49 protein-coding genes (2 of these 49 only partly in view) are annotated in these 57,671 nt (G+C 71.5%); 36 read left to right on the plus strand and 13 right to left on the minus strand.

The features are described 5' to 3' along the window. Both ACFYWX_RS11140 and gmd read right to left on the minus strand, forming a co-directional pair. On the minus strand, window positions 1–8 hold the 5' end (the start) of the coding sequence (locus tag ACFYWX_RS11140) for a LamG-like jellyroll fold domain-containing protein (protein WP_389423688.1). Its footprint begins 2,749 nt before the window's first position; the window shows 8 of its 2,757 coding nt (coding positions 1–8); it begins with the start codon at window positions 6–8; the stop codon falls past the left edge of the window. Next, window positions 5–1,018, minus strand: a complete 1,014-nt coding sequence (gmd, locus tag ACFYWX_RS11145) for a GDP-mannose 4,6-dehydratase (protein ID WP_389423689.1) — start codon at window positions 1,016–1,018, stop codon at window positions 5–7. Before gmd ends, ACFYWX_RS11140 begins: the two co-directional genes overlap by 4 nt. Window positions 1,019–1,133: 115 nt before the next feature. Between gmd and ACFYWX_RS11150 the strand changes: the two genes are divergently transcribed. Further along, window positions 1,134–2,102: a GDP-L-fucose synthase family protein gene (locus ACFYWX_RS11150; protein WP_389423690.1), complete on the plus strand. Its 969-nt coding sequence runs from the start codon at window positions 1,134–1,136 to the stop codon at window positions 2,100–2,102. Window positions 2,103–2,146: 44 nt separating this feature from the next. Here the strand turns inward: ACFYWX_RS11150 and ACFYWX_RS11155 are convergent, their stop codons facing one another. Further along, the gene (locus tag ACFYWX_RS11155; protein WP_389423691.1) at window positions 2,147–3,523 is read right to left on the minus strand and encodes a sugar transferase; all 1,377 of its coding nucleotides are present in this window, start codon (window positions 3,521–3,523) and stop codon (window positions 2,147–2,149) included. Between the two features lie 533 nt (window positions 3,524–4,056). Between ACFYWX_RS11155 and ACFYWX_RS11160 the strand changes: the two genes are divergently transcribed. The 7 genes from ACFYWX_RS11160 (at window position 4,057) to ACFYWX_RS11190 (ending at window position 13,495) form a co-directional block, all read left to right on the plus strand. Next, window positions 4,057–5,991: an acyl-CoA dehydrogenase family protein gene (locus ACFYWX_RS11160; RefSeq protein ID WP_389423692.1), complete on the plus strand. Its 1,935-nt coding sequence runs from the start codon at window positions 4,057–4,059 to the stop codon at window positions 5,989–5,991. Between the two features lie 107 nt (window positions 5,992–6,098). Then, on the plus strand, window positions 6,099–7,358 hold the full coding sequence (gene dxr, locus ACFYWX_RS11165) for a 1-deoxy-D-xylulose-5-phosphate reductoisomerase (protein ID WP_389423693.1): 1,260 nt from the start codon (window positions 6,099–6,101) through the stop codon (window positions 7,356–7,358). Window positions 7,359–7,369: 11 nt separating this feature from the next. Next, complete coding sequence (locus tag ACFYWX_RS11170) at window positions 7,370–8,662, plus strand: M50 family metallopeptidase (RefSeq protein WP_389423753.1); 1,293 nt, start codon at window positions 7,370–7,372, stop codon at window positions 8,660–8,662. A 169-nt stretch (window positions 8,663–8,831) separates the two neighbouring features. Further along, complete coding sequence (gene ispG, locus ACFYWX_RS11175; protein WP_389423694.1) at window positions 8,832–9,989, plus strand: flavodoxin-dependent (E)-4-hydroxy-3-methylbut-2-enyl-diphosphate synthase; 1,158 nt, start codon at window positions 8,832–8,834, stop codon at window positions 9,987–9,989. Between the two features lie 235 nt (window positions 9,990–10,224). After that, entirely contained in the window at window positions 10,225–11,073 is an 849-nt protein-coding gene (locus ACFYWX_RS11180) for a GNAT family N-acetyltransferase (RefSeq protein ID WP_389423695.1), read from the plus strand. 114 nt (window positions 11,074–11,187) lie between these two features. Further along, window positions 11,188–11,718: a GNAT family N-acetyltransferase gene (locus ACFYWX_RS11185; RefSeq protein WP_389423696.1), complete on the plus strand. Its 531-nt coding sequence runs from the start codon at window positions 11,188–11,190 to the stop codon at window positions 11,716–11,718. A 73-nt stretch (window positions 11,719–11,791) separates the two neighbouring features. Further along, a complete protein-coding gene (locus ACFYWX_RS11190) occupies window positions 11,792–13,495 on the plus strand; it encodes a proline--tRNA ligase (protein ID WP_389423697.1) in 1,704 nt (567 codons plus the stop codon). 121 nt (window positions 13,496–13,616) lie between these two features. On the opposite strand, the gene ACFYWX_RS11195 is transcribed toward ACFYWX_RS11190, so the two are convergent. Further along, window positions 13,617–13,922 (minus strand): hypothetical protein, encoded by a 306-nt coding sequence (locus ACFYWX_RS11195; RefSeq protein WP_389423698.1) that lies wholly within the window; start codon window positions 13,920–13,922, stop codon window positions 13,617–13,619. A gap of 42 nt (window positions 13,923–13,964) precedes the next feature. Between ACFYWX_RS11195 and ACFYWX_RS11200 the strand changes: the two genes are divergently transcribed. Genes ACFYWX_RS11200 through ACFYWX_RS11215 form a run of 4 tightly spaced genes read left to right on the plus strand, consistent with a single transcriptional unit; the run spans window position 13,965 to window position 16,954 of the window. After that, the gene (locus ACFYWX_RS11200) at window positions 13,965–14,939 is read left to right on the plus strand and encodes an FAD:protein FMN transferase (protein WP_389423699.1); all 975 of its coding nucleotides are present in this window, start codon (window positions 13,965–13,967) and stop codon (window positions 14,937–14,939) included. Beyond that, the gene (locus ACFYWX_RS11205) at window positions 14,936–15,538 is read left to right on the plus strand and encodes a ferric reductase-like transmembrane domain-containing protein (RefSeq protein WP_389423700.1); all 603 of its coding nucleotides are present in this window, start codon (window positions 14,936–14,938) and stop codon (window positions 15,536–15,538) included. The genes ACFYWX_RS11200 and ACFYWX_RS11205 overlap by 4 nt, the downstream gene beginning before the upstream one ends. Continuing rightward, window positions 15,538–16,752, plus strand: a complete 1,215-nt coding sequence (locus ACFYWX_RS11210; protein WP_389423701.1) for an NADH-ubiquinone oxidoreductase-F iron-sulfur binding region domain-containing protein — start codon at window positions 15,538–15,540, stop codon at window positions 16,750–16,752. The genes ACFYWX_RS11205 and ACFYWX_RS11210 overlap by 1 nt, the downstream gene beginning before the upstream one ends. Window position 16,753: 1 nt before the next feature. Further along, window positions 16,754–16,954, plus strand: a complete 201-nt coding sequence (locus ACFYWX_RS11215) for a ferredoxin (RefSeq protein WP_389423702.1) — start codon at window positions 16,754–16,756, stop codon at window positions 16,952–16,954. Window positions 16,955–17,053: 99 nt separating this feature from the next. On the opposite strand, the gene ACFYWX_RS11220 is transcribed toward ACFYWX_RS11215, so the two are convergent. From ACFYWX_RS11220 to ACFYWX_RS11230, 3 genes are read right to left on the minus strand one after another with little or no spacing between them, the layout of a single operon-like run. Continuing rightward, window positions 17,054–17,956, minus strand: a complete 903-nt coding sequence (locus ACFYWX_RS11220; RefSeq protein WP_389423703.1) for an aminoglycoside phosphotransferase family protein — start codon at window positions 17,954–17,956, stop codon at window positions 17,054–17,056. Window positions 17,957–18,004: 48 nt separating this feature from the next. Further along, window positions 18,005–18,469: a ferritin-like domain-containing protein gene (locus ACFYWX_RS11225; protein ID WP_389423704.1), complete on the minus strand. Its 465-nt coding sequence runs from the start codon at window positions 18,467–18,469 to the stop codon at window positions 18,005–18,007. Beyond that, window positions 18,466–19,008 carry a hypothetical protein gene (locus ACFYWX_RS11230; RefSeq protein ID WP_389423705.1) on the minus strand — a complete coding sequence of 181 codons (543 nt, stop codon included), beginning with the start codon at window positions 19,006–19,008 and terminating at the stop codon, window positions 18,466–18,468. Before ACFYWX_RS11230 ends, ACFYWX_RS11225 begins: the two co-directional genes overlap by 4 nt. Window positions 19,009–19,212: 204 nt before the next feature. Between ACFYWX_RS11230 and rimP the strand changes: the two genes are divergently transcribed. From rimP to ACFYWX_RS11275, 9 genes are all read left to right on the plus strand, one after another. After that, window positions 19,213–19,716: a ribosome maturation factor RimP gene (gene rimP, locus ACFYWX_RS11235; protein ID WP_389423706.1), complete on the plus strand. Its 504-nt coding sequence runs from the start codon at window positions 19,213–19,215 to the stop codon at window positions 19,714–19,716. A 2-nt stretch (window positions 19,717–19,718) separates the two neighbouring features. Continuing rightward, the gene (gene nusA, locus ACFYWX_RS11240; RefSeq protein WP_389423707.1) at window positions 19,719–20,705 is read left to right on the plus strand and encodes a transcription termination factor NusA; all 987 of its coding nucleotides are present in this window, start codon (window positions 19,719–19,721) and stop codon (window positions 20,703–20,705) included. 129 nt (window positions 20,706–20,834) lie between these two features. Then, complete coding sequence (locus ACFYWX_RS11245; protein ID WP_389423708.1) at window positions 20,835–21,131, plus strand: YlxR family protein; 297 nt, start codon at window positions 20,835–20,837, stop codon at window positions 21,129–21,131. Window positions 21,132–21,278: 147 nt separating this feature from the next. Continuing rightward, window positions 21,279–24,398: a translation initiation factor IF-2 gene (gene infB / locus ACFYWX_RS11250; protein WP_389423709.1), complete on the plus strand. Its 3,120-nt coding sequence runs from the start codon at window positions 21,279–21,281 to the stop codon at window positions 24,396–24,398. Window positions 24,399–24,559: 161 nt separating this feature from the next. Continuing rightward, a complete protein-coding gene (locus ACFYWX_RS11255) occupies window positions 24,560–24,853 on the plus strand; it encodes a DUF503 domain-containing protein (RefSeq protein WP_389423710.1) in 294 nt (97 codons plus the stop codon). A 45-nt stretch (window positions 24,854–24,898) separates the two neighbouring features. Beyond that, the gene (gene rbfA, locus ACFYWX_RS11260; protein WP_389423711.1) at window positions 24,899–25,345 is read left to right on the plus strand and encodes a 30S ribosome-binding factor RbfA; all 447 of its coding nucleotides are present in this window, start codon (window positions 24,899–24,901) and stop codon (window positions 25,343–25,345) included. Continuing rightward, the gene (truB, locus tag ACFYWX_RS11265; RefSeq protein WP_389423712.1) at window positions 25,342–26,247 is read left to right on the plus strand and encodes a tRNA pseudouridine(55) synthase TruB; all 906 of its coding nucleotides are present in this window, start codon (window positions 25,342–25,344) and stop codon (window positions 26,245–26,247) included. The genes rbfA and truB overlap by 4 nt, the downstream gene beginning before the upstream one ends. Before the next feature lie 328 nt (window positions 26,248–26,575). Continuing rightward, window positions 26,576–30,253 (plus strand): serine protease, encoded by a 3,678-nt coding sequence (locus ACFYWX_RS11270; RefSeq protein ID WP_389423713.1) that lies wholly within the window; start codon window positions 26,576–26,578, stop codon window positions 30,251–30,253. A 142-nt stretch (window positions 30,254–30,395) separates the two neighbouring features. Then, window positions 30,396–31,343: a bifunctional riboflavin kinase/FAD synthetase gene (locus ACFYWX_RS11275; RefSeq protein WP_389423714.1), complete on the plus strand. Its 948-nt coding sequence runs from the start codon at window positions 30,396–30,398 to the stop codon at window positions 31,341–31,343. Window positions 31,344–31,435: 92 nt separating this feature from the next. Here ACFYWX_RS11275 and ACFYWX_RS11280 read toward each other — a convergent pair whose 3' ends face one another. The 3 genes from ACFYWX_RS11280 to eccE form a co-directional block, all read right to left on the minus strand. After that, complete coding sequence (locus ACFYWX_RS11280; protein WP_389423715.1) at window positions 31,436–35,011, minus strand: SCO5717 family growth-regulating ATPase; 3,576 nt, start codon at window positions 35,009–35,011, stop codon at window positions 31,436–31,438. Between the two features lie 345 nt (window positions 35,012–35,356). Beyond that, the gene (locus tag ACFYWX_RS11285; RefSeq protein WP_389423716.1) at window positions 35,357–36,151 is read right to left on the minus strand and encodes a hypothetical protein; all 795 of its coding nucleotides are present in this window, start codon (window positions 36,149–36,151) and stop codon (window positions 35,357–35,359) included. After that, window positions 36,148–37,464, minus strand: coding sequence for a type VII secretion protein EccE (eccE, locus tag ACFYWX_RS11290; RefSeq protein WP_389423717.1), 1,317 nt, complete (start codon window positions 37,462–37,464; stop codon window positions 36,148–36,150). Before eccE ends, ACFYWX_RS11285 begins: the two co-directional genes overlap by 4 nt. Window positions 37,465–37,661: 197 nt before the next feature. On the opposite strand from eccE, the gene eccB reads away from it, so the two are divergent. The 11 genes from eccB (at window position 37,662) to ACFYWX_RS11345 (ending at window position 47,792) form a co-directional block, all read left to right on the plus strand. Further along, entirely contained in the window at window positions 37,662–39,182 is a 1,521-nt protein-coding gene (gene eccB, locus ACFYWX_RS11295) for a type VII secretion protein EccB (RefSeq protein WP_389423718.1), read from the plus strand. Between the two features lie 11 nt (window positions 39,183–39,193). Continuing rightward, complete coding sequence (mycP, locus tag ACFYWX_RS11300) at window positions 39,194–40,492, plus strand: type VII secretion-associated serine protease mycosin (RefSeq protein WP_389423719.1); 1,299 nt, start codon at window positions 39,194–39,196, stop codon at window positions 40,490–40,492. Between the two features lie 224 nt (window positions 40,493–40,716). Further along, window positions 40,717–41,214 (plus strand): SAV_915 family protein, encoded by a 498-nt coding sequence (locus ACFYWX_RS11305; protein ID WP_389423720.1) that lies wholly within the window; start codon window positions 40,717–40,719, stop codon window positions 41,212–41,214. After that, complete coding sequence (locus ACFYWX_RS11310) at window positions 41,214–41,516, plus strand: DUF6317 family protein (RefSeq protein ID WP_389423721.1); 303 nt, start codon at window positions 41,214–41,216, stop codon at window positions 41,514–41,516. Before ACFYWX_RS11305 ends, ACFYWX_RS11310 begins: the two co-directional genes overlap by 1 nt. Then, entirely contained in the window at window positions 41,516–42,793 is a 1,278-nt protein-coding gene (locus ACFYWX_RS11315) for a WXG100 family type VII secretion target (protein WP_389423722.1), read from the plus strand. Before ACFYWX_RS11310 ends, ACFYWX_RS11315 begins: the two co-directional genes overlap by 1 nt. Continuing rightward, entirely contained in the window at window positions 42,771–43,328 is a 558-nt protein-coding gene (locus ACFYWX_RS11320) for a hypothetical protein (RefSeq protein WP_389423723.1), read from the plus strand. Before ACFYWX_RS11315 ends, ACFYWX_RS11320 begins: the two co-directional genes overlap by 23 nt. 285 nt (window positions 43,329–43,613) lie before the next feature. Then, a complete protein-coding gene (locus ACFYWX_RS11325) occupies window positions 43,614–44,072 on the plus strand; it encodes a hypothetical protein (protein ID WP_389423724.1) in 459 nt (152 codons plus the stop codon). Then, window positions 44,069–45,763, plus strand: coding sequence for a hypothetical protein (locus tag ACFYWX_RS11330; protein ID WP_389423725.1), 1,695 nt, complete (start codon window positions 44,069–44,071; stop codon window positions 45,761–45,763). Before ACFYWX_RS11325 ends, ACFYWX_RS11330 begins: the two co-directional genes overlap by 4 nt. Before the next feature lie 96 nt (window positions 45,764–45,859). Then, entirely contained in the window at window positions 45,860–47,059 is a 1,200-nt protein-coding gene (locus ACFYWX_RS11335; protein ID WP_389423726.1) for a S8 family serine peptidase, read from the plus strand. 43 nt (window positions 47,060–47,102) lie between these two features. Next, window positions 47,103–47,441 carry a WXG100 family type VII secretion target gene (locus ACFYWX_RS11340; RefSeq protein ID WP_389423727.1) on the plus strand — a complete coding sequence of 113 codons (339 nt, stop codon included), beginning with the start codon at window positions 47,103–47,105 and terminating at the stop codon, window positions 47,439–47,441. Between the two features lie 48 nt (window positions 47,442–47,489). Beyond that, window positions 47,490–47,792, plus strand: coding sequence for a WXG100 family type VII secretion target (locus tag ACFYWX_RS11345; RefSeq protein ID WP_037679516.1), 303 nt, complete (start codon window positions 47,490–47,492; stop codon window positions 47,790–47,792). Between the two features lie 460 nt (window positions 47,793–48,252). On the opposite strand, the gene ACFYWX_RS11350 is transcribed toward ACFYWX_RS11345, so the two are convergent. Together ACFYWX_RS11350 and eccCa are read right to left on the minus strand one after the other, a co-directional pair. After that, entirely contained in the window at window positions 48,253–48,384 is a 132-nt protein-coding gene (locus tag ACFYWX_RS11350) for a hypothetical protein (protein WP_389423728.1), read from the minus strand. A 218-nt stretch (window positions 48,385–48,602) separates the two neighbouring features. Further along, complete coding sequence (gene eccCa, locus ACFYWX_RS11355) at window positions 48,603–52,568, minus strand: type VII secretion protein EccCa (RefSeq protein ID WP_389423729.1); 3,966 nt, start codon at window positions 52,566–52,568, stop codon at window positions 48,603–48,605. Between the two features lie 556 nt (window positions 52,569–53,124). Here eccCa and eccD point away from each other — a divergent pair. Together eccD and ACFYWX_RS11365 are read left to right on the plus strand one after the other, a co-directional pair. Then, complete coding sequence (eccD, locus tag ACFYWX_RS11360; RefSeq protein WP_389423730.1) at window positions 53,125–54,636, plus strand: type VII secretion integral membrane protein EccD; 1,512 nt, start codon at window positions 53,125–53,127, stop codon at window positions 54,634–54,636. A gap of 166 nt (window positions 54,637–54,802) precedes the next feature. Continuing rightward, window positions 54,803–56,353 (plus strand): PQQ-binding-like beta-propeller repeat protein, encoded by a 1,551-nt coding sequence (locus ACFYWX_RS11365; RefSeq protein ID WP_389423731.1) that lies wholly within the window; start codon window positions 54,803–54,805, stop codon window positions 56,351–56,353. Between the two features lie 61 nt (window positions 56,354–56,414). Here ACFYWX_RS11365 and ACFYWX_RS11370 read toward each other — a convergent pair whose 3' ends face one another. Further along, a complete protein-coding gene (locus tag ACFYWX_RS11370) occupies window positions 56,415–56,708 on the minus strand; it encodes a DUF397 domain-containing protein (protein ID WP_389423732.1) in 294 nt (97 codons plus the stop codon). A gap of 266 nt (window positions 56,709–56,974) precedes the next feature. Here ACFYWX_RS11370 and rpsO point away from each other — a divergent pair, with 266 nt between their 5' ends. After that, the gene (rpsO, locus tag ACFYWX_RS11375) at window positions 56,975–57,262 is read left to right on the plus strand and encodes a 30S ribosomal protein S15 (protein ID WP_005479656.1); all 288 of its coding nucleotides are present in this window, start codon (window positions 56,975–56,977) and stop codon (window positions 57,260–57,262) included. Window positions 57,263–57,578: 316 nt separating this feature from the next. Then, window positions 57,579–57,671, plus strand: the 5' end (the start) of a protein-coding gene (locus tag ACFYWX_RS11380) for a polyribonucleotide nucleotidyltransferase (protein ID WP_389423733.1). Its footprint extends 2,130 nt past the window's final position; 93 of the gene's 2,223 nt are visible here — the first part of the coding sequence; the start codon lies at window positions 57,579–57,581; its stop codon lies beyond the right edge, outside the window.

The raw sequence follows: 57,671 nt of genomic DNA on the forward strand, positions 1-57,671 counted from the left end.
CGTTTCATCTGTCCACCCGCACGGCGGTGCCGGCCAGCTCGTTCTCCAGCTTGGCCACATCGGCGTCCACCATGATCCGGGCCAGCTCCCGCACCTTCACCGACGCCTTCCAGCCGAGCAGCTCCTCCGCCTTGGAGGCGTCCCCGATGAGCGCGTCGACCTCGCTGGGACGCTCGTACTTCGGGTCGTAGCGGACGAACTCGGCCCACTCCAGGCCGACGTGCTCGAAGGCGACCTCCAGGAACTGCCGTACGGTCGCGGCCTCGCCGGTGGCCACCACGTAGTCGTCGGGCTGCTCGCACTGGAGCATCCGCCACATCGCCTCGACGTACTCCGGCGCGTACCCCCAGTCGCGCACCGCGTCGAGGTTGCCGAGGTAGAGCCGGTCCTGGAGGCCGGCCTTGATACGGGCGACGGCACGGGTGATCTTGCGGGTCACGAAGGTCTCGCCGCGGCGCGGGGACTCGTGGTTGAAGAGGATGCCGTTGACCGCGAACATGTCGTACGCCTCGCGGTAGTTGACGGTCGCCCAGTAGCCGAAGACCTTCGCGCAGCCGTAGGGGCTGCGGGGGTGGAACGGCGTCCTCTCGTTCTGCGGCGGCGGGGTCGCGCCGAACATCTCCGAGGACGACGCCTGGTACAGCCGCGTCCGGACGCCGCTCGCGCGCACCGCCTCCAGAAGACGGATCGAGCCCAGCGCCGTGACGTCACCCGTGTACAGCGGCGCGTCGAAGGAGACCCGTACGTGCGACTGCGCGCCCAGGTTGTACACCTCGTCGGGCCTGAGGTCGCGCAGCAGGTTCACCAGCGCCACACCGTCCGAGAGGTCCGCGTGGTGCAGCACGAACGAACGCTCAGGCTGGTCCGGGCCCTGGTAGATGTGGTCGATCCGCTCCGTGTTGAAGCTCGACGATCTGCGTATCAGACCGTGCACCGTGTAGCCCTTGCCCAGCAACAGCTCCGCCAGGTACGAGCCGTCCTGGCCGGTCACCCCGGTGATCAGCGCCGACTTGCCCATCCCAACCCCCTCCGATGCGACCCACGGGCCGCCGCTTTCATGTGAATTGCCCTAGATTTTGTTGGATTTCACTGGAACGTCACCGGCGGGCCCCCGCCGCTGGCACAATCCGCGCATGACAGCTGACGCTTCGCCCCAGCCCGCAGCCCCCCTGCTCCCGCGACCGGCCCGGGTGTTCGTCGCCGGCCATCGCGGCCTGGTGGGCTCCGCCGTGGCCCGTCGACTCCAGGCCGACGGCCATGAGGTGATCACCCGCGGCCGGGAGCGGCTCGACCTGCGCGACGCCGCGCGGACCGAGTCCTTCCTGCGTGACGTCCGCCCGGACGCCGTCGTGCTGGCCGCCGCCAAGGTGGGCGGGATCATGGCCAACAGCACCTACCCGGTGCAGTTCCTGGAGGACAACCTGCGGATACAGCTGAGCGTCGTCGCCGGCGCGCACACCGCCGGCGTCCCGCGCCTGCTGTTCCTCGGCTCGTCCTGCATCTACCCGAAGCTCGCCGAGCAGCCGATCCGCGAGGACTCCCTGCTCACCGGGCCCCTGGAGCCCACGAACGAGGCGTACGCCATCGCCAAGATCGCCGGCATCTCCCAGGTCCAGTCCTACCGCCGCCAGTACGGCGCCGCGTACATCAGCGCCATGCCGACCAACCTCTACGGCCCCGGCGACAACTTCGACCTCGCCACCTCGCACGTGCTGCCCGCCCTGATCCGCCGCTTCCACGAGGCCCGCGAGAGCGGCGCGTCCGAAGTCGTGCTGTGGGGCACCGGCACCCCGCGCCGGGAGTTCCTGCACGTCGACGACGTGGCGGCGGCCTGCGCCCTGCTCCTGGAGCGCTACGACGACGAGGGGCCGGTCAACATCGGCTGCGGCGAGGACCTCCCGATCAGCGAACTCGCCGAGATCGTGCGGGACGTCACCGAGTACCGGGGCGAGATCGTGTGGGACACGAACAAGCCCGACGGCACCCCGCGCAAGCTCCTCGACGTCTCCCGGCTCACCGCGCTCGGCTTCAAGCCGGCCGTCCGGCTGCGGGACGGCATCGCCTCGACCTACGCGTGGTGGCTCGGCCAGAACGGCGGCTGAGCACGGTCTGTCACCCGAGGGGTGTCCGTTCATGGCGGGCCCCCTCAGTACGCCCCGCGGCCGTCGACGACGGCGCGCAGGGTGCGGGTCATGATCTCCACGTCGGTGGCGACCGACCAGTTGTCCACGTACCAGAGGTCCAGCGCCACCGTCTCGTCCCAGGACAGGTCGGAGCGCCCGCTGACCTGCCACAACCCCGTCATGCCGGGCTTGACGGCCAGGCGGCGCAGCTCGACGCGGCTGTAGCGGGCCACCTCGTCGGGCAGCGGCGGACGCGGCCCAATCAGGGACATGTCACCGCGGAGGACGTTGAACAGCTGCGGCAGCTCGTCCAGGGACATCCGGCGCAGCACCGAGCCGAGCGGAGTGATCCGCGGGTCGCGCCGCATCTTGAACATGTGCCCGTCGTGCTGGTTGGCCCCGGTGTGCGTGAGCTCGGCCCGGCGGGCCTCGGCGTCGGCGACCATGGTGCGGAACTTCCACATGGTGAACGGCCGTCCGCCCACCCCGCAGCGCGTCTGCCGGTGGAAGACCGGCCCCGGCGACGAGCAGCGCACCGCCAGCGCGAGCGCCCCGAACAGCGGCGCCAGGAACAGCAGCCCGAACGCGGCCCCGGCCCGGTCGGCCAGTGACTTCAGCCAGGGCTGCCCGAACTCCTGTGCGGGCGGCGCCACCTGGAGCACCGTCAATCCGGCCGCAGAGGTGGGCTGCACCCGCGCCTGGGCGACCTCGGTCAGCCCCGGCACCACCGCGAGCTGGAGGTCGGCGCGGTGCAGTTCCCACGAGACGTGCCGCAGCCGGTCCCCGGTCATCCGCAGCCCGGGTGCCACCAGCGCCACGTCCGCCTCGTACTCCTCCGCGGCCCGCAGCACCACCTTGGCGTCCTGCGAGTGGTCCGAGGACAGCGCGGGCAACAGGTCCGCGACCGGCATGCCGCAGCCCAGCGTCTGGAAGCCCACCGGCACCACGCCCACCACCACGTACGGGTGGTCCGTGCGCGAGGCGAGCCGCCCCACCACGTGGTCCACGGCCGCCGGCTCGCCGATCACGAGCGCCCGCCGCACCGCCCGCGCCTCCCGGCGCTGCCGGTTGAGGTGCAGCCGGGTCAGCGGCGCGACCGCCGCCGTCAGTGCGAGGCCCGGCATCAGCGCCGTCAGGGCGACCGTGGGCCGCGGCCCGCGCTCCAGATGGAGCAGGATCAGCACGAGGGCCAGCACCCCGGCCAGCAGCACCCAGTCGCGCACGGCCGCGAGGACCCCCCACGACTCGCCGATCCGCTGGGCGGCGTACCGGCGCCTGACCGCCCGGATGGCCGCCCACGCGCCCGCGCCGATCAGCCCGCCGAGGAAGGGCAGGTCCTGACCCTCCGCCTCCAGGGCAGCCGCGAGCGGAACCCCGATCCCGCAGGTGTCGGTGACCACCGCGAGCGGCCGGTACCAACGGGCCTTGCCGTCACCCGAACGGGCCCTGGGTCTCGTCCCGACCGGCCGAGGCCGGTCGGGCCCACCCCCCTGAACCACCGGAAGATTCGTTTCTTCACTTGTCTGACCGGCCCTGTCGCCAGTCACTTCAGTCGCCGGATCCCCTGTGGATTCCGACATGCCGACTTCGCGCATGCGCCCCCCAGCCATACGTCGCCGCCATGAGCCGCGTCCGCCCCGAATGTCCCCCTCGGGCCGACACGTCCAAGTGATCGAGGACCCTATGGCACAGCTGTGCCTTTTGGTTGCCGTTTTCGAGGAATTCACAGAAATCCGGTGAAGAAGTTGAAGTCGGGCCTTCACACCACAGGCACGCGATGCCGGGCGAAACGAGCCGGAAACGGGCGCAGACCGGCAGGTGTCGCGCACGCCAGGGGTGGTGGGCCCGCCCGGTATCGGGTACATACGATCCGGTAGCACCGATCAGTAACGCACGGTCCCCCTTGATCCCTATTCGCGGCGAGGTGAGCCTCATGTCCGCCCCAACCGCCAACAAACCCACCGTCACGGAGCGAGAGGCACGCCAGGTCGCCGAGGCGGCCCGGGAGCAGGACTGGCGCAAGCCGAGCTTCGCCAAGGAGCTGTTCCTGGGCCGCCTCCGGCTCGACCTAGTCCACCCTCACCCGCTCCCGGCGGACGAGGACGCCCAGCGTGGCGAGGAGTTTCTCGCCAAACTGCGCGACTTCTGCGAGACGAAGATCGACTCGGCGGTCATCGAACGGGACGCCCGCATCCCGGACGCGGTGATCAACGGGCTCAAGGAGCTCGGCGCCCTCGGCATGAAGATCGACACCAAGTACGGCGGTCTCGGCCTGACGCAGGTCTACTACAACCGCGCCCTCGCCCTGGTCGGCTCCGCGAACCCGGCGGTCGGCGCCCTGCTCTCCGCCCATCAGTCGATCGGCGTACCGCAGCCGCTGAAAATCTTCGGCACCCAGGAGCAGAAGGACGCCTTCCTGCCGCGCTGCGCCCGCACCGACATCTCGGCGTTCCTGCTCACCGAGCCCGACGTCGGCTCCGACCCGGCCCGCCTGGCCACCACCGCCGTCCCCGACGGCGACGACTACGTCCTCGACGGGGTCAAGCTGTGGACCACCAACGGCGTGGTCGCCGACCTCCTCGTCGTCATGGCCCGCGTGCCGAAGTCCGAGGGCCACAAGGGCGGCATCACCGCGTTCGTCGTCGAGGCCTCCTCCGAGGGCGTCACGGTCGAGAACCGCAACGCCTTCATGGGCCTGCGCGGCCTCGAGAACGGCGTCACCCGCTTCCACCGGGTGCGCGTCCCGGCGGCCAACCGTATCGGCCCCGAGGGCGCGGGCCTGAAGATCGCGCTCACGACCCTCAACACCGGCCGCCTCTCCCTCCCGGCGATGTGCGTGGGCGCCGGCAAGTGGTGCCTGAAGATCGCCCGCGAGTGGTCGGCGGTGCGTGAGCAGTGGGGCAAGCCGGTCGCGCTGCACGAGGCGGTCGGCTCGAAGATCAGCTTCATCGCGGCGACGACCTTCGCGCTGGAAGCGGTCGTCGACCTGTCCTCCCAGATGGCCGACGAGGACCGCAACGACATCCGCATCGAGGCCGCCCTCGCCAAGCTGTACGGCTCCGAGATGGGCTGCCGGATGGCCGACGAACTGGTCCAGATCCGCGGCGGCCGCGGCTTCGAGACGGCGGCGTCCCTGGCCGCCCGCGGCGAGCGTGCGGTACCGGCCGAGCAGCTCCTGCGCGACCTGCGCATCAACCGCATCTTCGAGGGCTCCACCGAGATCATGCACCTGCTGATCGCCCGCGAGGCGGTCGACGCCCACCTCTCCGTCGCCGGTGACCTCATCGACCCCGAGAAGTCCCTGTCGGACAAGGCGAAGGCAGGCGTGGGCGCGGGCGTCTTCTACGCGAAGTGGCTGCCGAAACTGGTCGCAGGACCCGGACAACTCCCGACCGCCTTCGGCGCGTTCAGGCACGAGGTCGACCTGTCCCCGCACCTGCGCTACGTCGAGCGGAGCTCCCGCAAGCTCGCCCGGTCCACCTTCTACGCCATGTCCCGCTGGCAGGGCCGCATGGAGACCAAGCAGGGCTTCCTCGGCCGGATCGTCGACATCGGCGCGGAGCTGTTCGCGATGAGCGCGGCCTGCGTGCGCGCCGAACTCCTGCGCAGCCGGGGCGAGAACGGCCGCGAGGCCTACCAACTCGCCGACGCCTTCTGCCACCAGGCCCGCATCCGGGTCGAGGAACTCTTCGCCCGCCTGTGGACCAACACCGACGACCTCGACCGCAAGGTCGTCAAGGGCGTCCTCTCCGGCACCTACGAGTGGCTGGAGCACGGCATCGTCGACCCCTCGGGCGACGGCCCGTGGATCGCAGAAGCCGCCCCGGGCGCCTCCCGACGGGAGAACGTCCACCGCCCGATCCGCTGACCCGCGGCCGTGGGGGCCACCGCAGCCCGGTGACCCCCACGGTCCAACGACCCCCCTGAGAGGGACGCCCTGTCCTCTCATGGCGTCCTTGCCGACACAATGGGGGGATGAGCGACAGTCCAGCCCCACTCGCCGATCCACACCTCGTCTACGACCCCGTCGCGGGAGACGGGCCCAAGGGCGTGGTGATCCTCGGCTCCACCGGGTCGATCGGCACCCAGGCCATCGACCTCGTGCTGCGCAACCCCGACCGGTTCCGGGTCACCGCGCTCTCCGCCAACGGCGGACGCGTCGGGCTCCTCGCGGAGCAGGCGTACCGGCTGCGGGTGCGGACCGTCGCGGTGGCCCGCGAGGACGTCGTACCGGCGCTGCGCGAGGCGCTCGAGGCGCAGTACGGCGCCGGGGAACCGCTGCCCGAGATCCTCGCGGGACCGGACGCGGCCACCGGGGTCGCCGCCTCCGACTGCCACACCGTCCTCAACGGCATCACGGGCTCCATCGGTCTCGCTCCCACCCTCGCCGCCCTCCAGGCGGGCCGCACCCTCGCGCTCGCCAACAAGGAGTCGCTCATCGTCGGCGGCCCGCTGGTCAAGGCGCTCGCCAAGCCCGGACAGATCATCCCGGTCGACTCCGAGCACGCCGCCCTGTTCCAGGCCCTCGCCGCCGGCACCCGCGCCGACGTCCGCAAACTCGTCGTCACCGCCTCCGGCGGGCCCTTCCGCGGCCGTACGAAGCAGGAGCTGGCCCACGTCACCGTCGAGGACGCCCTCGCCCACCCCACCTGGGCCATGGGTCCGGTGATCACGATCAACTCCGCGACCCTCGTGAACAAGGGCCTGGAGGTGATCGAGGCCCACCTGCTGTACGACATTCCCTTCGATCGCATTGAGGTGGTCGTGCACCCGCAGTCGTATGTCCACTCGATGGTTGAGTTCACGGACGGATCGACACTGGCGCAGGCGACGCCTCCCGACATGCGCGGGCCCATCGCCATCGGCCTCGGCTGGCCCGAACGCGTCCCCGACGCGGCACCCGCCTTCGACTGGAGCACCGCCTCGACGTGGGAGTTCTTCCCGCTCGACAACGAGGCGTTCCCCTCGGTCGGCCTCGCCCGGCACGTGGGCGAGCTCGCGGGCACTGCGCCCGCGGTGTTCAATGCCGCCAACGAGGAGTGCGTGGAGGCCTTCCGCCGGGGTGCCCTGCCCTTCAACGGGATCATGGATACCGTCACCCGGGTGGTTCAGGAGCACGGCACCCCGGTCACGGGAACTTCACTGACCGTGTCGGACGTCCTCGAAGCAGAGAGCTGGGCCCGCGCCCGGACACAGGAACTGACCGCACAGACGGCGACCGTGGAGGCCCGTTGATGACGTCCCTGATGATGATCCTCGGCATAGTCGTCTTCGTGGTCGGCCTGCTGTTCTCGATCGCGTGGCACGAGCTGGGGCATCTGTCCACGGCGAAGATCTTCGGGATCCGAGTGCCGCAGTACATGGTCGGCTTCGGCCCGACCATCTGGTCGCGCAACAAGGGTGAGACCGAGTACGGCATCAAGGCCGTCCCGCTCGGCGGCTACATCCGCATGATCGGCATGTTCCCGCCCGGCGACGACGGCAGAATCACGGCCCGCTCCACCTCCCCCTGGCGCGGCATGATCGAGGACGCCCGCTCGGCCGCCTTCGAGGAGCTCAGGCCCGGCGACGAGAAGCGCATGTTCTACACGCGCAAGCCGTGGAAGCGCGTCATCGTGATGTTCGCGGGCCCCTTCATGAACCTGGTCCTCGCGGTGGCCCTGTTCCTCGTCGTCCTCATGGGCTTCGGCATCTCGCAGCAGACCACCACCGTCAGCTCCGTCTCCAAGTGTGTGATCGCGCAGAACGAGAACCGCGACGACTGCCGCAAGTCCGACCCCGCCGCCCCGGCCGCGGCCGCCGGCCTCAAGGCGGGCGACAAGATCGTCTCCTTCGACGGCGTGAAGACGGACGACTGGAACAAGCTCTCCGACCTCATCCGCGCAGCCCCCGGCAAGGAGGTGCCGATCGTCGTCGACCGCAAGGGGGAGCAGGTCACCCTCACCGCGAAGATCGCCAGCAACCAGGTCGCCAAGAAGGACGCCGGCGGTCAGATCGTCCAGGGCGAGTACGTCAACGCCGGCTTCCTCGGCTTCAGCGCCGCCACCGGCATCGTCCGCCAGGACTTCGACGAGTCCCTGACCTGGATGGGCGACCGCATCGGCGAGGCCGTCGACTCCATCGCGAGCCTGCCCGCCAAGATCCCGGCCCTGTGGAACGCCGCCTTCGACGGCGCCCCCCGCGAGGCGGACTCCCCGATGGGCGTGGTCGGCGCGGCCCGCGTCGGCGGCGAGATCTTCACCCTGGACATCCCACCCACCCAGCAGCTGGCCATGGCCCTCATGCTGGTCGCCGGCTTCAACCTCTCCCTGTTCCTGTTCAACATGCTCCCGCTGCTCCCGCTCGACGGCGGGCACATCGCGGGCGCCCTGTGGGAGTCGTTGCGCCGCAATCTCGCGAGGGTGCTGCGCCGCCCGGACCCCGGTCCGTTCGACGTGGCGAAGCTGATGCCGGTGGCCTACGTGGTGGCCGGGATCTTCATCTGCTTCACCATCCTGGTGCTGATCGCCGACGTCGTTAACCCGGTGAGAATCTCGTAGTCGCACGGCGTTCGCGGCGGCCGGGGACCTTCGGGTTCCCGGCCGCCCCCATCGAGTGGCTTCGCGGGTGGGATGTGCCCGGCGCACCGCCCGTGCCGTAATCTCGAAGCCTGGAGCCCGCCGCTGACGGGACCTGGACCTTGATCCACGACTTGGGGTTGCACAGCAGATGACTGCGATTTCTCTCGGCATGCCGTCCGTTCCGACCAAGCTCGCCGAGCGCCGCAAGAGCCGGCGGATCCAGGTCGGATCCGTGGCGGTCGGCGGAGACGCCCCGGTGTCCGTGCAGTCGATGACCACGACCCGTACGTCCGATGTCGGCGCCACCCTTCAGCAGATCGCGGAACTGACCGCGTCCGGCTGCCAGATCGTCCGCGTGGCCTGCCCCACCCAGGACGACGCCGACGCCCTCGCGACCATCGCCCGCAAGTCCCAGATCCCGGTCATCGCCGACATCCACTTCCAGCCGAAGTACGTGTTCGCCGCGATCGAGGCCGGCTGCGCCGCGGTCCGTGTGAACCCGGGCAACATCAAGCAGTTCGACGACAAGGTCAAGGAGATCGCCAAGGCGGCCAACGAGCACGGCACCCCGATCCGCATCGGCGTCAACGCCGGTTCGCTCGACCGCCGCCTGCTCCAGAAGTACGGCAAGGCGACCCCCGAGGCCCTCGTCGAGTCCGCCCTCTGGGAGGCCTCCCTCTTCGAGGAGCACGGCTTCCGCGACATCAAGATCTCCGTCAAGCACAACGACCCGGTCGTGATGATCGAGGCGTACCGGCAGCTGGCGGCCCAGTCCGACTACCCGCTGCACCTCGGTGTGACGGAGGCGGGCCCGGCGTTCCAGGGCACGATCAAGTCGGCGGTGGCCTTCGGAGCCCTCCTGAGCCAGGGCATCGGCGACACGATCCGCGTGTCCCTCTCGGCGCCCCCGGTCGAGGAGGTCAAGGTCGGCAACCAGATCCTGGAGTCGCTCAACCTCAAGCAGCGCGGCCTGGAGATCGTCTCCTGCCCGTCCTGCGGCCGCGCCCAGGTCGACGTCTACAAGCTGGCCGAGGAGGTCACCGCCGGCCTCACCGGCATGGAGGTCCCCCTGCGCGTCGCCGTCATGGGCTGCGTCGTCAACGGCCCCGGCGAGGCCCGCGAGGCCGACCTCGGCGTCGCCTCCGGCAACGGCAAGGGCCAGATCTTCGTCAAGGGCGAGGTCATCAAGACCGTCCCCGAGTCCAAGATCGTCGAGACCCTCATCGAGGAGGCCATGAAGCTGGCCGAACAGATGGAGGCGGACGGCACCATCTCGGGCGAGCCGTCGGTGTCGGTCGCGGGCTGACGGGCTTTCCAGGGATTGCCTTTTCCGGCGCCGGTCCAGGCCGTCTCAGCCCGTCCGGCGCTTGAGGACGAGACCGTTCAGGCCGAAGCGGGGGTCTGGGGGCGGCAGCCCCCGAGGACGGGACGGCAGCCCACGGCCACCGACAAGCGCGGGGCAACCGACACAGGGCGGCGCTGCCCAGCTTCCGCAGGTACAGTGCGGAGATCAGCAGACCCCAAGGTGTGAGGCCCCGCACGTGTTGACCCAGACGACTTCCCGGGTCCTCGAACCGAGCGACCTGGACGCCGCGCTCGCCGTCCTCGACCGCGAGCCGGTCGTGAACGCCTTCGTGACGTCCCGCGTCCAGGTGGCGGGCCTCGACCCCTGGCGGCTCGGCGGCGAGATGTGGGGTTGGTACGAGGACGGCATGCTGACGTCCCTCTGCTACGCCGGCGCCAACCTCGTCCCGATCTGCGCCACCCCGCGCGCCATCCGCGCCTTCGCCGACCGCGCCCGCCGGGCCGGCCGTCGCTGCTCCTCCATCGTCGGCCCCGCCGAAGCCACCGCCCAGCTGTGGCGCCTCCTCGAACCGCACTGGGGCCCGGCCCGCGAGACCCGCGGCCACCAGCCCCTCATGGTCACCGACCGCATGCCCACCCACATCGCCCCGGATCCGTACGTCCGCCGCATCCGCAAGGACGAGATGGAGACGATCATGCCGGCGTGCGTGGCCATGTTCACCGAGGAGGTCGGCATCTCCCCGCTGGCCGGCGACGGCGGCCTCCTCTACCAGGCCCGCGTGGCCGAACTCGTCGGATCCGGCCGCTCGTTCGCCCGCCTCGACGAACACGGCAAGGTCGTCTTCAAGGCGGAGATCGGCGCCGCCACGGCCCAGGCCTGCCAGATCCAGGGCGTCTGGATCGCCCCCGAACACCGCGGCAAGGGCCTCGCGGCCCCCGGAATGGCAGCGGTCCTGCGGTACGCCCTGGGGGACGTGGCCCCGGTGGTGAGCCTGTACGTGAACGACTTCAACACGTCGGCACGAAGGACGTACAGGCGAGTGGGCTTCCAGGAGGTCGGCGCCTTCATGAGTGTCCTGTTCTGAAGCACCCAGCGGCGCGGGGCTGTTGTCGATGTGCGGCTCCGCCGCGTGGGCGCGATCAACCACATACAGCCCGCACTCCGACGACAACCCGAACCCCCCTGTAGGCTCCCGGACATGGACCTCGCCATCGGCCCCTTGGACCTGACCGCCCACGTCGACGAGGCCCTGGCTGTCCAAGCGGTAGCGTTCGGCCTCGGTCCGGAAGAAGTCGCCGTACGCCGCCAGATCGTCCTCCGCCACATGACCTACCCCGGCGCCCGCGCCCTCGGCGCCACCGCCGGAGGCCGCCTCGTCGGTTTCGTCTACGGCATGCCCAACGACCGCACCCACTGGTGGTCCACTGTCGTGGAGCCCTACCTCCGCGCCCAGGGCCACGACGACTGGCTCGACAACTCCTTCGTCATCACCGAGCTGCACGTCCACCCGGCCTACCAGAACAAGGGCACCGGCCGCTCCCTGATCACCAGGATCACCGACGACGCCACCGAACCCCGCTCGATCCTCTCCGCGATCGACATGGAGAGCCCGGCCCGCGGCCTCTACCGCTCCCTGGGCTACGTGGACCTCGCCCGCCAGGTCCTCTTCCCCAGCGCCCCGAAGCCGTACGCGGTGATGGGCGCCCCGCTGCCCCTGCGCCGCCGATAACGGATTTCCACCGGAACCGGCCCCCCGGCTAACCTCCAAGCCATCACCCTTACGCAGCAGGAGTACGTGAACCATGGCGAACGCACCGGTCCAGCGCATGTCCCAGTTGATGGCGAAGACGCTGCGCGACGACCCGGCCGACGCCGAGGTCCTCAGCCACAAGCTGCTCGTCCGCGCCGGGTACGTGCGCCGCACCGCGGCCGGCGTGTGGACGTGGCTGCCGCTCGGCAAGAAGGTCCTCGCCAACGTCGAGCGGATCGTCCGCGAGGAGATGGACGCGATCGGCGCCCAGGAGGTGCTGCTCCCCGCGCTGCTGCCGCGTGAGCCGTACGAGGCGACCGGCCGCTGGGACGAGTACGGCCCGGAGCTGTTCCGCCTCCAGGACCGCAGGGGCGGCGACTACCTCCTCGGCCCGACCCACGAGGAGATCTTCACGCTGATCGTGAAGGACCAGGCGTCCTCCTACAAGGACCTGCCGGTCATCCTGTACCAGATCCAGACGAAGTTCCGCGACGAGGCCCGCCCCCGCGCCGGCATCCTGCGCGGCCGCGAGTTCCTGATGAAGGACTCGTACTCCTTCGACCTGGAGGACGAGGGCCTCGCCCAGTCGTACGCCCTGCACCGCCAGGCCTACCAGAAGGTCTTCGAGCGCCTGGGCCTCGACTACCGCATCTGTGCGGCGACCGCGGGCGCGATGGGCGGCTCCAAGTCGGAGGAGTTCCTCGCCCCGGCCGGAGCCGGCGAGGACACCTTCGCGGACTGCCCGAACTGCGACTTCGCGGCGAACACCGAGGCGATCACGTACGAGCTGAAGCCGGTGGACGCGGCCGACGTGCCCGCCGCCGAGGAGATCCCGACCCCGGACACCCCGACGATCGAGACCCTCGCCGCCTCCCTCGGTGTCCCGGCCTCCGCCACCCTGAAGAACCTTCTCGTCAAGGTGGACGGCGAGATCATCGCCGTCGGCGTGCCCGGCGACCGCGAGGTCGACATGGGCAAGGTCGAGGCCCACTTCGCGCCCGCCGCCGTCGAGCTGGTCACCGCCGAGGACTTCGTGGGCCGCCCGGACCTGGTCCGCGGCTACGTCGGCCCGCAGGGCCTGGGCGAGAAGGTCACGTACATCGCCGACCCGCGCGTGGCCCCCGGCACCGCCTGGATCACCGGCGCCAACAAGGAGCACACGCACGCGAAGAACGTCGTCGCGGGCCGTGACTTCGAGGTGGACGCGTACGTCGACGTCGTGGTGGTCCAGGAGGGCGACCCCTGCCCGAAGTGCGGCACCGGGCTCAAGCTCGACCGCGCCATCGAGATCGGCCACATCTTCCAGCTGGGCCGCAAGTACACCGACGCCCTCAAGCTCGACGTCCTCGGCCAGAACGGCAAGCCGGTCCGCGTGACCATGGGCTCCTACGGCATCGGTGTCTCCCGCGCGGTCGCGGCCCTCGCCGAGCAGAGCGCCGACGACAAGGGCCTGTGCTGGCCCGCGGAGGTCGCCCCGGCCGACGTGCACGTCGTCGCCGCGGGCAAGGCCCTCCAGATCGAGCTGGCGCTCGAGGTCTCCGAGAAGCTGCGGTCGGCCGGTCTGCGCGTCCTGGTCGACGACCGGGCCGGTGTCTCCCCGGGCGTGAAGTTCACGGACTCCGAGCTGATCGGCGTACCGCAGATCCTGGTGGCGGGCCGCCGCTCGGCCGAGGGCGTCCTGGAGCTGAAGGACCGCAGGACGGGCGAGCGCGAGGAGCTCACCGTGGACGAGGCGATCGCACGCCTCACCGCCTGAGGCACCGCATGCCGCACCGCCTGTTTTAAAGGCACCTCTCAGAGACTTCTGTGGAGGCGTATGGGCGCCTCACAGACTTCTCTCAGGCCGTTCCCCGACCGTAGGGCGTGACAGAGCGTCACTACGGAGGGGGAACGGTCATGAGCCCGAGGGAACAGGGTGCCGCGGCAGCGGTCCGCAGAGGAGCACAGCGCACGGCGGCCGTCGCGGCGGCGATCACGCTCGCGGCGGCGGCCGGGGTGTTCGCCCTGGTCGGCACGATGCAGGCGGACGCCGGGACGACGGCGAGCAGCGGGACGAGTTCCAGCACGAGCAGCAGCGGCAACAGCGGTGGCACGCAGTCCTCGTCGGACACCTCGTCGTCCGACAGCTCCGGCAGCTCCTCCTCGGACGACTCGACCGGCTCGGACACCTCCAGCGGCCTCACCTCCTCCTCAGGCGGCTCCGCCGACTCCACCTCGGGGGCGTCGTGACGAGGACGACGACCGCCGCCACCGACTGGCGGGCCCTGGGTACCGGCGTCCGCCTCGTCGTCACCGACCCGGCCCTGCTGGACACCTGCAACCTGCTCCTCGCCCGGCACCTCGCCGAGGTCGACGCGGCGTGCAGCCGCTTCCGCACCGACTCCGAACTGGCCGCCCTCGACGGCTCGGCCGGTCGCCCGGTCCGGGTCAGCCCGCTGCTCGCCGAGGCCCTCGCCGTCGCGCTGCGCGCGGCCGACGAGACCGACGGGGCCGTGGACCCGACGGTCGGCTCGGCGATGGACGCGATCGGCTACGACCGCGACTTCATCCTGGTCCGCGAGGACGACCGCCCCGTGCGACTGGCGGTGCGGCGCGCCCCCGGCCGGCGCCAGGTGCGGCTGGACGGCGCGACAGGCACGGTCACCGTCCCCGACGGCATCCGCCTCGACCTGGGCGCCACGGCCAAGGCGTGGGCCGCCGACCGTGCCGCGCGCATGCTGGCCGAGGCGGCCGGCTGCGGGGTTCTCGTGAGCCTGGGCGGGGACACCTCCGTCGCCGGGGAGTCCCCGGCGGGCGGCTGGCAGATCCGGGTCCAGGACGTCACCGGCCCCGTGGACGAGACGCCCGCGCGGGGCCCGTACGCCACGGTCGGCCTGCGCGGCGGCGGTCTGGCCACGTCCGGCACGACGGCCCGCCGCTGGCGGCGCGGCGGCCACGACCTGCACCACATCGTCGATCCAGGCACCGGGCTGCCCGTCCGCTCCCCATGGCGCACGGTGTCCGTCGCCGCAGCCACCTGCGCCGACGCCAACGCGGCGAGCACGGCCGCCCTGGTCAAGGGCGCGGGAGCGGAGCGCTGGCTGACCCGGCGCGGCCTGCCGGCCCGGCTGGTGGCCCAGGACGGGACGGTGGTCACCACCCCGGGCTGGCCCACCTCGGTCGCCCTCCCGGTGGCTCACCCCCAGGAGGCCGCCGCATGACCTCCGAGACCCTCTGGTACGCCAACCGGGCCACGGGCGCCGTCTGCCTCGTCCTCTTCACGGTCGTCGTCCTCCTCGGCGTCGCGGTGCGCCTCGGAGGCCGGATCCCCGGCCTGCCCCGCTTCGGCACCATGAGCCTGCACCGCACGCTGTCCCTCGCCGCGACCGCCTTCCTGGCCCTGCACATCACCACCGCGATCGTCGACGGCTACGTCGACATCACGGTCGTCGACGTCCTCGTGCCCTTCGTCTCCGCCTACCAGCCCCTCTGGCTCGGCCTCGGCACGGTCGCCCTCGACCTGATGCTCGCCGTCCTGGTCACCAGCCTCCTGCGGGAACGCCTCGGCCACCGCACCTGGCGGGCCGTTCACCGGCTGGCGTACGCCTCCTGGCCGGTCGCCCTGATCCACGGGCTCGGCATCGGCACGGACACCGGCACCGACTGGACGACCTGGCTGACCGTCGCGTGCGTGACGTCCGTGGTCGCGGCGTTCGCGCTGCGCGCCGCCCACGCCGTCCGCGCCTCCCGCCGCACCCCGGCCGCCCTCCTGCGCACTCACGAAGAGGCCCGCATCCGTACCGCCCAAGGAGCCCGCTGATGACCGCGACCTTCCCGGACCTCTTCATGTCCCCCCGACTCCTCGCCCCCGGGACCGCCCCGGCCGACCTCACCGCACACCGCGAGCGCTACGGCTCCCTGACCTGCGGCGACCCCGCCGGTCTCCTCCACGCGGTCGCCGAGTCGGGTCTCACCGGACGCGGCGGGGCCGCCTTCCCGACGTACCGCAAGCTGGTGTCCGTCGCGGACGCCGGGCAACGGGCCGGCCGCGCCCCCGTCGTCGTCGCGAACGGTGCGGAGGGCGAACCCGCGAGCCGCAAGGACCGGACCCTGCTGCACCGGTCGCCCCACCTCGTCCTGGACGGGCTCCAGGTGGCCGCGGCGGCGGTCGGCGCGGGGGCGGCGTACCTGGCCGTGGAGGACGGGGCGACCTGCCTGGAGTCGGCGCTCGCCCACCGCACGGACCCGCTGCCCGTGCGGGTCGTCCGGCTGCCGAAGTCGTTCCTGTCGGGGCAGGCCTCGGCCCTGGCCCAGTTCCTCTCAGGCGCCGCCGCCCGGCCCGCGCACCAGCGCCCGCCGGTCCGCGAACGCGGGGTGCGCAGGGCCCCGACCCTCGTGCAGAACGTGGAGACCCTGGCCCACCTGGCGCTGATCGCCCGCTACGGCGCCGACTGGTACCGCACGGCCGGGACCCCGGCCCAGCCGGGCAGCGCCCTGTGCACGCTCCACGTGCCGGGACACGAACCCCGGGTCGTCGAGGCCCCGTACGGTCTGCCGCTCGGCCGGCTGCTGCCGCTGGAGGGCATGGCGGCGGTCCTCGTCGGCGGCTACCACGGCACCTGGATCCCGGCCCGCGAGGCGTCCCAACTCACCGTGGACGCAGGATACTTGGGTGCAGGCGTCCTCGCCGCACTGCCCGTCGGCCGGTGCGGCCTCGCCGAGACCGCGCGCGTCCTGCGCTACCTCGCCCTGCAGTCGGCCGGCCAGTGCGGCCCCTGCCTCAACGGCCTCCCGCGTATCGCCGGCGCGTTCCGGACACTGGCCACCCCCGGCCCTCAGGGCACGGTCCGCCCCGACCTCGCGCGCTGGTCCGGCCTCGTCGAGGGCCGCGGCGCCTGCCACCACCCCGACGGCACGGTCCGCCTGGTCCGGAGCGCCCTGACGGCCTTCGCCGCCGAAGCCGACGCACACGCCCGCGGGCTGTGCACCGCGACCGACCACACACCCGTACTGCCCGTCCCCCAGGAGAACTGACATGGACCAGCGAATCGACATCGACTGGACGTCCTGCCAGGGCCACGGCCTGTGCGCGGAACTCCTACCGGAACACATCACGCCGGACGAGTGGGGCTACCCGCTGACCGACGGCACACCGGTGCCGACCCGCACGGTGAAACGGGCCCGCAGAGCGGCAGCCCATTGCCCGGTCCTGGCTCTCAAACTGACGGTGCTGTGAGCGCCCCTTCAGGGGCGCGGGGAACTGCGCGACAAGCCACAACGCACCCGCAGTGACGAGACGGCCCGCACCACCCCCGAACCGCCCTGAAACCACCCCCTAAAGCCACCCGGCGAACTCCAGCAACAGCTCCGCATCCGTCGACCGCCCCACGCGCAGTGCCCGCACACCCGACTCCACAGCCCGAAACAGCGTCCACCCCCGCAACCGCTCCTGATCCACGTCCAGCGACTCCGCCAGCCGCTTGACCCGCCGCCGAGTCGTCGCCGCCCCTGAGGGCGAGGCGATCAAATCCTCCACCCGGTCACGCACCAGCCGCGCCAGGTCGAACGCGCACTCGCCGACCACCGGATCGGGTCCCACGGCCAGCCACGGCATCCGCTCACCCGAGAGCACCTTGCTCTGCCGGAACGTGCCGTGCAGCAGCCGGTGCTCCGGCGGCCCGGCCAGCAGTTCCTCGCGGGCCGCGAGCGCCGCGTCGACCAGCGGTGCCACCTCGGCGTCCGCCGCCGCGCTCGCCCGCATCGCCCCGGCCTGCCGGCCGGTCCGCTCCGCGACCGTCTCGAAGGTGTGCCCGTCCGGCGGCTCCACCCACAGCCGGCGCAACGTCCCCGCCGCCTCCAGCAGCGCCTTCGCCTCCGGCAGGGACCGCACGGACACGTCCGGATGCAGCCGCTCCAGGAGCAGCACACCCGGCGTGGACGGAGGAGGATCCAGCAGTTGTACGGCGCCCAGGCCGTCCCAGTGCGCCAGCGCGGCCCGCTCGCTCTCCGGGCGGGCCCGGGGCGGGGCCAGCTTCAGCACGGCCGGGGCCGCGTCGGCCTGCCGCACCAGCACGACCAGGCTGCTGCGCCCGCCCGGAACCTGCACCCGCTCCACGGTCAACTCGCGTAGAGCGACGGCCTGTTGGAACGCCGCGGGCAGCTTCTCCAACCAGTCGTCACCGTCCGGTGCCGTCTCACCGAGCGCTCGCACCAGACGCCGCGGCGGTTCGAAAGCCATACGCGAGTCGTCCCTTCCTCTCCGGGTCCTCTGCGGGGCCTCTCCGGGTCACACCGGCGGTGCCGCCGACGCCGAGGCCGTACCGGCCCGCTCGGCGAGCCCAGGGAAGGCTACGCTCTCCCCGCGCCAGCGCACCGCCCGCACCGCTGCCTCCCGCAGGGCCGTGGCCGCCTCGCGCCGTCGCGCATCCCCGGTCGCCCGGACCAGGTCCGAGTAGACCCCGGCCACGCGTTCCTCCAGCTCGGCGGCGAGCCGAACCGCCGCCGCCGAGTCCGGCACGGCGAAGGGGAGCGCGTACCCGGCGCTCGCGGCGACCGGCGTGGCGCCCAGGTCGCGCAACGCGCGCACCAGCGCGTCCCGGCGCGCCCGGTGAGCGTCGTACGCCGCCCGTGCCTCCGTGCGCCGCCCCTCCTGGATCCGCCCACCGACGACTCCGTACCCGTACACGGCCGCGTGCTCTGCCGCGAGCGCCGCCTGCAACGCCCGCAGCTCCCCGTCCTTCACCTTGCTCACCTGGCACTCTCCGTCAGCAGATACGCGTGCGCGGCGCCGGCCGCCGCGACCGAGGCCAGCAGGCGGGCCAGCTCGCCCGGTACCGCCAGGAGCGCCGTGGTCCGCCGGTCCGACAGGGCCCGCTCGGCGGCGGCGAGGTCGGCGAGGGCGTCCTTCTCGTTCCCCGGGACGGACGCAGGGGGCGACAGGGAAGGTGACGGCCGGGAGGTTCCGGGCGACGGTGAAGCCGTGGGCGACCCCGCGCCTCGCGCACCCCGGAACGCCTCCCCGTGCCGCACGGCCGCCGCCCGCAGTGGTCGCAGCCGTTCCGCCAGCGCCGGATGGACGGTGATCACGGCGTCGTACCGCTCCACCAGCCCCGCGCTGTCCCGCGCCGCACGCGCGCGTGCCCGCTCGGTCGCCGAAGGACTCCTGCTCGTGCCGCTGCCGGAGTCGCCGGGAGAGGAGCAGCCCACGAGCAGGGCGGCCCCGGCGGCCGAGGCGAACAGGGCTCTTCTGCGCGGCCCCGAGGGGGCGCGCGACGGCGAGGGGAACGGCACGGCAGACGTCCTCGGGGAACTCGTACGAAAGAAAGACCACGACGGGCGGCACGCCCGTGATCACCGTACCCGCGGCACCGCCCGTCGCCACTCACCGGCACCGCCCGCGCACAGGTGGACGGCAACACTCCTCGCGACCGGATACCCTTTGACCTGACACGCGACCCATCCCACAACAGCACACGCGGCCGAGGAGTCACCCGGATGAGCACCACCCAGAGCGAGAGGCTGCGAGAGCTCCTGGAACCGCTCGTCACCTCCCAGGGCCTGGATCTCGAAGAGATCGCCGTGGACTCCGTCGGACGTAAGCGTGTGCTGCGTGTCGTCGTCGACTCCGACACCGGGGCGGACCTGGACCAGATCGCCGATGTGAGCCGCGCGCTCTCGGCGAAGCTCGACGAGACGAACGTGATGGGCGAGGGCGAGTACACCCTCGAGGTCGGCACCCCGGGCGCGGAGCGCGCCCTCACCGAGCACCGGCACTATGTGCGCGCCACGGGCCGGCTGGTCAGGTTCCAGCTGACCGAGGGCGGCGAACTGGTCGCCAGGATCCTCAAGGCCGACGACGACGGCCTCGACCTCGAAGTGCCCGGCGTGAAGGGCCGCAAGGCCACGACCCGCAGAGTCGCCTTCCCGGAGATCGAGAAGGCCCGCGTGCAGGTCGAGTTCAACCGCAAGGACAGCAACGAGAAGGAAGAGGAGGCGTAGCCGTGGACATCGACATGAGTGCCCTGCGGGGCTTGGTACGGGAGAAGGAGATCTCCTTTCCCCTGCTGGTCGAGGCGATCGAGTCGGCCCTCCTCATCGCCTACCACCGCACCGAGGGAAGCCGCCGTCACGCGCGCGTGGAGCTCAACCGGGAGACCGGACATGTGACCGTGTGGGCGAAGGAGGACCCCGAGGACCTCGAAGAGGGCCAGGAGCCCCGCGAGTTCGACGACACCCCGTCCGGCTTCGGCCGTATCGCCGCCACCACGGCCAAGCAGGTGATCCTGCAGCGCCTGCGCGACGCCGAGGACGACGCGACGCTCGGCGAGTACGCCGGCCGCGAGGGCGACATCGTCACCGGTGTGGTGCAGCAGGGCCGCGACCCGAAGAACGTGCTCGTCGACATCGGCAAGCTGGAGGCCATCCTGCCGGTGCAGGAGCAGGTCCCGGGTGAGTCGTACCAGCACGGCATGCGGCTTCGGTCGTACGTCGTTCGGGTGGCGAAGGGCGTGCGCGGGCCGTCCGTGACGCTCTCCCGCACACACCCCAACCTGGTGAAGAAGCTCTTCGCGCTCGAGGTGCCGGAGATCGCCGACGGGTCCGTCGAGATCGCCGCCATCGCGCGTGAGGCCGGTCACCGCACCAAGATCGCCGTCCGTTCCACCCGTTCGGGCCTGAACGCCAAGGGCGCCTGCATCGGCCCCATGGGCGGGCGCGTGCGCAACGTGATGGGCGAGCTGAACGGCGAGAAGATCGACATCGTCGACTGGTCGGACGACCCGGCCGAGATGGTCGCGAACGCCCTGTCACCCGCTCGGGTGTCGAAGGTGGAGGTCGTCGACCTCGCGGCCCGCTCCGCGCGGGTGACGGTGCCGGACTACCAGCTGTCGCTGGCGATCGGCAAGGAAGGGCAGAACGCCCGGCTCGCGGCCCGCCTGACCGGCTGGCGCATCGACATCCGCCCGGACACCGAACAGGCCGACGAGTAGGGCCGGCGAACAGGGCCGGGGAACAGCGCTGGGGAATAGATCCAAGCCGCAGCCCGCTCAGATCACGACAACAACCGTTCGATTCCTGCCCCAAAGGGGTGAGGTCGGTGCGGGGAGGTAGACTTAGCAGTGTCTGGCCGGACGCATGCCCGCGCATGCCCTGAGCGCACCTGTGTGGGGTGCCGGGAGCGAGCGGCCAAAGACGATCTGCTGCGGATCGTGGCGATCAAGGACGCATGCGTCCCCGATCCTCGCGGTACGCTGCCCGGCCGGGGTGCGTACGTACACCCCGCCCTGGTCTGTCTCGACCAGGCGGTACGCCGTCGGGCGTTCACGCGGGCACTGCGCGTCCCGGGAACGCTCGACACAAAGGCGTTGCGCCGACAGATCGAGCAGAGAACAGTTGCCGACCAGGCAACACCGTAAGACTCGCCGTGCGGAACCCCCCGTGCGGCCTGGTACCTCGCGAGTCGAAAGCAGGTCGAGATTGCGATGAGCACTCGATGAGTACGCGATGAGTACGCCCATGAACTAGCGACGGTCCGGACGCAACCCGGACCTCAAAGGAGCGAAGTGGCTAAGGTCCGGGTATACGAACTCGCCAAGGAGTTCGGTGTCGAGAGCAAGGTCGTCATGGCCAAGCTCCAGGAACTCGGTGAATTCGTCCGTTCGGCGTCTTCGACGATCGAAGCGCCCGTAGTACGCAAGCTGACCGACGCCTTCCAGGGCGGTGGCAACGGCAAGTCCGCCGCGAAGCCCGCCCCGCGCAAGGCTGCCCCCAAGCCCGGTGCGCCCTCTCCGGCGCAGGCGGCACGTCCGGCTGCCCCGCGGCCGGCCGCACCCAAGCCCCCGGCTGCCCAGCAGCCTGCGGCTCCGTCGGTCCCGGCGACTCCGTCGACTCCTTCCGCCCCGGCGGCGTCGACCCCGTCGGCCCCGGCGCCGACCTCCCCGTCGGCCTCCGGCCCGCGTCCGGGTCCCAAGCCCGCGCCGCGTCCGGCCCCGGCCGCCCCGGAGTTCACCGCTCCGCCGTCGGCCCCGGCTCCGGCCGGTCCGAAGTCCGGCGGTGCGCGTCCCGGCCCCGGTGCCCCGAAGCCCGCCGGTCGTCCCTCCGGTCCCGGCCAGGGTCAGGGGCAGCGCCCCGGTGGCCAGGGTCAGGGCCAGCGTCCCGGTGGCCAGGGTCAGCGTCCCGGTGCCCGTCCGTCCGGTCCGCGCCCGGGTAACAACCCCTTCACCTCCGGCGGCAACGCCGGCATGGCGCGCCCGCAGGCGCCCCGTCCGCAGGGCGGCCCGCGCCCGGGTGGTCCCGGCGGTGCCCCCGGCGCCGGCGGCGGTCCCCGTCCGCAGGCTCCCGGCGGCCAGGGCGGCGGTCCCCGTCCCCAGGCTCCGGGCGGCGCGCGTCCGACCCCGGGCGGTATGCCTCGTCCGCAGGGCGGTCCCCGTCCCGGCGGTGGCCCCGGCGGCCCGCGTCCGAACCCCGGCATGATGCCGCAGCGTCCCGCTGCCGGCCCGCGTCCCGGCGGCGGTGGCCCTGGTGGCCGCGGTCCCGGTGGCGGCGGTCGTCCCGGTGGCGGTGGCGGCGGTCGTCCGGGCGGCGGCGGCTTCGCCGGTCGTCCCGGTGGCGGTGGCGGCGGCGGCTTCGCAGGTCGTCCCGGCGGTCCCGGTGGCGGTGGCGGCGGTTTCGCCGGTCGTCCCGGTGGTCCCGCCGGTGGCGGCGGTGGCCGTCCCGGCTTCGGTGGTCGTCCGGGTGGTCCCGGTGGCCGTGGTGGCACGCAGGGCGCCTTCGGTCGTCCCGGCGGTCCCGCGCGTCGTGGCCGCAAGTCGAAGCGGCAGAGGCGCCAGGAGTACGAGGCCATGCAGGCCCCGTCGGTCGGCGGCGTGATGCTGCCTCGCGGCAACGGCGAAGCCATTCGCCTGTCGCGCGGTGCGTCCCTCACCGACTTCGCGGAGAAGATCAACGCCAACCCGGCGTCGCTCGTCGCGGTCATGATGAACCTCGGCGAGATGGTCACGGCCACGCAGTCCGTCTCCGACGAGACGCTGCATCTCCTCGCGGGCGAGATGAACTACACGGTTCAGATCGTCAGCCCCGAGGAGGAGGACCGCGAGCTGCTCGAGTCCTTCGACATCGAGTTCGGCGAGGACGAGGGCGACGACGAGGACCTGGTGGTCCGTCCGCCGGTCGTCACCGTCATGGGTCACGTCGACCACGGTAAGACCCGACTGCTCGACGCCATCCGCAAGACGAACGTCATCGCGGGCGAGGCCGGCGGCATCACCCAGCACATCGGTGCCTACCAGGTCTCGACCCAGGTCAACGAAGAGGACCGCGCGATCACCTTCATCGACACCCCGGGTCACGAGGCGTTCACCGCCATGCGTGCCCGTGGTGCCCGGTCGACGGACATCGCGATCCTGGTCGTCGCGGCCAACGACGGCGTCATGCCGCAGACGGTCGAGGCGCTCAACCACGCCAAGGCGGCCGAGGTCCCGATCGTCGTCGCGGTCAACAAGATCGACGTCGAGGGCGCCGACCCGACCAAGGTCCGCGGTCAGCTGACCGAGTACGGGCTGGTGGCCGAGGAGTACGGCGGCGACACGATGTTCGTCGACATCTCCGCCAAGCAGGGTCTGCACATCGACTCCCTGCTGGAGGCCGTGGTCCTCACCGCCGACGCCTCGCTCGACCTGCGGGCCAACCCGAACCAGGACGCGCAGGGCATCTCGATCGAGTCCCGTCTCGACCGCGGCCGTGGTGCCGTGGCGACGGTCCTCGTCCAGCGCGGCACGCTGCGGGTCGGCGACACGATGGTCGTGGGCGACGCCTACGGTCGCGTGCGCGCCATGCTCGACGACAACGGCAACAACGTCGCCGAGGCGGGCCCGTCGACGCCGGTCCAGGTCCTGGGCCTGACCAACGTCCCGGGTGCGGGCGACAACTTCCTCGTCGTCGAGGAGGACCGTACGGCCCGTCAGATCGCGGAGAAGCGCGCGGCGCGCGAGCGCAACGCGGCCTTCGCCAAGCGCACGCGTCGTGTCTCCCTCGAGGACCTGGACAAGGTGCTCAAGGCCGGCGAGGTCCAGCAGCTCAACCTCATCATCAAGGGTGACGCTTCTGGTTCCGTCGAGGCACTCGAGTCGTCCCTGCTCCAGCTGGACGTCGGCGAAGAGGTCGACATCCGCGTCCTGCACCGCGGCGTCGGTGCGGTCACGGAGTCGGACATCGACCTGGCGATGGGCTCGGACGCCATCGTGATCGGCTTCAACGTCCGTGCGGCCGGTCGTGCCGCGCAGATGGCCGAGCGCGAGGGCGTGGACGTCCGCTACTACTCGGTCATCTACCAGGCGATCGAGGAGATCGAGGCGGCCCTCAAGGGCATGCTCAAGCCGGAGTACGAAGAGGTCGAGCTCGGTACGGCGGAGATCCGCGAGGTCTTCAAGTCGTCCAAGCTGGGCAACATCGCGGGTGTTCTCATCCGCTCCGGCGAGGTCAAGCGCAACACCAAGGCGCGCCTCATCCGCGACGGCAAGGTGGTCGCGGAGAGCCTCAACATCGAGGGCCTGCGTCGCTTCAAGGACGACGTCACCGAGATCCGCGAAGGCTACGAGGGTGGTATCAACCTCGGAAACTTCAACGACATCAAGATCGACGACGTCATCGCGACGTACGAGATGCGGGAGAAGCCGCGCGTGTAAGCGCTCGGGCTTCCGCTTCCGAGGCGGTCCGGTCCGGGGCCGGTCGGCGGAGAGTAAACTCCGTCGATCGGCCCCGGCCGTTCGTTGTACGGTTCTGATGTCCCTGCCACGTGGATGGCAGGGCCATCGATCCCGTGCCGGCGGGTGAACCGGTTACATACATGTATGTGGGGACGTTGTCCTTCGACCTGCTCCTCGGCGACGTACGGTCGTTGAAGGAGAAGCGCTCCGTCGTCCGCCCGATCGTCGCCGAGCTCCAGCGCAAGTACGCGGTGAGCGCGGCCGAGGTGGATCACATGGACCTCCATCGCAGGGCCGGCATCGGCCTCGCGATGGTGTCCGGCGACGCGGGGCACCTGACCGACGTACTCGACCGGTGCGAACGGCTGGTCGCCGGACGCCCCGAGGTGGAGTTGCTGTCCGTCAGGCGGCGCTTCCACGGCGAAGACGACTGACGAACCCAAGAACGACCCAGACAGGAAAGAACGGGAGACGGACCAGTGGCCGACAACGCGCGGGCTAAGAGGCTGGCGGACCTCATCCGAGAGGTGGTGGCCCAGAAGCTGCAGCGCGGGATCAAGGACCCGCGGCTCGGCTCTCACGTCACCATCACGGACACCCGGGTCACGGGTGATCTGCGGGAGGCGACCGTCTTCTACACCGTGTACGGGGACGAGGAGGAGCGCACGGCCGCGGCCGCCGGACTGGAGAGCGCCAAGGGCGTGCTCCGCTCGGCGGTCGGTGCGGCGGCGGGCGTGAAGTTCACGCCGACGCTGACCTTCGTGGCCGACGCGCTGCCCGACACCGCCCGGACCATCGAGGACCTCCTCGACAAGGCGCGCCAGTCCGACGAGAAGGTGCGCGAGGTCTCGGCCGGCGCCGCCTACGCCGGTGAGGCGGACCCGTACAAGAAGCCGGGTGAAGACGAGGACGACACCGCCGAATGACCCAGAAGCCCACCCCGCCCGACGGCCTTGTCATCGTCGACAAGCCGTCGGGCTTCACTTCGCACGACGTCGTCGCCAAGATGCGGGGCATCGCCGGAACCCGCCGGGTCGGCCACGCCGGCACCCTCGACCCGATGGCCACGGGCGTCCTCGTCCTCGGCATCGAGAAGGCGACGAAGCTTCTCGGGCACCTCGCCCTCACCGAGAAGGAATACCTGGGGACCGTCCGCCTCGGACAGACCACCCTCACCGACGACGCCGAGGGCGAGATCACGGAGTCTGTGGACGCCTCGCAGGTCACCCGCGAGGCCATCGACGCCGGCATCGCCAAGCTGAGCGGCGACATCATGCAGGTGCCGTCCAAGGTCAGCGCCATCAAGATCAACGGCGTCCGCTCCTACAAGCGGGCCCGTGACGGCGAGGAGTTCGACATCCCCGCCCGGCCCGTCACCGTCTCGTCCTTCACGGTGTACGACGTCCGGGACGCCGTCGCCGAGGACGGCACGCCCGTCCTCGACCTGGTCGTGTCGGTGACCTGTTCCTCCGGTACGTACATCCGCGCCCTCGCCCGCGACCTGGGCGCCGACCTCGGCGTCGGCGGGCACCTCACCGCCCTGCGCCGCACCCGCGTCGGTCCCTACAAGCTGGACTCCGCGAAGACGCTGGACCAGCTCCAGAAGGAGCTGACGATCATGCCGATCGCCGAGGCGGCCGCGGCCGCGTTCCCGCGGTGGGACGTGGACGCCAAGCGCTCCCGGCTGCTCCTCAACGGCGTACGGCTGGAGATGCCCGGCGAGTACGCGGGCGGCGGTCCCGTGGCCGTCTTCGACCCCGAGGGACGGCTCCTCGCGCTCGTCGAGGAACACAAGGGCAAGGCGAAGAGCCTGGCCGTCTTCGGCTGACGACAGGCACCGTGAAGCTTGGTCCTACGGGCTCGGTCCTACGGGCTCGGTCCCATGGGCTCGGTCCCATGGGCCGGGTCCTATGGGCTGGGTCCGCCCGTGGAGCGGCGATCACGGGGTCGTCCACTGTCGCCGCTCCACGGTCCCCCCTCGGTTCCCCCACCCCTAGGGTTATCCAGTAGCCGCCGTCCATTCACCCGTCCGGGCAGGCGCTCGGAGTGAACCGAGGGAGTGCACGGGGGCGCGTTCGACGCACGATCTGTCCCACCGATCATCCCGCGCCTACGGTCGAACACAGGGCACACGCGTACGGCGGGGAGGCACGACCATGACGGAACGGGCCGCGCGGGACCGGTTCCGGCGGGTGGAGGACGAAGAGGGCGGCCGGGATGCCGCGCGGGGCCGGACCCCTGATGTGGACGAGGCGGAAGGCGGCTGTGGTTCCGCCCGGGAACAGGCGCCGTGGAGCGGGCTCGACGCCGCCCTCGTTCGCATCCACGACCTGGCCGGTCGCCCACGAGGCCTGGGCTTCGTCGCCGACCACCACGGCACGATGATCACCGCGCACGAGACCGTCGACGGCCTGCCCCGCCTCCTCCTGCACGCCACCGAGGACCGGCACTGCCTCGTGACCGCCGCCGACGTCACGCCGCTGCCCGCCCTGGGACTGGCCCTCGTTCGCACCGAGGGGCTCGGCGTGGCCCCGCTCCCCGTCACCGCGCGGGACCGCGTCGAGACCGGCACATACGTCCGCCTCGCCGCCGGCTGCTGGCGCGAGGCGCGGGTCCTGGGGGCGACCTCCGTGACGTACACGGCCACGGACCGCTTCCATCTCGTCGACGAGGCCCTCGAGTTGGCGATCGGCACGGCAGGCCGGGACGCGTTGCGGCTGGGCGGCGGGGCGGCCGGGGGGCCGGTCCTCGACGCCGGGACGGGCGCCGTGCTGGGCGTCCTGGGAACCGCGCTGCAGTCCGACGCGCGGGACTGCGGGTTCGCCGTACCGCTGCGCCCCGCCGGGCCCGGCCCCCTCACCGACCTGCTCGCCCGCAACACGGCGACGGTCCCCGCCTACGGCGCCGACCTCAACCTCGCCGGGGCCCTGGAACTCACGGCGACCTCGGTGGCGCAGGACGGCCCGCGGACCGGCACGGAGGGCACCGTCGCGGTGGCCGAGCCGGTCGAACGGACCGACCTCGCCCGCGAGTTCACCGCCTTCACCCAGAGCCCGTACGCCGTCCTCGGCCTCGTCGGCCCACCCGGCAGCGGCCGTACGACGGAACTCGCGAACCTCGCCGCCCGCCGCCACCGGGGCCCCGAACCCGCCCCCACCCTCTGGCTGCGCGGAGCCGACCTGAGGGACGACGACGAGTCCCTGGCGGACGCGGCACGCCGCGCGCTGCACCGGGCGGCGCGCATCGTGGCCTCGTCTCCGACCTCCCCGGTCGGTCCGCCCCCCGATCTCGGCGACATCACCCCCGAGCAGCTCGCCCGCCCGGCCCGCACCACCGACCGCCCCCTGCTCCTCCTCCTCGACGGCCCGGAGGAGATGCCGCCCCTGCTGGCCCACCGCACGGCCGCGTGGACCCGCGCGACAGCGAGGTGGCTGCAGGAGACGGGCGCCCGGCTGGTGGTGGCGTGCAGGGAGGAGTACTGGGAGGGGGTGGGGCCGGAGTTCCCGGCGGAGGCGCTGTATCGGGGGGCCTCTGTGGCGCAGGGTGGCACTTCAGCCCGTCCGGCGTTCGAGGGCGAGGCCGTTGAGGCCGATGGGGGGTCCGGGGGCGCGGCCCCCGGGGACGGGAGGGGTAGGGGCGGCGGGGGCGACAAACCCCCTCGGCGGCTCCCGCCCTGCGTCCGCCTGGGCGACCTGACGGAGGACGAAGCCGCTCGGGCACGCGCCCGCTACCGCATCCCGGAGGGAAGCCTCGGCGACACCGACGCCCGCCACCCCCTCACCCTCCGCCTCCTCGCCGAGATCCGCGCCGCCCTCCCCGACGCCCCCTTCACCCCCCTCGACCGAGACGAGGTCTTCGCGGCCTACCTGGACCTGATGTGCCTGCGCATCGCCGTACGGCTGGCCGCGGACAGCGGCCTGCGCGGCACCGCCGTCCGCCGGCTCGCGGCGAGGGTCTCCGGCCAGATCCACGAAGCCGCCCGGCGCAGCCTGGGCCCCGGACAGGGCGAGCTGGACCGCAGGTCGTTCGAGGCGGTGTTCCCCTGGGGACCCGCCCCGGCCCGCCTCGGCGGCGGCACCGGCTGGGCGTCCGCCGTCCTCACCGAGGGCCTCCTCGTTCCCGCGGGCGGCGGCTACCGCTTCGCCCACGAGGAACTCGCCGACTGGATCCAGGGCACGCACCTGGACCTGGACGAGGCCCTCCACGCCCTGATCCACCGCCGCCGCACCCAGCCCGGCGAACCCGGCGTCGAACGCCCCCTCCCCGTCCCGCACCACCGCATCGGCCCCGTCGTCCAGTCCCTGCTCCTCCTCGCCCGTCAGCACGGCGACCGCCAACTCGCCTCCCACCTGGCGGACCTGGTGCACGCCCTGGACGCCGACCCGCACTCCTGGTGGGCCGCCCGCCTGCTCTCCCAGACCCTCCTGCGGATGCCCGACGCGACGCCGTACACCGCCGTCCTGCGCCTGCTCGCCGACCGTGTCGTGGCGTGGCGGCAACGCGCACAGCCCGTGCCCGAGGAGTTCGGTCCCGCCTTCTGGAGCGACCTGCGCCTCCCGCAGGACCGCCGCTTCGACCTGCTGCGCCGACTCGTCCTCGCCGACCCCGCCCCGCACGACACCGACACCCCCCGCTACCTCGACGCGGCCGCCCGGTTCCTCGCCGCCGACGCCACCGCCGTACAGCCGTACGTGACCCGCTGGTTCGACGACGAGCGTCCACTGCCCGCGACCCCGCACGCCACCGTGGCCACGGCCGCGCAGGCCCTGCTGCACACCCACCGGCACCGGGCGCTCGACGACCTCACGGAAGTCCTCGTCGACCGCGCCCACCGGCGCGCCGACGAACTGCTCGCCGTCCTCGCCGAGGAGGAGCCGTCCGCGATCTGCCGGGCCGTCGACCGCTGGGTGCGCGACGAGCGGGCGGACCGGCGGGTGGCGGCGGTGGAGTACGGGCTGCGCGCCGCCGCCCACGTACGCACGGAGACCGACCGCGAACTGCTGCGCCACGCCGCCCTCTCCCTGGTCGCCCGCCCCGCCGACTGCACCCTGCACGGCGGTGCGCTGGCCCTCCTCGTACGAGACCCGCACACCAGGGACGGCCACCTCCCGCAGGCGCTGGAGCGCTTCGCCGCAGGGGATCCGCAGTTCCCGCCGAGCGCGCTGGTCGCCGCGCTGCACACTCATCCCGAGCCGGTCCTGAACGCCTTCCGGGCCCGGCTGCGCCGAGGACCCGACACCGGCGAGAGCCTGCGCACGCTCGCCGACGCCGTCACACCCGCCCTCGCCCGACTGGTCGCCCTGCTCGTGCGCGAGGCGGTGGAGGAGCGGCCGGAGGCGGCCGACCACGTGGCCGCGTACGTCGACCGCCGTCTGGACCTGGACCACGGACCGGCCGCGCGTGCCGTCCTCCACCCGCTGGTCACCGGGCTGCTGGACGGCGGCGGCCCGGAGCGGCTGCGCGCCGCGCTGGCCCCGGTGCTCGCCGCTCCCGGCACCCCCGGCTCGCGCCCCCTGCGCCACGAACTGCGCGAGTTCCTCCTCGCCCAGGAGCACGCCCCGGCCGTCCTGGACGCCCTGCTGGACTCCGCCGTCCAGCACTGCGGCGAGGACCTGCGCGACCTCGTGCACCGCGTAGGCCTGCGCCTCGTCCGCACCCCCGACGGCGCGACCCGCTTCGACCGCGCCCTCGTCGACCTGAGCCGCGCCGTCCCCGGCTTCGCCGCACTGATGGCCGGCTGGCTGACCGGCGCCCCCGAGGACTGGGCCGTGGTGGTCGGCCCCAGCACCCGCCGGACGATCGAGAACCTGGCGGGGGTGCGCGTCCCGGCGTAGGGCCCCGTGGGAGGCGGGGTGCTCACGTGCGCCCCGTCACAGCCCACATGCCGATGCAGGCCGACAGCACGCGGCATGGCACCCTTAGACCTGCGTAACAGGTCAACGGTAACTACGGACAAGCGTTCGAGGAGCGGTCACAGTGCAGCGCTGGCGTGGCTTGGAGGAGATCCCCCAGGACTGGGGACGCAGCGTCGTCACCATCGGCTCCTACGACGGGGTGCACCGCGGACACCAGCTGATCATCCGGCACGCCGTGGAGCGAGCCCGTGAGCAGGGCGTTCCCTCCGTCGTCGTCACCTTCGACCCGCACCCCAGCGAGGTCGTCCGGCCCGGCAGCCACCCGCCGCTGCTGGCCCCGCACCACCGCCGCGCCGAACTGATGGCGGACCTCGGCGTGGACGCGGTCCTGATCCTCCCCTTCACGACCGAGTTCTCGAAGCTGTCGCCGGCCGACTTCGTCGTGAAGGTCCTCGTCGACAAGCTGCACGCCAAGGCGGTCGTCGAGGGCCCCAACTTCCGCTTCGGCCACAAGGCCGCGGGCAACGTGGAGTTCCTCACCGAGCTGGGCAAGGTCTACGACTACGAGGTCGAGGTCGTCGATCTGTACGTCACCGGTGAGGCGGGCGGCGGCGAGCCGTTCTCCTCGACCCTGACCCGGCGCCTGGTCGCCGAGGGCGACGTCACCGGCGCCGCGGAGATCCTCGGCCGGCCGCACCGGGTGGAGGGCGTGGTCGTACGCGGGGCTCAGCGGGGGCGGGAGATGGGCTTCCCGACCGCCAACGTCGAGACGCTGCCCCACACCGCCATCCCCGCCGACGGCGTCTACGCCGGCTGGCTGCACGCGGGGGGCGAGGCGATGCCGGCCGCGATCTCCGTCGGCACGAACCCCCAGTTCGACGGCACGGAGCGCACGGTGGAGGCGTACGCCATCGACCGGGTCGGCCTCGACCTGTACGGGCTGCACGTCGCCGTCGACTTCCTGGCGTTCGTGCGCGGCCAGGCACGGTTCGAGACGCTGGAGGCTCTGCTGGAGCAGATCGCGGAGGACGTGAAGCGGTGCAGGGAGCTGGTGGCCGCGGCGGAATAGCCGCAGGCGACTTGAGAACGTACGACGGCGAAGGGCGGCCGGTGCCTTGGAGGCACCGGCCGCCCTTCGTTGTGCCGTGATTCGCCCTGAGGTTACTGCTGAGGGGGCGGGGGAGGGGTCTGGCCGTCGGGGTGCGGGGGCTGGGGGGTTTGCGGGGGCTGGGGTGCCTGGGGGTAGCCCGCGGCGTGGCCGGGCTGGCCCTGCTGCGGCGGGTAGGGCTGACCGGCTGGAGGATACGGCTGGCCCGGGTGGGCGGGGGCCTGTCCGGGCTGGCCCTGGCCCGGCTGGGCCTGTCCGGGCTGCGGATAGGGCTGGCCCGGGGGGTACGGCTGGCCGGGGTGCGGGGGCTGGGGGTAGGCGCCGGGCTGGCCGGGGTGTGGTGGCTGACCGGGGTGTGGCTGGCCGGGGGCCGGTTGACCCGGGACGTGCTGGCCCGGTGCGGGGTGCCCTGGGACCGGCTGGCCGGGGTGGGGCTGCCCAGGGCCGGGCTGGCCCGGGTACTGGCCGGGGAACGGCTGCTGGCCCGGGTACTGGCCGGGCGCCGGCGGGGCGGCCACCGGGGGCGGGTTGCCGTCGGAGGTCCACAGGCCGTGCGACTGCTGGTGGCGCACGAAGTCCTCCGCGACCATCGCCGCGAGGTTGAAGTACGCCTCCCGCACCTTCGGCCGCATCATGTCGAGGTCGACCTCGGCACCGGCGGAGAGATGCTCGTCGAAGGGCACCACGACAACGCCCCGGCACCGCGTCTCGAAGTGCGACACGATGTCCTCGACCTTGATCATCTTGCCGGTCTCGCGCACACCCGAGATCACGGTGATGGAGCGCGAGACGAGTCCGGCGTACCCGTGCGCGGAGAGCCAGTCCAGCGTCGTACTGGCGCTGCTCGCACCGTCCACGGACGGCGTCGAAATGATGATCAGCTGGTCGGCGAGGTCCAGCACACCGCGCATGGCGCTGTAGAGCAGACCGGTGCCGGAGTCGGTGAGGATGACCGGGTACTGCTTGCCGAGCACCTCGATCGCGCGCCGGTAGTCCTCGTCGTTGAAGGTCGTCGACACGGCCGGGTCGACGTCGTTGGCGATGATCTCCAGACCGGAGGCGGCCTGGGAGGTGAACCGCCGGATGTCCATGTACGAGTGGAGGTACGGGATCGCCTGGACGAGGTCACGGATGGTGGCCCCGGTCTCGCGCCGCACCCGGCGGCCGAGCGTGCCGGCGTCGGGGTTGGCGTCGATGGCGAGGATCTTGTCCTGCCGCTCTATGGCGAGGGTGGAGCCCAGCGCGGTGGTCGTGGTCGTCTTGCCGACGCCGCCCTTGAGGCTGATCACGGCGATGCGGTAGCAGGAGAGCACCGGGGTCCGGATCAGCTCCAACTTCCGCTGACGCTCGGCCTCCTCCTTCTTCCCCCCGATCTTGAACCGGGAGGACGCGGACGCCGGACGCCCGCTCTTCGCCTTCTGCCTCTTGTTGTTGAGCAGCCGGTCGGAGGACAGCTCCACGGCAGCGGTGTAACCGAGCGGCGCGGCACCGGGGTTGGTCGGCTGCCGCTGGTCGTGCTGGATCGGCTGCGGCCATGCGGCCCCGGCGCGGGGGTCGATGGGCTGCTGCGGGTGCGGTGCTCCCTGCGGGTGCTGAGCGGTGTACTGGGGCGGCTGCGGGGCCCCGTGCGGGGCAGCGCCGTCGGGCTGCGGCTGGCCTTGGCCCTGGCCTTGCTGGGCCGGGTGCTGGGGGAAGCCGTAACCGCCCGGCTGGGCGGGGGAGTCGGGGCCGGGCTGCTGCGCGTTCGGCTGCGGGAAGCCGTAGCCGCCGGGGGTGTGGGGTGCGTTCGGCCCGGGGGGCTGGGGGAAGCCATAGCCCCCGGCGTTGGGGCCGGGCTGCGGAGCCGATGGGGCGGGTCCCGGCACCTGCGGAGCCGGAGGCGTGGGCTGCGGCTGCCCCTGCTGCGCGTTCGACTGCGGGAAGCCGTACCCGCCGTACCCGCCGGGTGCGTTGGGCGGCGTGGGTGCGGCGGCAGCGCCGGGGTGCGGGAAGCCGTAGCCACCGGGTGCGTTGGGCGCAGGGGGCTGCGGGGCGCCGGACCCGGCCTGCGCGTCGGGGGCACCGGGGTGCGGGAAGCCGTAACCGGGCTGGTTGGGCTGTGCGTGGGGTGCCGGGGCCTGCGGGAAGCCCTGTCCGGCCTGTGCGTTGGCCGGGGGAGGGAAGCCGTAGCCGGGCTGACCGGGCTGGGCCTGGGGTGCCGGGGGCTGCGGGAAGCCGTGGCCGGGCTGCGGGGCCGCCGCGGACTCCGGGTTCCAGGCGGGCGGCGCGGGCTGCGGAGCCTGTGGGTGGGTGGGCGGCTGCTGGGGCGGCACGGGCGACTGGGCCTGAGGGTGCCCGGGCGTCGCGGGATCCGCGGGCTGCGGCTGTGCGGGCCACTGTGCGGCCGGTGCGGGGGCAGCGGGCTGGTACGACGGCGGCAGCGGCGGCACCCCGCTCTGCGGGACGGGCGGGGGAGCCCAGGCGGTGGGCGGCGCGTCCTGCGGTGCGGCGGGCGCGGCCGGGACGACGTCCTGGCGCGAGCTGTCGTGCGCGGCGTCGTCGGCGGGCTCGGCCGTGGGAGTCGCCCCCTCCGCGGGCCCAGCGGCCGGGGCTACGGCGTCCGAAGCCTCGGTCTCGGCATCGGCGACAGGGGCGTCGGCAGCGCCGTCCGCCTCCTCGGAGTGGGTGACATCGTCGCCCGGGGACACAGCGCCGTCGGCACTCGCGTCCTCGGCACCGGCCTCCGGGGACACGGTGTCCTCGCCCTCGCCCTCAGCCCCGGCCGCCGAAGCCACCGGGCCCTCAGAGCTCTCCGAGTCCTCGCCCTCCGTAGCCGAACCAGCCTCGTCGATCTCCGCCCCCACGACGGAGGCATCCACACTGTCAGCGCCCAGGGAGCCCGACTGCTCCGCGAGCTCACCCGCGCCCGCCCCGCCGGCTGCAGCAGGCGTATCAGCCGTACCGGCGGCAGCGGCAGCCGCAGCCCCAGCCGCGATCTCACCGCCCGTCTCCGAAACCGCCGCCGAGCTCTCGCCGCCCGAGCCCTCCGTGGTGTCAGCCGCAGAAGCACCAGCCCCCTCGGCGTCGGCCTCAGCCGCCCGTTCCGCGATCTCCCGCTTCAGGGCGACGGCGGAGAACCGCATGGTGGCGCCGCTCTCCAGGTCACCGTTGTCGGAACCCGCCTCCTCGGCGGCCGGGGACGATGCCGGAGCACCCGTGTACGACGGCGCGGCTCTCTGCCCCGCAGGGTCGACCGGAGGCACCGGCGGCGGGGCCCACTGGCCCTGATGCTGCCCCTGGGGTGGCTGCTGAGGTTGGGGTTGTGGCTGCTGCGGTTCGAACGTCGGAGCGGCAGGCGGAGCCTGCGGAGGGAACGGAGCCCCGGCGCCGTGCGGCGGCGGCCCGGGAGGCGTGAACGGAGCCCCAGGAGCCCCGGGAGCCGCACCCGAGCCAGAGCCCGAGCCCGGGCCCCCACCCGAGCCGCCGCCCGCACCTGCCCCCGAACCGTCCCCGGCGTTCTGCGTGTACCAGGCAGGCGGCGCGTAGTCGATGGTGAACTCCCCCGTCGCCTCGACGGCGGAGTCCGCGTCGGTCTGGTCATCGCCGGGTGTGGCCCAGCCCCCGCGGATCCCGTCCCGATCGCTGCTCACAGTTCCTCCTGGTGTGGTCGAGCACCCTCATGCCGTGCCGGGGCGACCATTACTTGTCGTCCTTTGTCGTTCGAGGTCGTCCGATCCACCGGCTCTCCCCCTGGGACGCCGACGCCCGGTCCACGGGTTCTGGCACGGCGCCCCCTCCCAGCCTAATCATCACGCGCCCCACCCCGGCAGGCCCGTCCGCTCCTCAGCGCCCGCCCACGACGTCACGCCCCGCTCAGAAGTGCCGTACACGGCCACCCCATTGGCGAACAAACCGGCCGATAGCGGCTACGGCGCCACACAGGAAAATGAACGAAACAACAACACTTGCCCAATTCCAGGCAGAAAGCCGCCGATTCAGTCCATCCTTCGGGGCGTACCCAACAATCCGATCTCGGCGTCCGTGGGTTGGGTCAAAACGTACTGCCGGTCACGGTCCGCGCACCAGAGCGTGAGCCCGTCGGAGAGCGTGGGCAGGGCCTCCACCTCGGCCCGGGGCAACGCCATCGTGCGACCCAGTTCCCCGGCCTCGTCCGGCGAGATCCGCTGCACGCCGACCAGCCGGGCCTGCCGTACGAGCCGCGGCGCCAGGGGACTGAGATACGGCAGCAGCGTCAGCACCGACTGCCACGGCCCGGAGACGACGCGCCCGCGCGGGGGCCGCATACCGCAGTCCCGCACCACCAGCACCGGAGTTCCGGCCGAGGTGCCCTGCGGCGGCACCCGGCCGACGTCGTACACGGCCAGGCCGTTCTGTCCGCCGCCCATGGCGTGCACCATCTGCATCCAGGCCTGCGGCCGCCCCGTCTCCACGGCGACGCGCGCTCCCGTCGCCGCCGCTCTGAGGGCGATGACCTGCGCGGTCCACAGACCGCCGATGAGGACGACGTCGTACGACGTGGGCCGGTTGAGGCCCAGCACCGCGGGGCGTCCCTCCGCGTCCACCCCGATGACGACGCCGTCGTCCCCGATGGGCAGCGAGAGCGAGTCCAGTTGGTCCAGGGACACGGAGTGGCGTCCGTGCCGTGGGCCGAGCAGGCCGAAGCCTCTGCGCAGCAGTTCGCGCGCCCGTCCGTCGCCGGAGGGCTGCGGTTCGCCGGGAGCGGCGGCCGCCCGCGCCGTCCGTGCTGTGCGGGTGGTCGTCGGTGTCACCGGGCACCTCCGAGAGGCAGAGTGGCGAGCATGCCGGGCACCTGTTCCCGGTCGAGACGGGCGAGCCCCGCACCCGCGTGGCGTGCCGCCGCCTGCACCGCGCGCCGGGCCGCGACGAGTTCGTCGTCACTGCGCCCGGTCACCCGCAGATGGCCCCACAGGGACACCTCCTGGCGGTCCCCGCGCGCGAGCGTGAGGCTGAAGGTGGTGGCGAGCGCGGGGACGGCGGTGACCAGGGCGAGGAACTGCGGCAGCGACGGCGCCCGCCGGCCGCCCAGGGCGGGCCAGCGGCGTATCCAGTACGTCGTGTGCCGGCGGTTGTCGCAGCGCCAGCTGCGGCCCAACTCCTCGGTCCGCCGCTCCCGCGTCTCCGTCCGCCCGGCCTCCGCCGTCACCAGCGGGTTGGCGCAGGCCGAGGTGGCGATGGCGGTGGTCAGCTCCTCCTCGTCGAGGACGGTGACGCGGAACCCGGCCCCGGTCAGGCGGCTCGCGAGGTGGTCGGCCGCGCGGACGACACACTTCTGCGCCCCGACGAGACCACCGCCGCGCGCGGCCACGGCCTCCGGACACAGCTCGGGGTCGAGCTTCAGCGCGATCCACGTGATGCGCACCGCCGGTGCGCCCGTCTGCTCCTGAAGCGGCGCGTAGTTGGAGACGGCCACCGACTGCTGGGGCAGGTGGAGCGCGGGCGCGGGCTGTGTGTGCAGCACGACCTGCGCCGACTCCAGGCGGATTCCGTCCACCTCGAGCGCGTCGTGCACCAGCGCGAGCGGCAGCGGCTGCCGGTTGCGCTCGGCCCGCAGCGCGGTCGCGTCGGCCTCCACCTGAAGGACGGCGGTGACGAACGTGCCGTCCCCGACGATGCCGATGGGCCGCCGGTCACGGCTCGCATACGTGTACGTCCGCAGACTCGGGTCGCACTCCACGGCCGGCGCGAACCCCGGCTCCGTACCAGGAGGTATCGGCGAGTTCGCTGCGCGGCGCTGCCGTGCCCGCAACGCCCGTGCCGTACCGAACCACTCCGGGAGGGAGCGGCCGCGGCGGCGTACGAAGGCGACCAGCACCAGGACGACCGCGACGACACCCGCCGCGGCCAGGGCCACCGGGTCGATCACCCATCCGACCAGCAGGGCGGCGGCCGCGATCTCCAGCAGGACCACACGTTGCAACCGGAACACCCCGGTCTGCCCCGAGCGCGTTCTGATGTGGAGCGCGCCCTGCGCCGACGACCCCTGCGCCGGCTCCGGCCGGGGCGCCGAGGAGCCCCGCGTCCGCGACCGGCCACGAGACCGGTCGCGCGTTCCGGAAGCCATCACTCCATCCCCCCGTTTTGCTCACAACTCGCCGTGTTCCAGCACCACACAGGGCCCTCGAAGGTCCAGGCACCCTACCCGCTCCACAAGTCTCCGCGGATACCAGGCATAGTAGGGGGCCGGTCTGACATCGGAGGGCGCGGGATCGCGTCACCGGCGAGCGCGGCCCAGGCGAAAACGGGGAGAGACAGGCACAGATGGCATCTCGGCGGGACCAGCTCAATGCCTACACCTTCGCGAAGCGCCGCATGCTCGCGGCCTTCCTCCAGTCCTCGTCCGACGGTTCGGAGGAGGCGGCACCACGACCGCTGCGGGCGATCCTGCCCAGTGTCATCGTGGGCGTCATCGTCATGGCCGTCTTCGGTGCCTGGGGCATGTTCAAGCCGACCGCGCCCAAGGGCTGGGACACCCCCAACGCCAAGGTGATCGTCGCCGACAAGTCGACCACCCGGTACGTCGTCCTGAAGACCGACGGCGAGGTCCAGCTGCACCCCGTCCTCAACATGGCGTCCGCCAAGCTGCTCCTCAGCTCCAACCAGGGCGAGGTCGTGACGGTCGCCGAGTCCGTCCTCGACAGCGGGAAGATCCCGCACGGCGTCACGATCGGCATCCCGTACGCGCCCGACCGCCTGCCCGTGCCGTCGGAGGCGGGCAAGGCCAAGCGCTGGGTGGTCTGCGAACGCCCGAGCGCGGGCGGCGGCTCCATCCAGAAGGCGGCGCTGGTCCTCGCCTCCCGCGACATGAAGTCCACCGAGGGCAAGGAGCGGTTGCGCGGCGGCCAGCTCCTCTACGTCGTGGACCCCGACGAGAGGCGCTACGTCGTCGACGCGAAGGGGACGGCGTACCGCGTCGACAAGAGCGACGAACTGCTGCTGCGGGCCGTGGTCGGCTCCGGCCGCGAACCCGAGCCGGTGTCGAAGGAGTGGCTGGCGACCCTGCACCAGGGCGACCCGATCAGCTTCCCGGACATCAGCGACCAGCCGGGCACGGCGGCCGACGCCCCCGGCCAGCTCGACGAGTCGACCAACAAGGTCGGCATGGTGCTCAAGGCGTTCGACAACAACAGCGAGCAGTACTACGTGGTGCTGCCCGGCCGGGTCGCCCCCGTCTCCGCCTTCGTCGCCCAACTCCTGCTGTTCAGCGAGGAGCTGGCCCCGCTCGGCCAGGCCGGTCACGCCCGCGAGGTGAGCCCCGGCGCGATCGTCCCGGGCAAGCCCTTCGGCACCGAACACCGCTGGCCGACCGGCGACCCCGCCCCCGTCAACGAAGCGTCCGGCACGAGCGGCAGCCGCAGCACGATCTGCAACGTCCTGCGCGACGTGAACGGCTCGGGCGCCACGACCCTGAGCACCTGGGCGGGCACCGACTTCCCCGCCAAGCTCCCCACCGGCTCCTCCAGCGCCTACGTCACGCCCGGCTCCGGCCAGCTCTACCGCCAGTACCAGGGCAGGGCGACCACGACCGGACCCGTCTTCCTCGTCACCGACACCGGCCTGCGCTACGTGCTCCAGTCCAACGCCGACAGCGCCACCAACGACGCCGGCATCGGTACGACGCAGAAGGACCGCGAGCAGCTCCAGCAGGAGGCCAAACAGGCCCAGACGCGCCTCGGTTACGCCGACGTCGACCCGGCGCCGATCCCCGCCACCTGGTCGGAGTTCCTGCCCACCGGCCCCCGCCTGTCGACGGCGGCGGCACGCCAGCCGCAGGGCTCCTGAGGAGGCGCGCGATGGTGCTGCGTAAAACCCGCGTGGCGGCCGTGACTCTGCGTACGACGGCCCTGCGTACGACGACTCTGCGTACGACGCTCGTGGCGGCCGCGACCCTGCTCACGACAGCCACGGTCCTCGCCCCTCCCGCGGCGGCCGCCGACCCGCCCTATTCGGACCAGTGCTCGTTCCCCAACGGCAAGTACCCCGGCCGCCCCTGGGCCCTCCAACGTGTCCTCCTCGACGAACTGTGGAGCCAGTCCAAGGGCAAGGGCATGCGCGTCGCCGTCATCGACACCGGCGTCGACGTGACGAACCCCCAGCTCACCCGCGCGGTGGACGCGAAGAGCGGCCGCAACTTCCTGCCCAAGGGCCTCAAGGACGAGAACGGCGACCCCATCGAGCGGGGCAAGGAGAACGGCACGACCGACACCGTCGGCCACGGCACCAAGGTCGCCGGCATCATCGCGGCCCGCCCCACCTCCGGCACCGGCTTCGTAGGCCTGGCCCCCGAGGCGACCATCATCCCCATCCAGCAGAACGACGCCGAGGGCCACGGCACCGCCGACACCCTGGCCGACGCGATCAACTACGCCATCCAGGCCAGGGCCGACGTCATCAACATCTCGCAGGACACGTCGAAGGCGGTCAAACCCGCCGCCTCCCTGGAACAGGCCGTCGACTCGGCCCTCGCCCGGAACATCGTCGTCGTGGCCTCCGCGGGCAACGACGGCCTCGGCGGCAACGTCAAGAAGACCTACCCGGCCTCCTACAAAGGCGTCCTCGCGGTCGCGGCCTCCGACCGCAACAACGAGCGCGCCGCCTTCTCCCAGTCCGGCGACTTCGTCGGCGTGGCGGCCCCCGGCGTCGACATGATCTCCACCGTCCCCAAGGGCGGCCACTGCTCCGACAACGGTACGAGCTTCTCGGCCCCGTACGTCGCGGGCGTCGCCGCGCTCATCAAGGCCAAGCACCCGACGTGGACCGCGCGCGAGATCGTCGCCCAGATCGAACAGACCGCGGAACGCACCATCGCCGGACACGACATCCTGGTCGGCTGGGGCGTCGTCGACCCCGTCCGCGCCCTCACGGAGGACGACCACCCCGTGGAGTCCCCCGACCCCCGGTCGGGCCTCTCCAAGCCCGAGGCCCCCACCCCCGCCAAGCTCCAACTCGGCGAAACCCCCGACGAACGCAACGCCCGCTTCGCCACGTACGTCGCCGTGGGCGCCGCGGTCCTCGTAGCGGCCCTGGGCGGAACGGCGGTGGCGCTACGCGACGCGCGTCGCCGTGCCCGGAAGATCGCCGGGGCGGAATAGCAGACGGGGCGGAGACGCCCCTGGACCCTGCCTGCTCCCCGGGGCCGAGACGTCCCTGAGACCCTGCCTGGTCATGCGGCGGTCAAACGCTCACCAGCCCGCGCCCAAACCGCCGTATGGGTTCCGCATGCCGCCGCCCCGCTGCCCGAAATAGCGGGATCCGCCCCACCACCCGCTGGCTACTGTGATGACGCCACATCAGCCACGGCGAAGAGGAGACGGCGGTGAGCACACCGATCCGTTCACGCCTTCTCGACTACTTCGAAGCGGACCCGCCCCGGTCGCAGGAGCAGCCCCTCCCGCAGACACCGGAAGCCCGCCCCTCGCACCTCCTCGACTACGTCGACCAGCCGGCGGAGGCCGCAGGCCCGGAGGGCCCGAAGCCGGGAGTACCTCCGTACCACACCCCGGTGTTCGTCCCCGCCCACCCCCGCTACGTCGACAGCACGGACGATACCGGCACCCCTGCCCGGGTCCCCTTCATCGCGTACGAACTCTTCGCGCACCCCACGGCCGGCACCGTGGCCCTGGCCTTCACCACCCTGGACCGACTGGTGTCCGCACTCGGCGAAGCCCAACCCTGGGTCGCGACCTCCCTCGGCCCGCTGGCCGAGGGCGTCGGCGCGCAGGGCGTCACCGTCCGGCTCGACCCGCGGCTCACGCCCGGTCCGCCCAACTGGCATCCCGCCGACCTCGCGGCCTACGCACAGGAGGTGCGCTGATGGCGGTCGACTTCAAGGCGGTCCTGAGCGACCTCACGTCGATGGCGAAGACCTTCCACGACGAGGCCGTCAACTATCGCAAACTGCACGCCGATGTGGCCCCGCCCGTGGCCGACGGCGGCGACGCCGGGCTCGACCACGCCCTCAAGGAGGTCGCCGACCTCATCGTCGCCCTGCACACCGGCTTCGCCGACCGGCTGGACGACCACGGCGACAGGGTGACGTACGCCCACGACTCCTTCCAACGGCACGACATCGACGTACACGGCCTGTTCGAGGACCTCATGGTGGGTGACGGCTGATGGCCGACGGCAGCTGGGTCGGCGGCGACATCGGCGGACTGCGCACGATGGCCGAGACCTACAAGAACGCCAAGCAGAAGCTGGACGATGTCGTCCAGCCGCTCAGCAAGAGTGTCGACGGGTTGGTGGACGACGCGGGGTGGAAGGGTGAGGCCGCCGAGACCTTCCGCGCCACCTGGAGCGAGGACGCGCTGGCGGCCGGCGCGTTCGCGAGCCTCGTCCACAGCGCGGGCGACATCCTCGCCACGCTCGTCGACGCGCTCACCGCCTGCGAGACGGCCCTGCAGAACGCCGAGCACGTCGCCACGCGCAAGGGCGTGTCCATGGGGGACAAGGGCGTCCCGGTGGCACTCACCACCGCGAACCCGCCCAGCGCCGAGGACCAGAAGGCGATCTCGGCGATGAACGAGTACGCCCAGGTGCGGAAAGAGGTCCTGCACACCGCCCAGCACGCGCGGTTGGCGGCGGCGGACCAGCTGCGGGGGTTGTACGCGCAGGTCACGGCGCCGGTGTCGACCGGCGACAAGGTCACCCTCGCCGACGCGCTACGGGGCCTGTACGCGTACGACGCGGAGGACGCACGGGCCGGCGGCAGGGAGGCCCGCAAGCTGCTGGACGGCGCCAAGGCGGAGGAACGGGAAGCCAAGAAGGAACTCCGCGCGGAACGCAAGGCATTCCAGAAGGCGGGCCGCGCCCTCCCGAAGGACCTCCCCGCCAAGGGCGCCTACCGCGACGCCGTCATGAAGGTCGACTCGCTGGAGGAGTCCATCGCCCGCGCCGACCACGGCAGCACCGCACTGCCGTACGACCGGGCCCTGAACACGAAACTCGCCGACGCGGCAGACGCCCTGCGCCTCGGCAAGGGCGTGGCCAAGCTGCCGGAGTTCCTCCGGGAGATCCCCGTACTGGACGTCGCCGCGGCCGCCGCCTGCGGCCTGGTGGAGGCGAAGGACGACCACGACAAGGGCTGGTCCTGGCAGCACTCCGTCGCCGTGGACGGGGCCGTCGCCCTCGGCGGCTTGGCCGTCGGCGCGGCGGTCACGGCGGCGCTGCCCGTCGAGGGCGCGGTCGCGGTGGCCGCCGTCGGTGTCGGAACGGCGGTCCTCGCCACCGACGTCCTCGACCACTCCCTCCACGAACACTGGAGCGAGGACATCCACGACCACGGAGTGGTGGGCGGTGTGCTGCACGGCACCGGCAACGTCCTCTCCGAGACCGGGGACGACTTCGTACGACTGAAGGACGACGTCTGGCATGGCATCAAGAGCATCTTCTGACGTTCCCGTCTCCGAAGCCTCGGTCAAGATCCCGAAACTGCCCGGCCTCGGGACGAGTTGGTACCTCCGAGGCACGCGCTACTGGGCCTGCCGCGTGCGCACGGCGATCCTCCTGCTCCTCCTCCTGGCCTTCTACAGCTACATCGCGCTCAGGCTCTACATGGGAGCCCCCCGCAGCGACCTGCCGCCGACCGTACGCACCGTGTGGGACGGGACGCAGATCGCCGCGTCCGGCGTGGCCCTCGTCTGGGGCTGGGTGAAGCAACGCCATGACCACCACAAGAGACTCCTGGACCCTCCGAACCCCGATGAGATGTGGCAGACCCGCCGCAACCAGGTCTCCCGCGCCCCGGGACTGGCCCGGGCAGGCCTCATCCCCCTCCTGCTCGCAGCCCCCGTCCTGCCGGCGCTCGCCGCGTGGTGCGTGGGCTGGACCGCAGCCATGCTCACGGTCCGCGAGTATCCGAGCGAGGCGGGAGCGCGACGCTGGTTGCAGGAGCGCGCGCCGCGAACATCGCGAACAACGCGAACATGACGCCAACAGCCCGAGTTTTGCCCCAGTAAGGATTCGGTCATGAGCGACATCCAGCACGGAAGGGCGTTTTCTGACATGGATCTTGTGGGGCGCTAGGGGATCAACTTGCCCCCACTTCAGTCGCTTTGACGAGGAATGGACGACCCGGACCGGCGGAGTCGCGACAACTTCGTAACTGAGCCAACACAAAGTTCAGTTGGACGCGATTTACACAGTGACTACAGTGGTCGATGAGTGCATAGACCACTCGGCGACTCACCAACGGGGACGGGGAGGGAAGGCATAATGCTTCCTGCGGAGGCCGGAGCCTTCAAGGTCGGTCTGGAGGCTCTTACCACCTTCAAGACGCGCGTGGACGCCGTGCTGTCCACCTTCGAGGGCTCACCCGGCAGCTCCCAGAAGATCAGCGCCCACACCCTCTCCGAGGGTTCTTTCGTCGGCGGTGGCGGCTTCGGCGAGGCCAAGGGCCTGCACGCCCAGTACGAGCGCGTCCACGAACGCCTGACCACGCTCTCCAAGAACCTCGGCCTCCAGATAGAGGCCATCCAGATCGCCGTCCACGGCGCCCACGGGGACTTCACCAACCTCGACGAGGAACAGCGACGGCGGTTCTGGGAGATCCAGACCGACATCAGCCGCCAGGAGGCGGAAGCGGCGCGGGAGAAGGCGGCGGCGGAGGCTGCGAAGCAGGGCGAGTCCACACCGAAGAGCAACGACGAGGCGACAGGGGGCAGCTGGAAGTGAGCGACGAGCAGCAGCACCAGGACCCGTACGAGTCGCAGAAGCTGCGGGTCGCCCAGCAGGTCGGCGTCGTCGACGCGGCCAGCCGCGTCTCGGAGATGACGAAGGGCTTCTTCGGCAGCTACCTCAACGCCTTCGCCAAGACGGACTTCGACGGCCACGCCCTGAACGCCATGATCGACATGGTCGATTCCGCGAAGCCCGAGCACCTGGAGGAAGCGGGCAAGGCTCTGTGGGCCGCCCAGGGCGCCATCCAGGATGCCGCCGAGGAACTCAAGGGCCACATCAACAGGGTCGCCTGGGAGGGTGAATCCGGCGAGGCGTTCCGCATCTGGGGCGGCAACCTCGTCACCAACGCCCTCGGCCTCGCCACCTTCGCCGAAGTGGCCGGCAACCAGATCACCGCAGCGGCCACAGGCCTCGCCTCCGTCCGCAAGGCCATGCCACCCCGCGACAGCCGCCTCGACCCCAAGACGGTCGACGACATCCCGACCCCCAAGCGCGTCGAGGGCAACGAGGAGTACGCGGCGGCGGTCCAGGTCGAGAAGGACCGCCAAGAGGCGATCAACCAGATGAACCGGTTGGCGTCCTTCTACGCGGTCTCGGAGGAGACACTGGCGGCATCGGAACCGCCCACGTTCGAGGCTATGCCGGATGTGGGGGTGCCGAAGCCGGACAACTCCTGGGCCCCCAGGGGCCCAGGAGAATCGCAAGGCAGCGGGGGGATGGCGGCGACCCGTGAGCACGTCGCGACAAGTCAGGAGTCTGTGAGTGCTGCGGCCAGTTCCTCGCGTTCGGCCGACGCTACGCCGCCACTGAAGCACGTGGACGTCCCGACCATGCACCCAGATGGGAATGTCGGGACGAAAATCGACAGTGTGAGCACCCTTCCCCCTCAGGAGACCGCAAGGCCAGCGACCAGCGGGCCACCATTGGTATCTGGTCCGGGACCTGCCAATGCGGGGACTGTGCCGCCATTCGCCTCGGGCACAGTGCCTCCCCCCGTCAGTGGGCCTGCCGGACGCGCCACGGGACGGGGTGGTGTTCCGGCGAGTAAGGCTCCGATCTCGGCTCAGGGACGTGCGGGCACGCCTAGCGGTGCGGTTAACGGGCGTGGCACCACAGGCCCAACGGGGCGCGCAACTGCCGCAGGGCAGACGGGCGCCCGAGGCGCCGGCACCTCGCCCGGCAAGTCGCCCATCGGCCGAGGTGTCTCTGGTGGCACCCCGCGCCCGATCGGCGGAACACCGAATGGTCGAGCCGGTGGCTCCAGTTCCACGGGAGCGGCACGAGGGAACGGCGTCATCGGAGGAAGGCCTGCTACTAGCGCAACTCCCGGATCGACTGGGGCCCGGGTCCCTCGCGGAACGGTCGTCGGCGCTCAGGGAAACACCGGCTCACGTACACCGGCCGGCAAGATCGGGCAGCGTGGCGTCATCGGAGCGCAGGCTCCCGGTACCGACGCTCGCCCGGGTCAGGCAGGTCGCCCAGGGCGCCCGGCCACAGGCAATCCAGACGGTGTCGTGGGCACACCCACAGGCCGGGCCTCCGCAGGGAGAGGCGGCGGTGTGGGAAACGGCAGCAGGACCCCGCAGGGCCCGACAGGCGTCCGGCGCAACAACAACCGCGAAGAACGCGAAGGCGAACGTCAGCCCGAGACCCAGCGGCGCAGCACGCCGCCGTCGACTGACTGAACACGAGCGAGGATCTACAGAGGCATGACAGGAACCAGCCCACGTGGCAGATTCACTGCGATCTTCGCAGGACGTGCCAGGAGACGGGTGTCTACCGTGTGCGCCGCACTCGGTGCTTTCGCCATTGTGTCTTCAGGGCTGGCCCCGAGTGCGACTGCCGCCGACGCCCAGTCGAAGCAGTGGTATCTGGATCTGATGGGCGTCGACGGGATGTGGAAGACGAGCACTGGCAAGGGCGTCAAGGTTGCCGTTCTCGACACTGGTGTGAATCCCGATACTTCATCATTGAAGGGCCAAGTGCTCTCGGGTGACGTTCCGAAGGCTGTCTCGCGTGGGGCGACGAACGATTACGACGGCCACGGGACGACCATGGCGGAGTTGATCGCTGGTACGGGCGCTGGTGAGGGCCTGCAGGGGTTGGCTCCCGGTGCCAAGATCGTCCCCTACCAGATCAACCTGAAAGACAATCCCGACAAGAGGGCTCCCGAAGTGGCAGAAGCAATCAAGGCTGCCGCTGACAGCGATGCCCAGATTCTCAGCATGTCCTTCGGCAGCGACATCATCGACTTGGACGTCGAGAAGGCGGTCAAGTATGCCGAGTCCAAGGGCAAGCTGATGTTCGCCGCCACGGGTAATGACAGTAAAACGAAGAATTTCATTGATTACCCGGCAGCGTTCCCATATGTCGTCGGCGTTGCCGCCGCTGACAAGTCTGGCAAGGTGGCCGACTACTCAGAGCACGGCAACTACGTCGATCTCGCGGCTCCGGGTCTCGACCTTCCACGATGGTGTGACGCTACGTTCCGCGCCTACTGCGACAACGGCGGCGGCACCAGCTCCGCCACCGCCATCGCCTCGGCGTCCGCCGCCCTCATCTGGTCCGCCCACCCCAACTGGACGGCCAACCAAGTCCTCCGCAGCCTGATCGACACAGCCGGCCGCGACTGGCCGAAGGGCGAGCGGAGCAACTACCTCGGCTACGGGCTGGTCCGCCCTCGAAGGGTGCTGGACAACAGCAACATCAACCCAGGCCCCTCCAACACAGACCCGCTGAGCTACGAAAACGGAACCGGCGTCACAGGAACGACCAACTCCTCCTCGCCTTCCCCCTCCACTTCCGCCTCAGCCGATTCCCAAGCCCCCAACGACACGTCAGGCGGCTCGAACTCCGCGGCGGGATCAGACTCGAACTCCTCCGACGACAACACTCAACTCTGGGTGGCGATCGGCGCAGCACTCGTCCTGGCGGTCGGCGGCGGCATCTTCGCTGTAGTCCGCAAGAGGCGAACCACCTGACGCACCACAGCAATACCCGAACTTCACGAAGGGAAGTCCCGCAATGGCAGCTGGGCAGCGGCTCAACGACGGCGATGTAGTCAAGCTCGAAAAGAACATCGTGGAGAGGTACGACTCCATCAAGGGCCAGCTCTCCCGCCTCCAGGGAACGCTGGACACGATGGAGGCGAACTGGCGAGGCATCGGCGCCAAGGCCTTCAACGACAAGCAGGTCGAGATCAACGAGCGCGTCAAGCACATCGGTTCGCTGCTCACCTGGTTCCTGGACAACATCAACGCGACCCGCAAGGACAAGGACAAGCTCGAGGACGAGGTCCGCGCGACCATGTCGAGCATCGACGTCCAGCAGGGCGGCGCGCACTCGGCTCTCAACAGCTACTGAGCAGGGCCGCAAGGCCCGCACCGAACTTCAACGCAGAGATGAGGAACCATGGCTGGAGTGCACTACGACGAACTCGCCGTAAAGTACGGCGGTCTCGACGCGATCACCACCGAGCTCGGTAACCAGGCCAAGAAGCTCGAAGAGGACCTCCAGGCGCTGAAGGCCGCCGTGGTCCAGGCTGCCGCCGGCTGGGAGGGCGAGGCCGCGACCGCCTTCGGCGAGAAGATGAAGCAGTGGGACGCCGACGCCGCCGCCATCCACACGGCTCTCGTCAGCATCGGCCACAAGGTCAACACCGCGAGCGGTGACTACCGTGGCGGCGACCTCAAGGCAGCCAGCTACTTCCAGTGAGCTGAGAGCGCGGACACTCGGGGTGGGCACGCACGGGAGGTGCCCACCCCGTCTCGTATCACATCAAGAATCCACCAGTGGTTCGGGACGAGTGGGAAGAGCTGAAGAAGCAGGCGGTTGAGCGCGGCACGGCCGCCTCGGACCTTCCTTCAGCTCCGCCAGTCATCGGAAAATCAGAACAACCAACCCCGGAACCAAAGTCAACCGCAGGTGCCGAAGTCCCTACAGTCCCCGAAGCGGCAGCCCTCGACGGCGCCGAGCGGATACAGCGGATCAGACACACGATCGACTGCTTCCGGGGCACCACTGTCCTCGTCCCCATCGAGCGAGGCGAGGGTTTCTTGACCGCTGACCGCTGACCGCTGACCGCTGACCGCTCGACGCCAAGCTGGTCGTTCCCAAGTCGACGGCGGCACGAAGGCGTTCTTGCCGATCTGCGCCAGATCCTTCTGGCTCGCCTTCAGGTCGCCGTAACTGCTGGGGCGGGTGCGGGGCGGCCGCCGCTGCCGGGATCCAACTGGTTCAGCTGCATGTGGGCGGACCCACCCCTCGCCGCCTGCGACTTCAGCTGTTCCCACTCGTCCCACGCCATGCGCGGACCCCTTCCCCGTGTCCCCGTGTCCCCGTGAAGCCCGCCCTCCCGGACGGGACTGCTTCGGCAAGCTACAAATGGCCAGATCCGTGAGCCGAGTTCAAGCTGGTTCACGGATCTCGCCAAATTTTCCACAAGTCACAGCCGTACGGCTGGACAAAGGGGAGAGTGGCCCGCCGAGATTCTCAAACCCGAGATTCTCAACGGGAGCCGACGCCTCAGTACGCCTCCTTCACCAACCCCACCTGCACCAAGGGCTTCCCCTGCCGCCGAGACACAAAGACCCCCCGCCCCGCGGGCATCGGCCGTGGTCGGACCCCGCCGAGGAGGTCGCCCTCGCCGGGGTCGCCGGCGAGCACCACACCCTGCGCGCCCAGCTCCTTCATGCGCTGCATGAACGGCTCGTACGAGGCGCGACCCGCGCCCGCCGTGGAGCGGGCGATGATGAAGCGGACGCCGACGTCGCGGGCGAAGGGGAGGAGCTCGGTGAGGGCGGCCAGCGGGTTGCCGCTGGACGTCGACACGAGGTCGTAGTCGTCGATGACGACGTACACGTTCGGTCCACGCCACCAGCTGCGGTCCCTCAGCTGCTGTGCGGTGACGTCCGCCGTCGGGGTGCGGCGCTCCATCAGGTTGGCGAGGGCGGACATGTGGTGGTCCATGGCGTTGGACATCGGGATGTACTCGGCCAGGTGGGTGGACGGCGTGACGTCGAGGAGCGAGCGCCGGTTGTCGACCACGAACAGCTTGCACTCGTCGCCCGAGTAGCGCTGCGTGAGCTGCTTGATCAGCAGGCGCACCAGGTTCGACTTGCCCGACTCGCTCTCGCCGAACACGAGGAAGAACGGGTCCTGCTCGAAGTCGACGAAGACCGGCTCGAGGTTGTCCTCGTCGAGGGAGAAGGCGACCCCGCGCCGCGGGAAGCGGTCCCCCGGGGGCAGGTGGTCGGCCGGGAACTCGCGGGGCAGCAGCCGGACCTCGGGGGCCGGCGGAGCCTGCCAGTGGCGCGTGACCTCCGTCGCCAGTGCCTGCGTGGCGTCGGCCAGGTCCGTGTCGGACGTCAGGCCGTCGATCCGCGGCACCGCCGCCATGAAGTGCTGCTTCTGCGGGGACTGGCCTCGACCCGGCACGCCCGTGGGGACGTTCGCGGCGACCTTGCGGTCCATCTCCGAGTCCATCGGGTCGCCGAGCCGCAGCTCCAGGCGGTTCATCAGGTGGTCCTTGAGGTTCGCGCGGACCTCCATCGACCGCGACGCCGTCAGGACGACGTGGATGCCGTAGCCCAGACCGCGCGCTGCCATGTCGACGACGATCGGGTCCAGCGCCTCGTAGTCCGTACGGAAGTTGCCCCAGCCGTCGATGACGAGGAACACGTCGCCCCACGGCTGGTCCGTGACCGAGATGTCGCCGCGCGCCCGGCGGGACCGGAAGTCCGCGATCGACGGGATGCCCGCGGAGCGGAAGTACTCCTCGCGGCGGGTCAGCACGCCGTACACCTCGGCCACCGTGCGCCGCACCCGCTCGGGGTCCAGGCGCGAGGCCACCCCGCCGACGTGCGGCAGACCGGCCAGCGACGCCATGCCGCCGCCGCCGAAGTCGAGGCCGTAGAACTGGACCTCTTGCGGCGTGTGGGTGAGGGCGAAGGAGCAGATCAGCGAGCGCAGAAGCGTCGACTTGCCGGACTGCGGGCCGCCGATGATCTGCATATGGCCCGCCGCACCGGAGAAGTCGGCCCACAGAGGGTCGCGGCGCTGTTCGTACGGCTTGTCCACCAGGCCGACCGGGACGACCAGGCGGCCCGCACCCTCGTAGCCCGGCTGTGTGAGCCCCCGGCCCTCGACCGCCGTGAGGCCGGGCAGGAGGGCGTCCAACGACGGCGGGCTGTCCAGCGGCGGCAGCCACACCTGGTGCGCCGCCGGGCCCTGCGCCTCAAGGCGGCGCACGATCACGTCCAGCACGGTGTCCGCCAGCGCCTCGTCGACGTCCGGAGTGCTCGCCGGACGCTGCTGCGGCACCGGCACGTACTGCACCGGCACCTCGGCCGCCGTGAACAGCACCGGGCGCCGGTCCACCGGCAGCGGCCCGCCGCCCAGCGCCGCCCGCTGCGTACCCGAGCGGTACACGCCGGAGACGTACGCGGCCTTGAACCGCACCATCTCGTCCGTGCCGAACTTCAGGAACCCGGAGCCCGGCACGTTCGGCAGTTCGTAGGCGTCCGGGACGCCGAGCGCCGCCCGGGACTCGGCGGCCGAGAACGTGCGCAGACCGATGCGGTACGACAGATAGGTCTCCAGACCGCGCAGGCGGCCCTCCTCCAGGCGCTGCGACGCGAGCAGCAGGTGCACGCCGAGCGAGCGGCCGATGCGGCCGATCTGCACGAACATCTCGATGAAGTCCGGCTTGGCGGTCAGCAGTTCGCTGAACTCATCGATCACCAGGACCAGCGAGGGGATCGGCTGCAGGGGAGCGCCGGCCGCGCGCGCCTTCTCGTAGTCGTGGATGTTGGCGTAGTTGCCCGCGTCGCGCAGCATCTCCTGGCGGCGGTTGAGCTCACCGCGGATGGAGTCGCCCATGCGGTCGACCAGGGTGAGGTCGTCGGCGAGGTTGGTGATGACGGCCGCCACGTGCGGCATCTGCGCCATGCCCGCGAAGGTCGCGCCACCCTTGAAGTCCGCCAGGACGAAGTTCAGGGTCTCCGAGGAGTGCGTGACGGCGAGGCCGAGCACCAGCGTGCGCAGCAGCTCCGACTTGCCGGAACCGGTCGCGCCCACGCACAGACCGTGCGGGCCCATGCCCTCCTGCGCGGCCTCCTTGAGGTCGAGCATCACGGGCCGGCCGTCCTCACCGAGACCGATCGGCACCCGCAGCCGCTCCGCCAGGGAACGCTGCCGCCAGGTGCGCTTGGTGTCGACGGACGCCGCGTCACCGAGGTTGAGCAGGTCGGTGAACTCCAGGTTGGCCAGCAGCGGTTCGTCGTCGTCCCCGCCGGAGGCCACCCGCAGCGGGGCCAGTTGCCGGGCGAGGGCCTCGGCGGACTCGTGGGAGAGGGCGTCGGGTGTCCCCTCGTAGACGACACCGTGCCCCGACTCCAGATGCAGCGCCTCGGGCTGTACGACGATGGAGAGCTCGCCGCCCGCCCCGGTGAGCTCGCCCGCGACGACCTCCAGGACGGTCACGCCCTGGAGCCCCTCGGGGTTGGCCAGGACCGAGTCCTGCGGCAGGGACAGGCCGTCGAGGACGACGACGATGTGCGGCTCCTCCGGCAGCGGCGTCGCGTTGGGGTGGAAGCGCGGGCGCCCGGTCAGCCGGGTGGAGAGCAGGTTCTCCAGCTCGCGGGTGTCGCTGTCGATCAGCCTGCGGCTGCCCGCGCCGTCCACGGCACCGGCCGCCTGCGTGTGCGGCAGCCACTTGGCCCACTCCCAGTGCGGCAGCGCCTCCCGGCTCGCCGCGACCACGAGGACCAGGTCCTCGGGGGAGTGCAGCGCGGCCAGCGAACCGGCCATGGCCCGGGCGGAGGACCGTACGGAGTGCGGGTCACCGCTCACCGTGACGTGGTAGAAGGCCCGCAGGGAGACCGCCATCGGCAGGTCCTCCAGGGTGCTGTGCACCGAGAGGAAGCGCTGCATCGCGCCCGCCGTCAGCGGCTCCAACTGCTCGACCGGCCCGTGCTCCGGGGGGATCAGGGGAGTGGCGAGCGACTGGGCGCCGAGGCCGATGCGGACCTGGGCGAAGTCCTCGTCGCCCGCCCGCCGTTCCCACACCCGGCTGCCCTCGGCGACCAGGGCCCACAGCTGTTCGGGAGAGGGGTGGAGGTAGTACTGCGCGTCCCGCTGCGCCTGCGCCGTGTCGAGGGCGGTGCGCCGGGTCTGCGTCAGATAGCTCAGGTAGTCGCGGCGCATGTCCGCCAACTGCCCCTGGGAGCCGCGCCGGAAGCGGACCACCATCGCGATGGACATGGCCACCGTCGAGGCGATCATGACCATGCCCATGATCCTCATGAACGGCTGCCCGCTCGTGAAGAAGAAGACCACCGAGCCACCCATGCCGAGCGTGGGCAGCAGTTGCATCAGCACGCTCTCCTGGTGCCCGCGCGGCAGCTCGGGCGGAGGCTGCAGGACGATCTCGTCCGTGGACACCTCGGGCGGCAGCACCCGAGGCGGGCGCTTCACGACGATGTGGCTCACTGGTCACTCATTCCCTCGGGCCTGTCCGGCGGATCGTGCCGCAACTGCGGGGCCCGGCACGCCCTCCCCCACTCTCGACTTCGCTCGGGCGGGAGGTGCTCCCACCCGCGGTGTCGTCGGTCGCCGACTCCCCGAGCTCTCGGCTCCGCTCGAGCAGGGCGGTACCCCCATCGCGCCGACTCCCTCCTCCGCCTTGCAGCTGGACACACCAGCCCCCGCTCACCTGCGCTCATCAGGTGCCGCACCTTTCCTGCGACCTGCTCCGCCGGACAGGCCCTGGCCGTGTCCCGGGAGGTCGTTCGCCACCCCGTGTCAGGCGGACGAAGGCCGCCGCGTGATCCTACTGACTACACATGTGACGAGGGGGCGGTAGGGTGCCGGATGTTCGCGTGAGCACAGAGGAGTTGGGCCAGGCGGATCGGGGCATACGGCGCGATCCGGAGCGGCGCGCAACCCCGGCGACGGCACGCGACGTGCCCCGCCCGCACGCGGTGGGGAGAGCGGCGCTGAACCTTCACGCCGCAGACGCAGAATCATCACTGAGGGGGAGCAGCAGGTGAGCATGACGGCCTCCACGGCAACCACCGGGGGAGGCCCCGGTCCCGGAACGCCTTCCGGGGCAGGCACGGGGCTCGGCTTCTGCCGGGTCACGATCGTCGCCCCCGACAGCCGCATCGACGTGGCACTGCCCGACGACATCCCGGTCGCCGACATCTACCCGGAGATCCTCCGGCTCTCCCAGCAGAGCCCCGCGGAGGGCGCCCCCGTCGGCTACCACCTCGTACGCCGGGACGGCACCGTCCTCGACAGCTCCCGCTCGTTCGCCGCCCAGCGCATTCTCGACGGCGAACTGCTCACCCTGCGCCCCTTCTCCGAGTCGCTGCCCCCGGCCGTCTTCGACGACATGTCCGAAGCGGTCGCCTCCGCCGTGACCCGCGAGCACACCCAGTGGAGCGACGGACTGACGCGCGCCGCGGGCCTCGTCGGGGGAGGTGTCCTGCCGGCCCTGCTGGCCTTCGTGGCCTGGACCGGCGACCCGCGCCACGACATGCACAGCCTGCCCGGCGTCCTCGCCGCGGTCACCGGTCTCCTCCTCCTCGTCCTCGCCTGCGTGCGCGCCCGGATCTACGACGACCGGGCCTCGGCCGTCGCCCTCGGACTCGGCGCGCTGCCCAACGTGGCGGTGGCCGGCTCCGGACTCCTCCCGCTCGCCGACGGACAGGGCATCGGCAAGCTGCAGTTCCTGCTGGCCTGCGCCGCCGTGCTGCTCGCCTCGGTCCTGCTCACCCTGTGCTCCCCGAGCGGCGACGGGCCCTTCGTCGCCTTCGTCTTCGCCTCCGCCGTCGGTCTGCTCGCCGTCTTCGCGGCGACCCTCGCCCATTGGACACCCTCCGAGGTCGGCGCGCTGTGCGCCCCGGTCGCCGTGGGAGCCCTGGCTTTCCTGCCGGGCCTGTCCATGCGCTTCGCCCGCCTCCCGATCGGCTTCGACCCCCCGAACACCGCCCCGCGCAGCGCGTACGGCGCCGACCCCGCCCCCCAGGAGCCGGTGGACGCCGAGCGGGTCGGCGCCCAGGCCCGCCGCGGTCACGAACTCCTGGTCGGCCTGGTCGGTGGCTGCGCGGTCGTCGCGGTCGGGGCCTCGGCCGTCCTCGGGTTCTCCGACGGCGTCTGGGCCCAGCTGCTGGCGCTCGCGACCGGCGTCGCGCTGCTGATGCGCGCCCACCTCTTCCGGTACACGGCCCAGGTCGCCCCGGTCCTGGGCGCCGGCCTGGCCTCCCTCGTGCTGCTGGGCCTCGGCCTCGCCCTCAACCCGCCGCACGCGCTGATCCGCGAGGCCCTCACGGGCGACCGTACCGACCTCGACATCCGCACGATCTGGCTCGTCGCGGCCATCGCCGCCGCGGCCGCGATCGTCACCGCGGTCGGCCTGATCCTCTCGCGGGGCGGCCTCACACCGTTCTGGGGACGCTTCCTGGAGATCGCCGAGGGCTTCGTGCTGCTGACCTTGGTGCCGCTGGCGCTGGCTGTCTTCGACGTGTACGCGACGGCCCGGTCGATGACGAGCTGAAACGACGAAGAGCCGACGCGACGGCGAACTGAGCTGACGAGCAGGTCGCGTGAACGAGCCGACGCGACGGCGACTGAGCTGACGAGCAGGTCGCGTGAACGAGCCGACGACCTGAGCTGACGAGCAGGTCACGTGGACGAGCTGTGAAAGAAAGGGAACATCGAGCGTGAGCTTCGGCCCGCCGCCTTCCATCTACACTCAGTCCGCCGTCTCGGCGGACCAGCAGCGCAGCAAGAAGCGGCGCAGGACGCTGCTCGGCGTCGTGGCCGCCGTCGTGGTCGCCGCGCTGGGCGCGGGCGCGCTGCTGCTGTCCGGTGCCTTGGAACAGGACCCCAAGACGTCGAAAAAGCCGCTCGCCGCTACCGCGCAGGGCCGCCTCGACGTCCGGGAGACCGTCGAGAAGCGGCCCGCGAGCACCACCGGCACCATGGGCTTCCGCTTCTCCACCGACGACATGAGCCCCAACGAGCAGCACGAGATGCCGGGCATGTGGGCGACGGACAAGATCCTCGCCAAGGGCATCAACCGCACGGTCGTCGGCCTCGCCGTCGGCACCGACGCCTCACCCGGCGACGAGAAGTGGAAGCTCTCGCTGTCCGGTCCGATCTGCGGCTACACCCGCCATGTGACCGGCGAGAACCGTACGGCCGTCCTGTTCAGGTCGAGCGAGGACGAGGACGCCCTCTGCGACCAGGTGGCCTTCTTCGACCTCGACGACGGCCGGAAGATCTGGCAGCACGAGATCGCCGCCTCCCGCGAGGGCGGCGGCAAGGGCACCCCGGACAACAGCGCCACCCAGAACACCCCCAGCGTGACCCTCACCCGCGCCACCGTCGCCGTCACCTGGGGCGGCGGCTCCGAGGCGTACGACATGGACAACGGCCGCAGGCTGTGGAGTACGAAGACCACCGGCACCTGCGAGGACGCCGGCGCCGCCGGCGGAGGGGCCCTGCTCATCCGGGTCTCGTGCTGGCACGACGGCAAGCCCGTCGACTCCTGGGAGTCCCTCACCTACAAGGTGCGCGCGGTCGACCCGAGGACCGGCCGGACCAAGTGGACGTACTCCGCCGCGACCGGCGTCCGGGACCTCAAGGTGCCGTCCACCGACCCGCCCGTCCTCGCCGTCGCGGCCGGCGACACCGGCTACACCGAGCTGCTCTCCCTGGACGGCCGGGGCAAGAACCGCGCCACGATCCGGCTGCAGAACGGGCAGTACGTCGGCGACTGCTCCTCCGAACTCGACTACCTCGTCATCGACGACTGCCCGACGATTCCGGTCGGCGGCGGCCAGGTCTTCCTCAGGAGCAAGGACTCCGACGACGCCCTGCACCCCTCCAACTGGATCGTGGGCTTCGACCTGGCCACCGGGAACACCACGAAGAAGTTCGAGTCGGGCCCCAACGAGACGCTCCGTCCGATCCGCACCAGCGGCGGACAGCTCCTCGCCCTCCGCCTGAGCAGCGACCGCATCGCGCCCATGGGACTGGTCAGCCTGGACCCCGAGACGGGCAAGGAGACGCCGTACTTCTACTTCGGCCTGCCGCTGGAGGCCGAGAACTTCACGATCATCGACTCGAACGACGTTCTCGTGCAGAACGGAAGGCTCTACTTCGGCGCCAAGCAGGCCAACGGCCCCACCGAGAAGGAGGGCAAGGCCTGGACCCTGATGGTCCTGGGCATCGAGAGCGCCGCGAGGAAGACCGGCACCGGGCAGTGAGACGGGGGACCGGCATCGACCAGTCCCCCGTTCCGTCACTGCGGTCCGTCACCGCGGTCCGTCACTCCGTGGCGAGCCCCCCGTTGTGCGGCGCCGGCTCCAGGTCGAACTCCCCGTCCCGCGCGCCCAGCACGAAGGCACGCCACTCCGCCTCCGTGTAGCGCAGCACCGTGTCCGGGTCGAGCGACGACCGCATTCCCACGGCACCGCCGGGAAGATAGGCGATCTCGACCCGCTCCTCCTGCTCCTCCGTGCCGGGCGCGCACAGCCACTCGACGCCGGAGATGTCGAGCGCGTACAGCTCGTCCCGCTCCCGCTCCTTGCGCGCCTTGGTCTCCGCTTCCGTCTCCGCCATGCCCCAGCGACCCCTTCCCGACGTACGAACCAGTCCGAGCGCTCACCCTAGTGGCCTCCCGAGCGCTCTCCCGGAGCTTCCGGGCCCCGGGCAAAGGCGCCCACAAGTGCCTGGTACCCTGAGTGACGGCCGTTTGTGTACGCACCCCCGGAGCCCTCGCTCTGGAGGCCGCGCCCAGCGGATCCCCGCCTCCCGAGTAACGGAAGCTCCCCCGAGACAAAGACCGGGGGCACTCGGTGGCCACTCAAAGACTACGAGGAGTACGCGTGTCGCTCGACGCCGCTACGAAGAAGCAGATCATCACCGAGTTCGGTACCAAGGAGGGCGACACCGGCTCCCCCGAGGTCCAGGTCGCGATGCTCTCGCGCCGTATCTCGGACCTGACCGAGCACCTCAAGACCCACAAGCACGACCACCACTCCCGTCGTGGTCTGCTGATCCTGGTCGGTCAGCGCCGCCGTCTGCTGCAGTACCTCGCCAAGAAGGACATCCAGCGCTTCCGTGCGCTGGTCGACCGCCTCGGCATCCGCCGTGGTGCTGCGGGCGCCAAGTAAGACGCAGTGAGGGGAGCGGTTCCCGACAGATCGGGGGCCGCTCCCTTTGCCGTACGTGGGGAAACGTGCGGAGTGTCACCCACGCTTTGTAGTGTGGTAGCACAACGCAATACGCACGACACACAAGAGCACGACACAGAACGAGGAGAAGCGCGCCTCGCCGCCGCCGGTCCTCGGTAGTGGCCCCCGGGCGTTCGAGCCCCGGGTGCTTCGATCGAAGACCGGCCCGCACCGAACGGAACGCTTCTCCGCCACCGTCCCCCTGCCACACGGGCAGCCGCGGGACGAAAGACGACAAGTAACGGAGAAATTGCTAGTGGAGAACGAGACCCACTACGCCGAGGCCGTCATCGACAACGGCGCCTTCGGTACCCGCACCATCCGCTTCGAGACGGGCCGCCTGGCCAAG

This window comes from Streptomyces sp. NPDC002888, from assembly GCF_042888465.1.
Lineage (GTDB): Bacteria > Actinomycetota > Actinomycetes > Streptomycetales > Streptomycetaceae > Streptomyces.

Excerpts from the sequence above, each read along its gene's own strand:
- ACFYWX_RS11215 (WP_389423702.1), top strand. The coding sequence starts at position 16,754 with ATGGACCAGCGAATCGACATCGACTGGACGTCCTGCCAGGGCCACGGC.
- ACFYWX_RS11320 (WP_389423723.1), top strand. The coding sequence starts at position 42,771 with ATGGCATCAAGAGCATCTTCTGACGTTCCCGTCTCCGAAGCCTCGGTC.
- ACFYWX_RS11340 (WP_389423727.1), top strand. The coding sequence starts at position 47,103 with ATGGCAGCTGGGCAGCGGCTCAACGACGGCGATGTAGTCAAGCTCGAA.
- eccE (WP_389423717.1), bottom strand. The coding sequence starts at position 37,464 with ATGGCTTCCGGAACGCGCGACCGGTCTCGTGGCCGGTCGCGGACGCGG.
- mycP (WP_389423719.1), top strand. The coding sequence starts at position 39,194 with ATGGTGCTGCGTAAAACCCGCGTGGCGGCCGTGACTCTGCGTACGACG.
- ACFYWX_RS11350 (WP_389423728.1), bottom strand. The coding sequence starts at position 48,384 with ATGGCGTGGGACGAGTGGGAACAGCTGAAGTCGCAGGCGGCGAGGGGT.
- ispG (WP_389423694.1), top strand. The coding sequence starts at position 8,832 with ATGACTGCGATTTCTCTCGGCATGCCGTCCGTTCCGACCAAGCTCGCC.
- ACFYWX_RS11205 (WP_389423700.1), top strand. The coding sequence starts at position 14,936 with ATGACCTCCGAGACCCTCTGGTACGCCAACCGGGCCACGGGCGCCGTC.
- ACFYWX_RS11310 (WP_389423721.1), top strand. The coding sequence starts at position 41,214 with ATGGCGGTCGACTTCAAGGCGGTCCTGAGCGACCTCACGTCGATGGCG.
- ACFYWX_RS11255 (WP_389423710.1), top strand. The coding sequence starts at position 24,560 with ATGTATGTGGGGACGTTGTCCTTCGACCTGCTCCTCGGCGACGTACGG.
- ACFYWX_RS11325 (WP_389423724.1), top strand. The coding sequence starts at position 43,614 with ATGCTTCCTGCGGAGGCCGGAGCCTTCAAGGTCGGTCTGGAGGCTCTT.
- ACFYWX_RS11185 (WP_389423696.1), top strand. The coding sequence starts at position 11,188 with ATGGACCTCGCCATCGGCCCCTTGGACCTGACCGCCCACGTCGACGAG.
- ACFYWX_RS11270 (WP_389423713.1), top strand. The coding sequence starts at position 26,576 with ATGACGGAACGGGCCGCGCGGGACCGGTTCCGGCGGGTGGAGGACGAA.
- ACFYWX_RS11315 (WP_389423722.1), top strand. The coding sequence starts at position 41,516 with ATGGCCGACGGCAGCTGGGTCGGCGGCGACATCGGCGGACTGCGCACG.
- rimP (WP_389423706.1), top strand. The coding sequence starts at position 19,213 with ATGAGCACCACCCAGAGCGAGAGGCTGCGAGAGCTCCTGGAACCGCTC.
- ACFYWX_RS11170 (WP_389423753.1), top strand. The coding sequence starts at position 7,370 with ATGATGATCCTCGGCATAGTCGTCTTCGTGGTCGGCCTGCTGTTCTCG.
- ACFYWX_RS11345 (WP_037679516.1), top strand. The coding sequence starts at position 47,490 with ATGGCTGGAGTGCACTACGACGAACTCGCCGTAAAGTACGGCGGTCTC.
- eccB (WP_389423718.1), top strand. The coding sequence starts at position 37,662 with ATGGCATCTCGGCGGGACCAGCTCAATGCCTACACCTTCGCGAAGCGC.
- gmd (WP_389423689.1), bottom strand. The coding sequence starts at position 1,018 with ATGGGCAAGTCGGCGCTGATCACCGGGGTGACCGGCCAGGACGGCTCG.
- ACFYWX_RS11220 (WP_389423703.1), bottom strand. The coding sequence starts at position 17,956 with ATGGCTTTCGAACCGCCGCGGCGTCTGGTGCGAGCGCTCGGTGAGACG.
- ACFYWX_RS11160 (WP_389423692.1), top strand. The coding sequence starts at position 4,057 with ATGTCCGCCCCAACCGCCAACAAACCCACCGTCACGGAGCGAGAGGCA.
- truB (WP_389423712.1), top strand. The coding sequence starts at position 25,342 with ATGACCCAGAAGCCCACCCCGCCCGACGGCCTTGTCATCGTCGACAAG.
- dxr (WP_389423693.1), top strand. The coding sequence starts at position 6,099 with ATGAGCGACAGTCCAGCCCCACTCGCCGATCCACACCTCGTCTACGAC.
- ACFYWX_RS11150 (WP_389423690.1), top strand. The coding sequence starts at position 1,134 with ATGACAGCTGACGCTTCGCCCCAGCCCGCAGCCCCCCTGCTCCCGCGA.
- ACFYWX_RS11370 (WP_389423732.1), bottom strand. The coding sequence starts at position 56,708 with ATGGCGGAGACGGAAGCGGAGACCAAGGCGCGCAAGGAGCGGGAGCGG.
- ACFYWX_RS11190 (WP_389423697.1), top strand. The coding sequence starts at position 11,792 with ATGGCGAACGCACCGGTCCAGCGCATGTCCCAGTTGATGGCGAAGACG.
- ACFYWX_RS11210 (WP_389423701.1), top strand. The coding sequence starts at position 15,538 with ATGACCGCGACCTTCCCGGACCTCTTCATGTCCCCCCGACTCCTCGCC.